Source organism: Pseudoglutamicibacter cumminsii, from assembly GCF_016907775.1.
Classification (GTDB): domain Bacteria; phylum Actinomycetota; class Actinomycetes; order Actinomycetales; family Micrococcaceae; genus Pseudoglutamicibacter; species Pseudoglutamicibacter cumminsii.
Map to the genome: position 1 here is coordinate 1 of NZ_JAFBCO010000001.1, position 57,671 is coordinate 57,671.

Below are 57,671 nucleotides of genomic sequence, written 5' to 3' on the forward strand. Positions count from 1 at the left end.
AGCTCGCTGAACGCTGGTTGGGTGAGGCTCAACGTCGTTTCACTGAAGACGGCGAGAACCGTTTGGTCCTTGCGCTATCCGATGCGGATGCCACGTACGGGGTCACGACGGCTCGGTCGCGTTTGAACTTGGCCAACATCTTGGATGCTACAACTCAGCTGGGGTTGAGCACGTTTGTGGTGGGCCCTCCCCCGCGGCTTGAGGCCGACCGCAACCAGGAGATCGCCCGTTTGTCTGCCGCGTTCGCGGATGTGACAACTCGCCGCAACCATTTCTATGTGGATACATTCCGCCCGCTTGAGAAGCATGAGCAGTACCGCGCGGATTTGGCGTCGAATAACGGTGTTCCTGGGCAACAGGGCCATGGTTTGATGGCGTGGCTTGTGATGCATCGCGGCTGGTATACCTGGCTTGGTATCCCTGAGCCTACTCGCTGACTTTCATTCTCATGCCCGTCGCATGCGATAATAGACGGAAGTGCTCGGTGCGAGACACCCGAGTATCACGAATTGTTCATGGATTTATGACGTTGTAAGGAGGACGCGATGAGCAGCAAGCGTGCACGTAAGCGCAAGGATCGCCGCCGGAACAAGGCGAACCACGGCAAGAAGCCAAACACCTGATCGTTTGATCGTTTAAACGCTGGTGGGTCTGCACCGTCCACGAATTGTGGAGTGCAGACCCACCAGCGTTTAACCAAACGCACTGTGCTGTGTTTATTGTGGCTCCCTTATTGTGCGCTGGGCCGGATCGGTCAGTATTGCGTCGTAACGGCTATCTTCCACCGACGCGACTGCGGCGTGTGCCGCGTCAAGCGCTTTCCGGCATCGAGTCTTTGATTTCCTCTAGCCGGTCAAGGATCTTGAATTTGAGTTGTTCCGGTGCGGCATCGTGGCAGCTGCGGCGTACGACGTTGCGGATGATGCATTCCAAGTCGTAGACGCTGCGGCATTCTTCACAGCCTTCGAGGTGGGCGCGCACTGCGTCGACGCCGTCGGCTTCCAGCACACCATCGAGGTATTCGTAGATGCGTTCAAGCCGGGCTTCAGTGCAACCACCGAGTTCGTTGCAGCCCTGAGTCATGATTGCTCCTTCTTCGAGACCTTCTTGGTCGACTTCTTTTCTTTCTTCTTAGCCCCTGTGGATGTTTCGGTACGTTCTACTGCGTAGTCGCTGAGCATGTCTCGCAACTGGCGGCGTCCGCGGTGCAGGCGGGACATGATGGTCCCGATCGGTACGTCCAGGATGTCAGCTGCTTCTTTGTAGGGGAAACCTTCGACATCAACGAAATACACCGCTAAGCGGAACTCTTCCGGGATCTCTTGGAGAGCTCGCTTCACTTCTGAATCTGGCAACGCGTCCAGGGCTTGAGCCTCGGCTGAGCGCAGAGCCTTGTCGCCGCGTTCGATCTGGGCTCCGAGCTGCCAGTCCTCAACCTGGTCAGTTCCGGAGCGCATCGGTTCGCGTTGCCGCTTCCGGTAAAGGTTGATGTACGTGTTCGTCAGGATGCGGTAGAGCCAGGCACGCAGGTTGGTGCCCGGTTTGTACTGGTGGAATGAGGCGTACGCCTTGGCGAATGCTTCCTGGACGAGGTCTTCCGCATCGGCTGGGTGACGCGCCATCCGCAGAGCCGCTGAATAGAGCTGGTCGACGTACGGGAGGGCGTCGCGTTCGAAGCGCTGACGTCGATCTTCAGCCGTCTCGTGCTCGAGGTCAACTGGCTCGGAGTCTGTTGCCGCCGCGTTCGCATGCACGTCAGTTTCAGACTCCACGTCATCTTTGAGCACGATATCCTCGGCGTCGTAGCCGTCAAGCTCTTCGTGGTTGTGTGTGGTTGTCATCCCGGCCAATGTTACTTGCTTTGCGCTTGATACGGCGTTGGATAGCGCTGTGGTGGCAGGTGTTTCCACGGTTGAAACCATCAGCACTCCCCTTCCTGCAACACTCACACGTTCTTTGAATGTCATTAGGTTCAACGGAAACGTGGCGCGAAGTATTCCCTAACGCTTGGTGGCTCCTCCAAAGTTGCGGGCATTATGCGTGGTTTAGATGCTTTGGATGGCCTGCTCGTGTAAGGATGGAAGACATAACAACCCCGCGGGTGTTGGGTTCGCGACGAAAGCGTTGCCTGGCGCCTGAGTATTGGAGGAAAAATGAGCCTTGTACGTCGTGTTGCTCGCCCACTGTTGGCGGCACCGTTCATTACCGCAGGTGTTGCCCATCTCCGTTCGCCGGAGCGCACGGGCAATGGTTTGCGCCCGCTCTTGGACAAGGTTTCCAATGTTGTTCCACAGGCTCAGTCGGTAGCTGAGAAGCCTGAGTTGGCTGCTCGTGTTCTGGGCGGTGTTCAGGTGGGTGCTGGTGCGTTGTTGGCTTTGGGCAAGATGCCTCGTCTTGCGTCTGCTTTGATCGTGGCGGCGCAGTCGGCGACCTTGCTTGCTGATGGCGTTCCGCAGCATAAGGATGGTTCGCGTGCGCTGGCAGTTACGACGCAGCTAGGCCTGACTGGTGGCGCGTTGTTGGCTGTGGTGGATACTGATGGCAAGCCGTCGTTGGCTTACCGCACGCAGAAGGCTTCTAAGAAGGCTTCTAAGAAGGCGAAGAAGCAGGCTAAGAAGGCCGCTAACGCCGCCGGTTTGTCGTCCTAGTGATGGGGTGTCCCCTCGGCTGGCGGTTTGCTGGTTGAGGGGACACTTTTTATTTTCGAAGGGTTTTGTTTCGCTTCCATGTCGTCGATGTTGTGGTCGGCCCCTGTTGCTGATGGCCCGTTGGATGCTGTTGTTGAGATCCCTGGGTCTAAGTCGCTGACGAATCGGCACCTTGTGGTGGCGGCGTTGGCTGATGCCCCTACTCGCGTGGTGGGGGCTTTGCGTTCGCGTGATACCGATTTGATGGTTGAGGCGCTGTCTGCGTTGGGGGTCGGCTTCGAGTGGGTTGATTCGTCGACGTTGCTGGTAACGCCGCTGGCTGAGGAGGCGTTGTGGGAGCACGCGCCGGTCTCGATTGATTGCGGGCTTGCGGGTACGGTGATGCGTTTTGTCCCGTACGTGGCGGCGTTGTTGCGTAGGCCTGTGACGTTTGATGGCGATGCGGCTGCTCGTGTGCGCCCGATGGGTGCCGTGATTGCGGGCTTGCGTGCGTTGGGTGCCGATGTTGTGGGCGGCGAGGATGGTTTCCTTCCGTTCACGGTAACGGGTTCTGACCGGGTTGCCGGTGGCGAGATTTCGTTGGACGCAACGGGTTCAAGCCAGTTCGTGTCGGGTCCGTTGTTGGTGGGTGCGCGGTTGCCGCGTGGTTTGGTGGTTCGGCATGTGGGCGGCGCGGTTCCGTCGCCTCAGCATGTTGAGATGACTGTTGCGACGTTGCGTGCCGCTGGTGTGGATGCCTCGGTGGGTTCCGATGGAGTTTCGTGGTCTGTTACGGCTGGCCCGTTGCGGCCTGGCGATGTTGTGGTTGAACCTGATTTGTCGAATGCCGGACCGTTCTTGGCCGCGGCCTTGGTGTGTGGTGGCCGGGTTGCTATTCCTCGGTGGCCGTCTTCCACGACTCAGATTGGTGCTGAGTGGGAGCGGCTTCTTCCGCGTTTTGGTGCGCGGGTGCACCGGGAGCCGGACGCGTTTGGCACTGAGCAGCTCGTGGTGACTGGTGACGGCCGGATTTCAGGCGTTGAGGCCGATGGCTTGGCTGAGTTGGCGCCTACGGCAGCGGCTTTGTGTGCGTTGGCTGATGGTCCGAGTACTTTGACGGGGATCGCTCACTTGCGCGGGCATGAGACGGATCGGTTGGCTGCGTTGGCCACGGAGCTCTCCGCGGTGGGTTCCCCAACTGTTGAGACCGAGGATGGGCTGGTGATCAGCCCTTCAGGCGAGCTCCGCCCGACGGTGTTCGGTTCGTATGAGGATCACCGGATGGCTACCGCGGGCGCGATCGTCGGTTTGGCGGTTGAGGGTCTCAAGGTTGAGAACATCGAGACCACGTCGAAGACCATGCCTGATTTCCCTGCGATGTGGGCTGACATGCTGTCGCAGAAGGCCGTAGCTAACCCGGATACTGGCCACCCCCCTACCGACCATGCTCCCACCCAAAACGTAGGCGGCGGGCAGTGATGGTGCGACGTGAGTGGTCTGAGGCGGATGTTCGGATCCGTCCGAATAAGCGCGGCACCCGTCCGCGGACGAAGGACCGACCGGCGCATGCTGATGCGGTGCTCGCGATGGTCGTGGGCGTTGATCGCGGCCGTTACCGTTGCGTTCTCTTGGAGGAGCCGAGCACCGGTTCTCAGGGCGCCGGTTCTAAGGGCGCGGGTGCTCAAGGCTCGGGTTCTAAGAAGGCTCAGCGTCTGCGTCAGAAGCAGGCTGAGGCTGGCGGTGAGCAGCGGATCGTCACCGCGATGCGTGCTCGGGAGTTGCGCCGTCAGGCGATTGTGGTGGGCGATCGTGTGCGTCTCGTGGGCGACGTGTCGGGCACTGAGGGATCCTTGGCACGTCTCGTCCGCGTCGAGGAGCGTTCCTCGTTATTGCGCCGCAGCGCGGACGATTCTGATCAGGTTGAGCGCGTCATTGTTGCCAACGCCGATCAGCTCGTGATCGTCGTGGCTGCGGCGAATCCTGAGCCGCGCACGGGTTTTATTGACCGTGCCCTGGTTGCAGCCTCGGATGCGGGCATTGATGCCGCTCTGGTCATCACCAAGACGGACCTCGCCGACCCTGCTCAGTTGGTTGAGACGTATGAGGGTCTGGGCGTCCGCGTTGTCACGTCGGGCTCAGCGGAGCATCCGGAAGATGTTGCCTCGCGTCCCGTGGATGAGGCTACCCAGGAACGCCTCCATGAACTCTTGGATGGCCGGCTTTCCGCGCTCATCGGCCATTCCGGCGTGGGTAAGTCCACGCTGATCAACGCACTCACCGAAGCTGAGCGCGAGACCGGGGCAACCAACGCTGTGACCGGCCGCGGCCGTCATACGTCATCCTCTGCGGTGGCCGCGCATTTGCGCGGCGGCGGCCCGGGTTCGTGGATTGTTGACACGCCGGGGATCCGTTCCTTCGGGATGGGCCATGTGGACGACGAGAACATCGTGAACGCGTTCACTGACCTTGTTCCGGCGACTGCCGATTGCCCTCGCGGTTGCACGCATGCGGCCGACGAGCCGGGGTGTGCCTTGGACGCGTGGGTCGCCGATGGGAAGGCCGGCCCGAGCGGTGAGGCTCGGTTGGCGTCGATGCGCCGTTTGCTGGCTTCGCGTCAAAGCGACGTCAACGATGAGGACCTCAAGACGTTGGGTGGCTAGGGTTGTGAGTATGACCCACACTCCAAATACCTCTGCCCTACCAGATGACCTTGCTTTGGCGCATGAGCTCGCCGATGCCGTCGATGCTTTGACGATGGAGCGTTTCGGCGCCGCGGATCTGTATGTTGAGACGAAGCCGGACGCTACCCCTGTCACGGAAGCTGACCGGCAGGCTGAGCAGCTGATCCGTGCACGTTTGGGGGAAGCTCGCCCGGATGATGCGGTGTTCGGCGAGGAGTTTGGTTCCACTGGTGAATCGAACCGTGTGTGGATTATCGACCCGATCGACGGCACCAAGAACTTCATGCGTGGCGTTCCGGTGTGGGCTACGTTGATTGCGTTGGTTGAGGACGGCGAGGTCGTGGTGGGCCTGGTATCTGCGCCAGCGTTGGGCCGCCGATGGTGGGCTTCCGTGGGGCACGGAGCGTTCACTGGTGCTTCGCTGGATGATGCTCGCCGCATCGGGGTTTCGGGTGTCACTGAGTTGGCGGATTCCTCGTTCTCGTATTCTTCGCTCACGGGCTGGAAGGCCCGCGGTTGGCTCGATGGCGTGCTGGCGATCAGCGATACCGTGTGGCGCACGCGCGCGTATGGTGATTTCTTCTCGTACTGCCTCGTCGCGGAGGGCGCGGTGGATTTCGCGGCTGAGCCTGAGCTGAACCTCTATGACATGGCGGCGCTAGTACCGATTGTGCGCGAGGCCGGCGGCGTATTCACGTCTCTGCAGGCTGAGGATGGCCCGTGGGGCGGAAACGCAATCGCTTCGAATGGTCTGCTGCACGATGCGGCCTTGGACCTGCTAGGGACCCGCGAGGCAGAGCACACCCCTACTCCCCTGCCAACCCATCAGCACGGTTCCAACTAAGCGCTTCCGGTCGGCCCCGTTCAGCCCACCCCAGCATCGTTCGTTTTATGAGTTCTCTACGTCGCGTCATTTCACCCGCATCGCCGATCTATACGGCCGTGTTCGTGGGCGGTGCGCTCGGTGCTGCGGTGCGCGAGTCTCTGGTTCTACTCGGGGATGCGTGGCGGTGGCCAGAGAACCTGATGATTCTCCTCGTGAATGGCGTAGCTTCGCTGTTTCTGGGGTGGGTTATGGGCATGTGGGATCGCGGCCGAGGCTTGGGCGGGAACTCTGCCGCTGTGAAGTGGCGTTCGTTTGTCAGCCCGGGTTTTGTGGGTGGTTTCGGATCGGTTTCCGCGGTGACGCTGCTTGCTTCAGACATCGTGGGCGATCTCGCTGTGCTGTCAATGCACGTCGGGGTGGCGCTGGCGTGTGCTGTTGCGGGTTTCGGACTCGCCCAGTTGTGGAAGCCGGGTTCCTCATTTACTCAGCCTGATCTTGCTTCCGGCGGTGATGAACAATGAGCGCGTTGCTGACGGTGCTGACGGTGAGCTTGGCAGGTGGGTTGGGTTCCGTTGCGAGAGTGTGGTTTATACGCCGGGAAGAGGCCGCGAGGGCCAGCGGGAAGATCGCGTCAAAGTTCCCGTGGGGAATGTCGATTGCCAATACGCTGTCGTGTTTCATTTTCGGGTTATTCACTGGCGGGTTCGCCGATCAGGCGTGGGCTGTGCCCGTTTTGGCAGGGTTCTGCGGCGGTTTTTCCACGATCGCGTCCGTTGCCACCGCGATGGTGTCCGCCGTACGCGAGAAGGACTGGCTGCGAAGTGCTGCGACCCTAGCCGCGATCCTCGGCCTAGCCGTTCCTGCGGCCTACCTCGGCCTGCTGATCGGTAAAGCCCTGTTCCTCTGAGTGCATAGAGAGCCAAGGGCCGCGAACAACACAGCTTGAACAACGCAAGGGCGGGACGTGTATGAACACGTCCCGCCCTTGCGATGTAGCTTGCGGATCTAGCCGGAGCTAGTGGCCCGCTTAGTCGATGCGCAGTTCGCCCATCTTGTCCCAGCCTTCGCCTTCGACCTGGCGAGAGACGATGTCTGGGGTTTCAACGAGGAAAGGCTTCATCGACTCGAGACCCTTAGCGAAGTGGTCGGAGTTCACGTGGGCTTCGCCCGCGTCGTCCTTGAACGCTTCGATCAGCAGGAACACCGTTGGGTCCTGCGGGTCGCGGTACCACTCGAACCAGAGGTTTCCTGGCTCGTTACGGGTTGCCTTGGTGAACTCCTCAACGGCGTTGAGGAACTCTTCGGCCTTCTCCGGCTTCACTTTGTATTTCACATTGATAAGGATCATGGTTCCTATGCTTTCATGCCGGGGCCACGATGGCCGGCGTCACCAGTCGAACCGGCGCCTGCGGCCTGGACGATCGGCACAGCCTGCGTTGGGGCTTCCATGTGGTGGAAGCCTGCGAGCTCCTTTTCACCAGGTGCTGGAGTGAGCAGGGAAACCACTACCGCGAGTACGAGGCAGGTCAGGAAGCCTGGAACGATCTCGTACAGCGGCTCGGAGAGTGCACCACCCAGGGTGGAGAGCGTTGTGCTCTTGCTCCAGACGAACGCGACGGTCGCGCCACCAACGATGCCCGCCATCGCGCCCCAGTTGGTGAGGCGCTTCCAGTAGAGGCTGAGCACCACAACAGGACCGAATGCGGAACCGAAGCCGGCCCATGCGAATGCGACGAGGCCGAGCACGGTCGCGTTTTCTTCCAGCGCGAGGAATGCAGCGATGATCGCGACGATCAGAACGGCGACGCGGCCCAGCCACAGCTTCGTGGTCTTGGACATGCCTGGCTTGAACACCAGTGCGAGGTCCTCAACGAGCGCCGAGGAGGTCACCACGAGCTGGGAGGAGATGGTCGACATGATCGCGGCGAGAACCGCTGCGAGCACGAAACCTGCCAGCAGTGACGGCATGAGGTTCTGAGCGAGGTCGAGGACCACGGTCTCAGCGCTCTTGGCGTCAGTGAGCTGCTTGTCCTGGTTGAGGTTGAAGTATGCGATACCGGCCATCGAGGTCACGATGACGCCGATCACGGAGAGCACCATCCAGCCGACACCGATTGCGGCACCCCAGCGGGCGTCGCGGGAAGAACGCAGAGCCATGAAGCGGATGATGATGTGTGGCTGGCCGAAGTAGCCGAGGCCCCATGCGGCCGCGGATACGGCGCCGACGATGGTGCCGCCCTTCATGAGGGAGCCGAAGTCTGGGTTGACGCTGAGAACACCGTCGATGACCTGCTGTGGGCCGCCAACGGAGATCACGGCGAGAACTGGGACGATGAGGAGGGCCGCAAGCATGATGAGGCCCTGGACGGTGTCGGTGTAGGTTGCGCCGAGGAAGCCGCCGAACATCGTGTAGGCGAGCGTGATGCCTGCGACGAGCAGCATACCGGTCAGGTAGCTGCCGTTGAACGCAGACTGGAAGAACTTACCGCCAGCAGTCATGCCGGAGGATACGTAGAAGGTGAAGAACACCAGGATCACGATGCCGGAGACGATACGCAGGATGCGGGACTTATCGCCGAGGCGGTTTTCGAAGTAGCTCGGGATGGTGATGGAGTCGTTGGTGACTTCGGTGAAGCGGCGCAGGCGTGGCGCTACGAAGATCCAGTTGAGTGCCGCACCGATGGTGAGGCCGATCGCCATCCATGCCTGGAACATACCCATCATGTACAGGGCGCCAGGCAAGCCCATCATGAGCCAGCCGGACATGTCAGACGCGCCGGCGCTGAGTGCCGCGGTGAATGGGTGCAGGCGGCGGCCGCCGAGCATGTAGTCGTCGCCGTCGTCAGTTTTCTTGAAAGCGTAGTAGCCGATCAAGAGCATCGCTATGAAGTAAATGATGACGGCGATGAGTTTATATGAGCCGTCAGGACCCAATCCGAATAAGTCCATGTGTTCCTCCGGTTTATCCTCTCGTCATGCTTGATGCATCGGGTTTTATTCCGTTGGTGACTGGACAGACGAGTCATCGTTTCCGGACAACCGTCCAGCAGCCTTTGACAATATTTCCAATGTTCAGTTCTCAGCGTCCGCACTTCAAGAAGCACTTGCGCTGAGGCCAATGAGCTACCTTACAGTCATTGCGTTAATGATGCACGCTCATTTGTTGTATTTGATCCTGACATTCCTCAATCGTTGAGAGATAGACTTTAGTTTTGATGAATCTTGCTATCCACTGATCTTGTTTAGTAGGTCTTTAAACCCCGCTTTAGATAGGCCTCGCCTTCCTGAATAATTTTCGTGATATGCGACACACTACCGCTATTCTGGGCACTTTCGAGTGTTGCCCCCGCGTTGCGAGATGCTTTATCCCTCGGAAACTTGTACAAGTCCGGATTGTTTCATCAGCTTCTCAGAGTTCCTGCTCTTCATGCCTATGGTCCCCTTATGAAGAAAACTGGATCAGTGGCAGCATTTTCCACTTTCGTAGCATTTTCCCTTGTACTGGGCCTGTCCGCTTGCAGCTCCGAGAGCAAACAAGGGCACTCCCCCGACACTCCAGCTCCAGAAAACTCGGCCACTGAAACTTCAGCTTGGAATGACCCATTCTTTAGTGTTTCACCGGAGAATCCAGCTTCTGACTTTAACGACCCCTTTGCGACCTATTCATTTGAGGACTCCGCTACAGATTCTGCAGACGATTTTGCTGATCTAGCGCAAGAGGACGACAACAGGGTCGAAACACACAACGTCGGAGTTGTAATCAAATCGCCGTCTGCCAACATCAGCGTGAAGAAAATCGAAAGCAGCAAATCGATTCAAGGCACCTATGGGCGCACTATCAAAAAAAGAAAGGCAAGAAACTGTGGCTCCTGGAAATCAAGTGGAAAAACAATCTAAATCAAGCCGCGCGAAGCGCATGCGGTGGGCCGCGCTATGTCTCCCTTCGCGTCTACGACATCAACGGTGTCGAAATGCTGAGAGATGATGACTCTACTTTCATTAGTGGAAACGACTGTTCAACTGGCCTCATGAAGGATGAATCCGGCACCTGGCTCACGGCTTGTCACGGTAGGGACGAAAAGTTTGGCTGGGCAACATTCATCGAACGTAACGGCGAGGAATCGTATGTCACCCTCGACCCAGATCTTAAACTGCAATGAGTGACGGATGAATGATCGTTCGGCGAACACCATTTAATTAGCACTTCATAGGAGGAAGCGAGCGTAGGTCGAAGGCTAGGTTCGGTTCGGACTCTTTTCAGAGGCCACGAATTACGGAGCCTAGAACGCTCCAGGGTAAACAGCACTCCGGACCCGGTGTTAAATCCGGCGCATTAGAATTGAGATTCATGACCCCAGCTTCCAATCTGCCGCTCTCCCAGTTGCGTGATGAGTGTCAGCAGTTCATCGAGGATCGTTTTCCTGCAGACCAGCCCTATATGGGGGCGGCCGCCATGCTGCTAGCAGATGGCACTGTTTTGGCCGGGACAGCGCCTGAGGTCGCCAACTCTGGGGTTGCGTTATGTCATGAGACGGAACCATATTGCGCCGCCTACCGTTTGGATCAGCGCATCGTCGCGTCAATTTGTCTTTCACGCCTCGTCGATGGCCGCTATCTCGTACTGAGTCCCTGCGGCATCTGCCGCGAACGCTTGGCTGTCCACGGACCCGATGTGATGGTTGCTACGGCAGACCCTGCCGACCCCACGGTTCCCGTGTGGAAGAAATTGAAGGACGTTCATCTCGCCTACTGGCCTACCCCGTTCATGAAACCGGGCGAGGCAGCCGGCTGGCTGCAGCACGGCTGAGAGTAAAGATGTTCGAAGCTGATACGAGGCCTTTAGAAGTGTATTGCTGGGCAGACGGTAGCGGGTTTGGATGGAAGTCCCCCGGGGCTGCTTTATTTCCCGAGACCGGTTATTTCGATGAGTGCCCTTTTCTCACAGTGGATGTCGATGTCGCTGGCAGGATCGTCGATGTTGGCTTCGCGCTGGACCTAACTGACGGGGAACCCGTGAAAGACATCCGGTGCCGTATTGAACGGCACTGCAACGACGCGGCGATGAGCTGGGAGATGACTTTCCCACAAGGAACTCTTCTGACCTGTCATGCCGACGAGACCTGGAAAGCCGCGGGCTCGTTGGCAGAAACCTTGAGCGCCAGCCTGACCCCACACGGCGACATGCTGACAGTGGCCATCACGTCACGAAAACTTCAGGCATAAAACGGGCATAGAAAAAGGACCCGGTGAACTCTCCTGCGCAAGAGCACAAGAGAGTTCACCAGGTCCCCAAAGTGGTGGAGGCGGCGAGAATCGAACTCGCGTCCGATGTGGTGTTGCCAGGACTTCTCCGGGCGCAGCACTGTTTCAGGGCTTCTCACTCCCAGAGACCATCACCAGTGCAAGTGGCCTGTGGTTACCCTGTGGACTCAGCCGCTAAAAATGTCGCGGACACGCTCACGGCAAGCGTGCCCACCAGTGGCTATCTAGCTGACGTCAGACAACCGGAGCGATAGCAACCCCGGGCTGACGGACTCGGTCACTGCAATTAGGCAGCGAGAGCGAAGTCAGTGCGCTTAGATTCGGCACTTATTAGTTTGCAGAGAACGTTAACGAGATGACTCTACATTCTCGGCCCGCTTCCCCTGTCGCGACTCACATCGTCGAAACCAAGTCGCCCCCGTATTCAGTTATCCCACCCACACAACTGACGGAACCCGCAAGCATCAGATACTCGCGTGTCAGTTGCCTCAGTGGGCTGAACGATGCACTCACCGCAATGAGTGCAGATAACCATGTTACACGACGCCCGCACGGCGGTTACGCGAACGCAACGCACGCAATGCCTCACGGTTGTCCTGCTTCTCCTTTAAGGCGTGGCGCTTATCCCACTCCTTCTTACCGCGAGCCAACGCGATCTCAAGCTTGGCGCGGCCCTCCTTGAAATACAGGCTCAACGGCACGATCGTGAACCCCGCCTTCATCAACACGGCGAATGGGGGTCCGATGCTCGTGACCTACTCGTGATAGCACGCACTAACCCATATCCGCGAGCACTTCTCTGAAACCAGGCTGCTGAAGACGAGCCGTAGATATTGTGGCCTGTAACCAAGGTGAAATCCTGACCTGATCCCTTTTAGGTCCATTCATTATGTGAGTCCATCAATCCCGTATTGTCGGGGAGACTGGATTACAGGATGAGTACTCAACGAAAGCGCCACACGCCGGAGTAGATTGTCCGGAAGCTTAGCCCAGCAGATCGCTTCCTGGCAGAAGGCAAGACCGTGGCTGATGTGTGCCGCGAGCTGGAAGCGGCTGAGCAAACGTATTATCGGTGGCCCAATCAATATGGCGGTATGAAAGCCGATCATGTTAAGGGACTCAAGGAACTTGAGAAGCAAAACGCCACGCTGAAACGGTTACTGGCTTAAACTGAGTTGGAAAAGACTGCGTTGAAAGAGCTTGCGGAGGGATACTTCTAGGCCCAGGCAGACGTCGCGCTGCCACGGCTCACTTACTCAGGTCGTTTTCGATAAGTGAGCACAAGTCGTGATCGGAGACTGAAAACACCGATACAATCATGACCGTAGGCATTCATCGCTGGGATACCTGTCACCTGACGACTATGCTCAAATCTACACCCACGCAAGAGAGCAAATAGACTCACATATCGCCTGGACCTAAACACGGGGCGGCTCATGCGGCGAAGACGTGTGGGCCTGGAACGACTGAGGGCACTCAGCCCTAGAGCTTAAAGCAGGAGAATATGGAGCGGCACTCTCACGGGAGCGGTCAGGCGGACACAGAGGATGCTAACCGTAACTACGATCACATGCCAACACCGCCCAGCAGGCGCAGCAAGCGGACGAAGAAGCGAAAGGGCATCAATGGCAATGCCCTTATCGCCTTCGTACTGGTGGTCGTCGGTTTGGGGGTGCTGCTCTACCCTGTTGCAGCCACCCAGTGGAACAATTTTCAGCAGCGGCGCGCAGCTGATGAGTATTCGCAGTTGGAAAAGAAGGCTTCGCCCGAGGCTCTGAACACGGCCTGGGATGATGCACACACCTACAACGCGGCCTTGGGCCAGATCAGCGTTCAAGATACGTGGACAACTTCGGATGACGAAGATTCACCCGAGTACAAGCGCTATGAAAAGTACCTGTCGGTGCTGTCGGAAACGGATGCTCTGGGTAGGGTCGTCATTCCGTCTATCAATTCTGATCTGCCGATTTACCACGGGACGTCGGAAAAGGCCCTCACCCGAGGTGCCGGTCACCTGTACGGCACGGACTTCCCTGTGGGCGGCAAGGGTGAGGGCGAGGGGCGGCATTCTGCTCTGTCGGCTCACACGGGCCTGCAGGATGCGACGATGTGGGACAACCTCGAAAAGGTGCAGAAGGGCGATACTTTCTACATTGCGGTCAGCGGTAAGAAGCTGAAATACGAGGTCGACGATATCCGGGTTGTTGATCCTTCGGACACCAGTTCTATCAGACGGGAAGAGGGCAAGGATCTCGTCACGCTCATCACGTGTACGCCATATGGCATTAACACGCACCGTCTGCTGGTAACAGGGCACCGGGTTCCTATGGACCCCAGTGACGATTCTGTTTTCGATGGTTCCGGTATGCAGTGGCAGTGGTGGATGTGGGCGATTCTTGCGGCGGCCGCGGTCATTGTTCTGATGCTGGTCTACTGGTGGCGCAAATCGACCAGGGCCGGCAAGAACTGACCAGGTTCAGCTGAACATTGAGGCCCGCACCCCTGTTAGGGTGCGGGCCTCAATTATTGTCGGCGTACGGTTTGGGATGCCTTGGCGCAGACCGTCAGAATTGCGGCTGCGCGTCAGGCGCGCCTGCGGTACATCAGCAGTGCACCGGCTGCGACGATAGCCAGACCGCCGGCTGCCCACCAGACCACACCGTTGCCGCCGGTCTTGGGGAGCGTTCCGGACGCGGTATCGACAACCGTCAGGATCATCGCCTCGCCCGTGCCGCTTGTTGTGATCAGACCGTTGCTCGTACCAGCCGAAATCGTGTATTTCTCGGTGTTCTGATCCATTGCGATTTCGAACTTGACAGGGTGCGGCAGCAGGTTCAGACCCTTCGGCGCTTTGGTTTCCACGAGGAAGAACGTGCCGGTTGTCTTGACCTCAATCGATTCCTGGCCAGGCTTGATGGTGTACAGCGGTTTTCCAGCGCTGTAGTCAGGCTTGCCGTCCTTAGCCGGGTAGATCTCAAAGGTCGCGCCGCCCAGTCCTGGCATTTCTGTGATCTTGCCGTCCTTATACTGGGCCTTTTTGAAGGTCAGCTTTCCTTTCGCTTCCGGCGTCTTGTAGTTGTCAACCACACACGACACACGTGACAGCTTCTTGTCCTTTTCACTCATGTTCACGGTGAAGCCGAACTCGCCGACGTTCTGGACTGGAATCTGTACGGTGTTGCCTTCACGAGTTTCGTGGCAGACAGCGTTGGCATTGTCGCGTTTGTACAGCGAGTAGCCCGGCTGCTGGCTTTCAACAAGTGTGAGTTTTTGCTCTTCTTCACTTTGGATTCCCCAGCGTGCGGTGCCTCGGTCTTCGTCCCGCGACGAAGTGACTTTGCGCCACTGCGTGACGAGTGAACCATTTCCGGGATCAATGACCTTTTGACCGTTAGCCGACAGGGTGAACTCCCAGCCGGGTTCACCGTCGGACAGAACCTTGCCGTTCTCATCGACGATGCGCTTCTTGACGATTACTTCGCCGTTGCACTTCTTGGTGAGGTCCTGAGCCATCGACTTCATCTGTGCGGCCAGTTTTCCATAGCCTTCGATGCGAACCGTGTCCCCAGTACCCGAGATGTCTTCACCCATTTGCTTGACGTCACGTGTACCGTAGGTCCACCTCGATTGATTGAGAGTGATCGTCTCCTGTCTCCCATTGGGCATACGCTCAAACACTTGCAAGGTCTGGCTGCCTGCCGCGTCGTACGCCATTTTCAGATTCGCCAAGGTGTCAGTGTTGATGTAATTGGCGTGCAAAGCCTTCGGGTGATCACTTCGAATTTTGTAGTAGATGCCTGGGGCTTGTCCCGGATCTGCTGTCCAGGCAATGCGTTTGGCGTCTTTGAGCACAAGATCATTCTTTACAACAGGGCGTTGGCTGGTTCGTCCACCAAGCGTCACGTCAACCATGAGCGGGACAACGCGCGTGCCAGCTTTTTTCAGTTCGTTCGCTGCGGCAATTGCATCGTTGAGTGCACTTGCCTGGACGAACTCTGCACCGATTCCCTTGCTTTTTATCGTGCTCGATGTCGTAGGCATACCGTCGGTAATGAAGTACACGACGTCATAGTTCCCAGCTTTGACCTGTTGCAAACCAGCTTGCCAGTTCGTCCCGCTGTTGCCCGGGTTATAAGCCCAGTTTTCGACGATTTGTTTTGCCTGGTTGACTCCTGCTTCTGTCTGCATGGAAATGTAGGGCGGGTTGTTGCCAACGGTCGATCCTGCGCCATTCGCTGGAGCGCTACTCGCAAAGTTGTAAATACCGAGCTCTGCGGGGGTGCCTGCGAGAGCATCGATGAAGGCTTTTGTCGCTTTTTTCGACTCATCGAAACCGTTCGCATTGTCCGCGTGACTCAACGACGTCGACAGGTCAGCGACAACCGCAATGCGCAGGCCACAGATCATGGGAATCTGAGGGTTCGCTACGCGCCCGTGCACCCAGTCCGCTCCGTCCGGCGGGGAAATGATGGGTGGGTCAGTGGGATCTGCAGACTTTGTGCCGTAAGCGTCCAGCTCAACTTCGAGCTTCTTGTTCTGGGCGAGGTTGTTGGTGAATGTGAACACTGCGTCCTTGGGAAGAAACGCCGAGTCGACCTGTTTGCCGCTCTTCATCGGCACAACGTCCATTGTGATGTAGCCGTTGCCGATTTTGACGTTGCGCTTCTGCAACGTCACACCGTCTTCGATCTTGTCGACCGTCAGCTGGTAGTGCTGCGGATCGAGGAACGTCGCGTCGGTTTTGATGCGTACCGTGATGTAGTTCAGCTGCGCGTCTTCCCCAGCTTTTGCAGTGAAAGCGTTTGGCGTATCTGGATTAACCGGATCACTATTCAGTGTGAACCCGTGTCCAGTGGCTGTGAACTTTCGATTTGTGTCGCCAGGCAGTGGCGGCTGGTCGTCCGAGCAGGTCTTCACTTGACCACTCATGTCGAACGACCATTCAGTTTTTGCTCCAGAAGCAATCTGGTAGCCAGACTGCGCCTTGGCTGTGACCTTGACGGTGGCCTTCTGCCCTTCATAGAAGTGCTGCCCGACAGACGTCTTCTGGTCTGAGATGTAGTAGTCAACACCCTTTGTGTCGGGAATGTTGATGTACCCCTTCTCCACACACTGAGCGGCGGTGGCGGGGTCTACTGCCGTCGGTGCTGCCGGCATCACGGTCGTCGGGGCCGGTGTGGGTCCCGGCTCTGGCTCGGTTGGCGTAGTGGTGCCGCTCAAAGTCCCCTTAGGGGTGATAGCCACCGAACCTTTTACCCTGGGGTAGTTGAACCTCATGTACAGGTCGATCTTGTCACCCTTCTTCAGGGTGGTGTTCAGACCGCTGACTGTCGTGGAATACGGCAGCTTTTGAGTAGCAGCAAACGTCTCTTTCTTCAGGCTCTTGCCATTGACCAGCAGGACGTATTCAGCCAAGAAGTAGTTTCCGGTCACGTTGAAATCGAGACTGTTCATCGTTGCGTCAGCATCTACCGTGAACGTGTAGGTGTTCTGAGTAGCGGTGTTCGTAAAGTCTTGCTTCGCTGGGCTGACGGGAATGGTCTGCGTCTGTGCCTGCGTGGCCTGTGCTTGCGCGGTCTGTGCCTGCGCGGGCGTGGCGCCTGGAATGGCAGCGAGTCCGTTGGCGATGAGCGCTACCAGCACTGCTAACACAGCGAGCAATCGCATGACTATGTACTGTTCTTTCGACAGGCGGAATGGAAGTGTGTGCCTCATTTCTTCCCACCCTCTAACTTTCTTCTGCTGGCAACGATGATGATGAATCCGGCGCCGATGAGAAGGGCGGCGATGATGACGGTGGTGGTGACCTGGGCGCCCGTAGCGGGCATCGACTGGTCATGATCCTGCGGGGTCTTCGGCTTCTCAGGTGTGTCCACTGCAGGCGGCGTTGGCGGAGGTTCATTGCCCGGAGGTGGACCCTGGGGTGAGCGTGATTTGGCTACGATGACGCCTTCAACCGGCGAATCGCCCTCTGGTCGGCTGTGGAATGGGGCTGCTACAAGGAACGAGTTGATCTCACGGTAGCTTTCATTGGGCGCCGACGAGCTTGCCAGGTAGATACCCTTCGGAAGGTGTGCGAACGTTACGGATCCTCCGGCGTTCGTGACCTTACTAAAGGAGCGGTCTTTCGGCCATGCGGCAATATCATCGACCGAGGCGGATTCGACTCGCTTCATATCGGATGAGTTCTCGGCCGAAACGCCTTTCAGCCGTTCAAGTTTGACAGTCACACCGGAAACCTTGCCGGCGGCTGGTGAGTGGTCATCTTCGGGGTTGCCGGGGCTGATGATGATGGTGACGATGTCACTGCCCGGGGTATTCTTCCCGCTGTCCGAACTCCCCTGCCCAACAATTTTGGCGGCATGTGCGGGGCTGAAACCCGCAAATCCAAGAGCACAGAGCACGGCACATACGGCCAGCAACACCGCTGCTGTTCTGCCCCATGACACTGCGTGTCGTTTCATAGTCATCTGTTCACCAAAATCAGTTGTTGTCATCCGGCTGCTTCTCTGTGCCGGGAGACAGTCCGTTGCTTTTGTTGTTCGCGCAGGCTACTGAGCTGCTGAGCTTGCGCTGTCGTCGCGCCCACCAGCCGAAACCAATGCCGATAGCCAGTACGGCTGCCACGAGCGCGTACATCCACCACTGCCATCCGCCGCTGTGGTTCTGATCGAACACGCCTTCATCCGCTGGCTCCAGAGGAACCTGATGTCCGCGCACCAGGAGTCGGTGCGTGTTCACCCCGTACGGCGTGCACGTGATCAGCGTGACGTAGTCGCCGCTTTCGACTGGTCTCAGATCTTCGGTTTGGTCCGGAAGAACCACCTTGATCTGATCGATTTCGTACTTGAGTTTGTGGCCTGAAACCTGCACGTAGAAGGCGTCGCCCTCTTCGGCTTTGCTGAGGTTGTCGAACATGGTGGAGTTCGACAGTCCCGTGTGCCCGGTGATGACCGAATGGGTTCCGCTGCCGCCAACGGGAAGATCAGATCCGTACAGGTGGCCCAGTCCCCTCTGCAGAACATCGTCTGATGTTCCGTGGTAGATGGGCAGATCCACACCGATCTCAGGGAAGATGAGCCGGGCCATGGCGTCGTTTCCGCTCAGCTGGTCCAAATACTCCGCATATTCGGGGTTATCGGAGTGGATGTTGTTGAGCCACGGGTCAAGAATTGGGCCGGAAGTACGCTGTTCGTTGTATTCGTGCGCTTTGTCCCACCGCGTGTTCTTGACTTCCAGAGGAGTGTCTTTATCCAGCTGTGCATATTCTTTGGCAGCTTTTGACGCTCCGTGGTTGTTCCATGCGGTGGAGACAACCGGGTACATCATCACGAGCAAACCGAGGATCACCACGATGGCAGGCAGCAGCAGGCTGTTTTTCTTCGCTTTGCCGGGCTGGCCGTTCGTGACGGTTCGCTTCAAAGTTGATGTGGGATTGTTCTCCACCGCTTGGCTCCCAGGTCTCTATCACTGAGTGGGTTTATGTGGGGCAGTGTGCAGTATCTGCTCACTGCCCCACCATCCAGAGCCCAATGGGCTCATGGTTTTCCCAGGGGTCTTACTCGGCCTGAGACTGCTTAGCGTTGCGGCGAGCGAACCAGACGCCGGAACCTGCAATCAAGGCACCAAGGGCGCCGAGAACGCCAACACCCGCACCACCGGTCATCGGCAGGTTCGGGGTGTCCTGCTTGATGTTCTCGATCTCGGACACGAGGGTGACCTCGTCATCGCCTTCGAACTCACCAGTCTTCGCAATGTTTTCACGGGTGAAGTCGATTTCGGTGACGTTCTTTTCCGGCAGGACGTAGCCAGCCGGGGCCTTGGTTTCCTTCAGGCAGAACTTCTTGGTTGCAGGGGCTTCCTTGTTGTCCTCGAAGTCCGTAACGTGCAGGCCGTCAATGCTGATGGTGCCGTCAGCCCCGGTGGTCCACTTGGAAACGTTCTTCACCGTCACCTGCGCCCCGAGGTTTTCAGCCGAGGTGCACTGGTAGAGCTCAAATTCAGCACCTTCGAGGACCTTGCCGGTTTCCTTGCCGTCCTTCTTCACGACCTTGAGCTTGCCGTGGTAGGTGACGACTTCGTTGGTCTTGTTCTTGACCTCGTTGCCGGTATTCGGGTTGTTGAAAATGACCTCGGCCTGGTTCTTCAGTTCGGTGGTGTCGCCGACTTCCTTGCGCTTGACGTCGAAGGTCAGCAAAAGCTTGTCGCCGGACTTGACCTTCGCCAGGCCCTGTTCCGTCAGCGTGACGACGAGCTTGTTGCCGTTTTCAGCGGGTTTGTTGACGGTGTAGTCACCGGCCTGAAGAACGGTGTTACCGGCCTTGACCTCGGTGACTTTCTGGAAGTCGAGGCGCTGGTCCAGCTGGTCCTCGAAGCGGAAGGCGGTCAGCTGTTTGCCCTCGCCCCAGGTGGGAGCATCAGCGTTGATGGTGTAGGTGTAGGCGTCCTGGATGTGCTTGTCAGCATCCTTGACGGTCTTTTCCGTCTTGGTTTCGGTGTTCTTGGGGTATGCGATGACGTCGTAGTTCCACGCATCCGAAGCTTCGTTCACCATAGGGACCGAAACGATGAACGGAGCACCTGCGACGATGCCGTCCGGAGTATTGGTTTCTTCAACCAGGTAGATGCCCAGCGGCAGATCCGAGAACTTAGCTACGCCTTCGCCCGCGGTCGTCTGTTCGAAGGTCGTGCCGGTCTTGTCAGCGTCCTTCACATCTGCAGCAGTCTTGGGGAATGTCTTCCAATCTCCGTTCTGCAGATCAAAGTTCAGCTTGGTGATTTTGAAGGTCACACCGTTCAATGGCTCGCCCGGCACATTCTGCATTTCCTTACCGGTGGCCGCTTCGCTTGACTCGGCGCCTTTCTTCTTGAAAAGAGTCAGCGAGCCCTTCTTGGAGAAGTCGATGTTTCCCTTAGCAGGAGCGGTAACAGCAGGTGCAGCGAGGACTGCCGGAGCCGAAACACCGACCGAAAGGCCGAGCATAGCTGCAACCGAGGCCGCGCGTACGGCCTTTGAAAACGAAGTCATGGAGTCAATTCCTTTGCATCAGTGATGAAGGCCGGAGCCTCAGCATTATTCGCGCGATTCACATAGATGCCGCCGATGGGGCCTGCGTCCAGAACTGCCGCGTACGCCCGTTGGGGTGCATGCAGAACGTTCCAGCCTGTCGCCTCGCGATACCTTCCCACCGCACCTGGCCCTTGCTGATCTGCATGGCGCTGATCGGGGCAGGACGAACATGCTGTGGGGATTCTGTGAAACCGCTCAGAATCAACATACCAAAATCTAGACGCTGAATACGCTGTCAATATTTGCAGTAGTAGTTTTATTTGCTCTGCACGCCTTTCGTGTTTGCCCTGCACTTCTATCTCGAAAGCGATACTCCCCAGTAACTTCGCGGGTTCGGGCCTGCAATGCAGTCCCCCCCCAGGTGAACTGCATCGTATGACGAATGTCATATTCTCCGTCTCGTATTTCGGAAGAACCCCTGCCCCTGGTGAGCAAAGCTTCAACGCCACGCTGACACGTCAAAATGCCGGCTGAACGGAACGCCTCATGCCCAAGAAACCCGATTTCCGTCTTTGGAAAGCAGCCTGCCACTTTTGCTAGCCAATGCAGAACGGCAGCGAATGAGGCTTAGAAGTCTCATTCGTCGTCTTCGGTGGATTCGGTCTCGCCGATGACCTAACTGGAGCCGCTGACCGAGAAGAAGTCATGATTTTCGTCCGCGTTCGGGTTGCGTGAAGACAGAATAGCCGGGTTCACATCCGTGACTTCTGCCGGGAACATTGCTTCATAGCCCAGGTTCATGAACGCCCTGTTCGCGCTGTAGTTGAGGAACTTCTTGACGTCTTCGGCCAGGCCCCCGGACATAGATCAGATGGGTGTAGGCGACTTCGTTTTCCTATAGGTCGAACAGAACTTCATAGGTGAAGTCTTTGAGCTGCTGACGGCGCTATACCCATTTGTTTTGAGGTTCTGCTGATACCTGTACCCGATGTAGTAGCCGTGTATGGCCTCGTCAGAAATGATGAGGCGAATGAGGTCGGCTGTTTGTCATCTTGGCGCGTGACGACCAGTACAGTGACAGGTAGAAGCCCGAGTAGAACATCAACGATTCCAGCAGAGTGGGCGTGATCTTGCGCTTCTGCGGATCGTCCCGTGGTAAAGGTCGGTGACAACCTTAGCTTTCTTGTTCAGAGTGGACTGTTCTTCTGCCCGGCGGAACACTTCGTCGATCTGACGGGTGTTCGACAGGTGCGAGAAGATCGACGAATACGACTTCGCAAGCACCTACTCCCTGAAGCAGATGTTGGTGTGCACGGCTTCTTCGTGCGGAGTCAACGCGTCCGACAGCAGCGAAACCGCGCCAATGGTGCCCTGAATGGTGTCCAGCAGGGATCAGTCCCGCAAACACCTGCATGGTCACCCACTTTTCGTCGTCGCTGAGCGTAGCCCACGACTGGATGTCGTTGCACAGCGGAACCTTTTCCGGCAACCAGAAGTTCAATGTGAGTCGATCCCACGCCTCAAGGTCGATGTCGTCCTCAATGCGGAGCAACTCAGCCTTACGGGTCACGGGTTCCCAGTCTTCATCGGCTACTGTTACGCCGTAATCGTCGTAATGATCATCTACTAACCAGGAGATTTCAATCCCACTCGAAGTGATTGCCTGGCTAGTCGTGTAGCCCTACAACCCTTCTAACAACACCCTCCCTTGCCCCAGCCCAGTTGCCACCCGCACCCGAGAAACACTGAACCCCTCGAATCCCACGAAATACCAAGTAAAACGCGGAACCCAAGGGGTTCAGATCGCACTCAAATCTATCTATCAAAACCCGAGTACACATAGTGGAGGCGGCGAGAATCGAACTCGCGTCCGATGTGGTGTTGCCAGGACTTCTCCGGGCGCAGCACTGATTCAGGGCTTCTCAGTCCCAGAGACCATCACCAGTGCAAGTGGCCTGTGGTTACCCTGTGGACTCAGCCGCTAAAAATGTCGCGGACACGCTCACGGCAAGCGTGCCCACCAGTGGCTATCTAGCTGACGTCAGACAACCGGAGCGATAGCAACCCCGGGCTGACGGACTCGGTCACTGCAATTAGGCAGCGAGAGCGAAGTCAGTGCGCTTAGATTCGGCACTTATTAGTTTGCAGAGAACGTTAACGAGATGACTCTACATGCTCGACCCGCTTCCCCTGTCGCGACTCACATCGTCGAAACCAAGTCGCCCTCGTATTCAGTTATCCCACCCACACAACCAGCGGAACCCGCAAGCATGAATTACTCACGCGCCAGTTGCCTCGGTGGGCTGAACAATGCACTCACCGCAATGAGTGCAGATAACCATGCTACACCACGCCCGCACGGCGGTTCCGTGCACGCAATGCACGCAACGCCTCACGGTTGTCCTGCTTCTCCTTTAAGGCGTGGCGCTTATCCCACTCCTTCTTACCGCGAGCCAACGCGATCTCAAGCTTGGCGCGACCCTCCTTGAAATACAGGCTCAACGGCACGATCGTGAACCCAGCCTCATCGACGCGGCGCTCAAGCTTCACAAGCTCCTTACGGTGCAACAAAAGCTTGCGGCGGCGACGTGCGGCGTGGTTGGTCCACGAACCGTTCAGGTACTCCGGGATGTAGAGCATCTCTGCCCACAACTCACCCCGGTAAAAGGTGCAGAAACCCTCCGCGAGAGACGCTTTCCCCTCGCGCAAAGACTTAACCTCAGTACCCGTCAAAACCATCCCGGCTTCATAGGTATCCAGGATCTCGTAATCATGCCGCGCCTTACGGTTGGTCGCGACCACGTGATTACGTTGATCTTTAGTCTTCTTCTTATTGGCCATGATTGATCAAGCTTAGCGAATGACGAACGCCACCGCTTCCACGGTGGCGTTCCCCATCTATCTTTCGGTGCGCATCCTGCGCTGGCTAACAACTACCAGAGCAGACCCGCAGGGTTGCGGTGCTTACCGTTGACGACCGTTTCAAAGTGCAAGTGGCAGCCCGTCGAGTTGCCCGTGGTGCCGACGTACCCAATGACCTGGCCGCGCTTGACCTTCTGGCCCACACGTACCGCCGTGCGGGTCATGTGGTGATAGTTCGTCGTCAACGCATGCCCGTTGACGAAGTTGTGGTCAATAGATACGACGATGCCGCTCATGCCCTTCCAGCCGGCATGCATCACACGGCCGTCAGCCGCAGCGATAATAGGGGCGCCACAGCGGGAACCCCAGTCGATACCAGCGTGGACATAGCCGCCCATGCCCCCGTAGTCAATCGTGCCCGCAGGCGTTGGACGCCAGCCGTAACCCGAGGTGATGGGACCAGACGTCGCCGGAACAACAAGGCCCCACGTTCCCTTCGAAACCGTCTTCGACCGCTTCGTGTTGTTCGTTGCGGTCGTAGCCTTCTTCTGCGCTGCCTGGGCCTTAGCGCGCAACGCCGCGGCATTCTTAGCGCGACGACGCTCGGCAGCTTCAGCCTCACGCTGAGCCTTAGCTGCTGCCTCACGCGCCTTCCGAGCGCGCTCCTCAGCCTCACGCTTCAAGCGCTCCTGGCGTTCCTTGATCTCCTGATTGACCTTCGCCTGCTCAGCCTTCTGCTCTTCGAGCTGCTGACGCGCCTTAGACTTCGCGTCCTCAAGCTCAGCCTGTGCCTTCTCGGTCTCATCCAGCAACTGATCCAGATCAGCCTTCGCCGCATCGGCGGCCTCGCGAGCCTGAGTCTGACGCGCCAACGCAGCATCAGCCTGCTGCTTCAAACCGCTGATTTCGTCCTCAACAGCACTCAAACGAGCCGTCGCGTTACGCTGCTCCGCACCACGACCCAACAACTGGTTCAGCTCACGGTTCTGCGCACGCGCCAATCGGGAGGAAACTTCAACCGAGCTGGCCCACGAATTCAAATCAGAGCCGCGCATCAATAACGCAAGATCCGAACCCTCGAAACCACCAGACTGGTACGCACGCGCAGCAAGCTGACCCGTGAGCTTACGCTGCTCAGCCGTCAAAGCCTTTGTCTCGTCCTGCGCCTGAACCATCTCTGCGCGCGACTGCTCCGCAGCAACCAAACGCCCCTGAAGCTGTTCAGCCTCCGAACGAGCAGCCGACTCAGCAGCCTCCGCCTCCCGTACAGCAGCCTCTGCCGCTGGAAGCTTGTCCTGGAACTTACGAAGCTTCGCTCCGTTCTTCTCCAGCATCGCGTTCACACTCTCGAGGTCCTTCTCGGTGCCTGCGATCTGCTTCTCGATGCGGTCCTTGCGGTCATCAAGCTTGTCAGCGTTGGCCGGGAAAATACCCAGAGTCAACGTCAAACCAGCGACTACACCCGCAGATACAACTGCCGCAAGCTTTCCACGCACACCACCACGCTGCGCACCAGCATTCGCGGCCACGTCACCGCGACCAGAGAACGAAGTAGCTTCATGTACCACGAGGGCTAACGTCCTTCCATAAAACGCCCCAAGAAGGAGAAGACATTGACGCAAACGACATCAACACAAACACAGCGTTATCTGCACAAACACAGTGTTATCTGTTCGTGACCTTACTAAACCTTTAAGTACCGGCGCAAGGTTATGAGCGAGCTGAGACCCGCCAGAACAACACCCAACAGGACCAAGAGTGGACCCAGCCACAGCATGACCGACGCATCAATAAACGCGATCGTAGGGTTAGCCACAGCCAAACGGTCCTGAATCACAAACTGAACGACCGCCCACAACACACCTGAGGCCAGCAGACCACCGAACGCGGCCGCGATCATGCCCTCAAGCACGAACGGCAACTGAATCAGTGTCTTCGAAGCACCCACGAGGCGCATAATGCCCGTCTCGCGGCGCCGTGTAAACGCCGAAAGTCGAATCGTCGTGGCGATCAACAGCACCGCAGTCACGATCATCACGATCGCAATCACAATAGCCACGATCGACGCGCCATTCATCAAAGAGAAAACGCGCTCCAAAATCTGCCGCTGATCCGCAACCGAATCCACGCCAGGCACCGTCGAGAACCGCTCGTTGATGACCTCATACTTTTCAGGGTCAGTCAGCTTGATCCGGTACGAGCTCGGAAGCTGATCCGCAGTAACGTTCTCAGCCAGCGCCGTACCGTCGTACTGCTCCTTGAAGTGCTTCAGAGCCTCTTCCTGAGACTCGAAATAAAACTCATCAACGTACGGCTTCATATCAGGCGACGTCAACGCCGCCTCAATGCTCTCCCGTTGAGCATCCGTGACCGACGCGACATTGCCATCGCCATCCACCGCACAGTTACGGGAATCCGACGACGAGTTACACAGGTAAACAGCGACCTGAACCTTGTCGTACCAGTAACCCTTCATCTTCGAAACCTGGGACTGCAACAAAACCGCAGAACCCACGAAGGTCAAAGACACGAGGGTCACCAAGACGACCGAGACGATCATCGTCACATTACGACGAAGACCAGAGAAAATCTCACCGAGAACGAAAGACAACCTCACAGCTCGTCCTCCTCAGAATCAAACGGCGCGAACGCCTGCGAAGCCTGCGCAGAGATCTTCGGCGCATCATCGCCCTTAGCGTGGTAGACACCACCGTGCTCGTCACGGATCACTTCGCCGTTCGACAGCTCGATCACACGGCGACGCATCTGGTTCACGATCTCATCGTCGTGAGTAGCCATCACAATGGTTGTGCCGTTCTGGTTAATCTTGTCCAAAATATCCACGATGCCGCGGCTGGTTTCCGGATCGAGGTTACCCGTCGGCTCATCAGCCAAAAGGATCGCCGGACGATTCACAACCGCTCGCGCAATCGCAACGCGCTGCTGCTCACCACCAGAAAGCTCATGCGGCAAACGGTTCGCTTTACCCTCGAGGCCCACCATCTTCAGAACCTCAGGCACCGTCTGGCGGATCATGCCGCGCGAACGGCCAATCACCTGCATCGCGAACGCGACATTCTGGAACACCGTCTTATTCGGCAACAGACGGAAGTCCTGAAACACCACACCAATATTGCGGCGCAACTTAGGGACCTTCCACTGCGGAAGACGATCAACATTGACACCGGCGACGTGAACAGAACCGCGAGTAGCGCGCTCTTCACGCATCACCAAACGAATAAACGTGGATTTACCGGAACCCGAAGCACCCACCAAAAACGCGAAATCACCGCGGTCGATCTCCAGATCGACATCACGCAACGCAGGATTGTCAGGTGCGTCGTAGACCTTAGTCACATGGTCAAAACGAATCATTAAAGGCTCGCAACCGGAACCAGCCGCCGGCGCGCGGCCCTAGTGGTCCGGCGATAGGTCGGGGAAGCTCACGCCGAGCTTCAATCATAGATCGAAACCGTAACCATTCCGTGACCCTGTCGCGCGTGTTGACGCTACAACTTGACCGGGCGCTGCTTGTCTGGTTCAGCGACACTCGCCTGCCGCATCGACATCTTGCTGAAATCCTGACGCGCATTCTCACGCACACACGTCGAAATAGCCTTCGCCGCAAGCTTCGGGGCAGTCGTCATGACACGAACCACCTGCTCACGTTCCTCATACACAGGCTCTTCAACCGTGCCCAAACCACGCCATGCAAGATGGCCACGCAACGCATCGGCAACCTGCTCGCCACGCGTCTTCTCACGTGCACCCGGTTCGGCGGCCTTCAGCGGAAAGCACACCAGAACATAGAACTGCTCATTCTCCGGAACCTCCCGGTAGCCGTCCTCCGCACACTGCTGTTCAAATGCGGCGAGCAGCCGCTCCCCTTCCTCAGGCTCCACATTGTCCTGAACGATCGGGGTATCCGACTGAAAACCAACCTTGCCAGCGTTCACTACAAACTGGCCGGTCGCTTCGTCCCACCACGCCTCACGGAACGTCTGCGGGCCAGACTCCGGAATGTTGTAAGCACGAATAATAGGCATGACTCTCTACTTTCCTTCAGCCTCGACCATGGCCCGCCCTTGCGCGAACCGTTCCTCAACACGCCCATCGAACGGAGCCAGCTTCTGCCCCACCCGCTCAAGAAGTTCAGAAGCCTCACGCGACATCGCCGCGATCAACTCTTGCGGATATCCCATGCTCACCTGATGCTCGGCGAACTCATCTTCATCATCAAGATACACGCCAGTCGTGGAGCGGTCGATGACATCCAAATCCATATCAATGGAGTTCATCTCCCAGCCGCCGTCGCCAAGGCGACGCCACCCGATGCCGGTGGAAACATCGATATACAGCTTCAAACCACGTCGATGCCCGCCCGGGTAAAACGTCGCGACCCACTCGCCCACGCGCGGAACCAAAACTACCGCGTCCTCGCGCGCGAAAAACGCGACCCCTGGACGCGACACGAAGATCCCTTGAGGCTGGTAAACCCACACCCCATCGGCATCCTGGCCCACGCACAGTCCGTACGTGACCCAGTGCGGGGAACCATCGAACTTCCACGCCCGCGTCACGATCGGCTCGCCGACAACCACATCTTCAGGGTTGCGCGCTAGCCCTTCCGGGATCCCAGCCTTCACCCGCGGGCCTCAGTAGCTGCCGCAACGGTGTCTGCAGCATCGGCGCCATCTGTAGCACCGGCCTCGCGGGCACGCGGCACGCGCTCGCCCCGCATCGACTCCAGAACCTGGTTCACAACCGCGTCCACCGTGATTCCAGCATCCGCAAGGATCTCGGCACGGGTGCCATGAGCCAAGAACTCGTCGGGAACACCGACCTCGTTCAGGCCCGTATCGACACCCAGAGCACGCATCTCCTGCCGGTAACGCGAGCCCACGCCACCAGCGCGGATGCCGTCCTCGAGCGTGACCACCAGACGATGCTCAGCCGCCATATCCGAGATGCTACGAGCAAACGGAAGCACCCACCGCGGATCAACCACAGTCGCACCAACCCCATGGAACCGGAGGCGCTGCGCAACCTCAACCGCCATCGGAGCCAAAGCACCGATACCAACCAACAGCACATCGCGCTGGCCGTCCGCAGGCTCGACCAAAACATCGACGCCGTCCTCGGTACGACGCACAGGCGTGAGCTCTTCACCCACCGCGCCCTTAGCGAAACGCACCACGCTCGGCGCATCCTGCACCGCAACCGCTTCACGCAACTGCTCACGCAGACTCGACGCATCCCGCGGAGCCGCAAGCCGCAGGCCAGGGATCGACTGAACCAACGCCATATCCCACACGCCGTGGTGGCTCGCCCCATCAGGGCCCGTGACACCCGAACGATCCAGCGTGATCGTCACACCAGCCCTATGCAGTGCGACATCCATCAGCAACTGGTCATACGCCCGGTTCATGAACGTCGAATACAACGCAACCACAGGATGCGCACCACCATACGCAAGCCCCGCGGCACTAGCGATCGCATGCTGCTCCGCGATTCCAACATCGATCACACGGTCAGGGAATTCCTGCTGCATCGCACCCAAGCCAACCGGCTGAAGCATCGCCGCGGTGATCGCCACGATGTCATCACGCTCGCGCGCCAACGCGAGCAGCTCAGAACCAAACACATCCGTGAAGCTCTGCGAATCCGTTTTCTTAACCGGCAGGCCCGTCTCCGGATCAATCACACCCACCGTATGGAACTGGTCCGCCTCATCCTCGCGCGCCGGAGCGTAACCTCGACCCTTCTGCGTCAAAGCGTGCACCAAAACCGGGCCGTTGAATGCCTTCGCAGCCTTGAACGCATCCTCAAGGTCCTGAACCGAGTGCCCGTCAACCGGGCCGATGTACTTCAGACCCAAATCGGCGAACATCGGCTGCGCAGCCCAGTAATCCTTGAAAGACTCCTTGATAGCGTGCAAAGACTTATACGTGCCGCGCTGGAACGCGTTGCCGTGCTTGAGTTTCTCTTTCATGAAGCGCATCGTCTGCACATACTTGCGCGACACACGCACTTGGTCGATCTTCTTACGCACCTGCGATGTCACGCCGTCCATCGTCTTCGCGAGCCCACCCACGGTAGGCGCATACGAGCGGCCGTTGTCGTTGACCACGATGATCGCCTTGCGGTGTTCATCGCCCGCGATGTTGTTGAGGGCTTCCCACGCCATACCGCCGGTTAGCGCGCCGTCACCGATCACACCCACGGTCCAACGGTCATCTTCCCCCGCTAGTACGCGGGCACGGGAGATCCCATCGACCCACGACAATGAGCTCGATGCGTGTGAAGACTCCACGACATCGTGCTCAGATTCTTCACGCGAAGGATAACCAGCCAAGCCACCCTTTTGACGCAACCGATCGAATTCCTGCCGCCCCGTCAGAATCTTGTGAACATAGCTCTGGTGCCCCGTATCAAACACGAGGGTGTCATGCGGCGAATCGAAGACCCGATGCAGCGCCATCGTGAGTTCAACGACGCCGAGGTTAGGGCCCAAATGCCCGCCCGTCTTTGCGACGTGCGTGATGAGGAACTGCCGAATCTGTTCCGCGACATCAATCAGCTCTTCCTGATCCAAAGCCCGCAGATCTTCAGGCGAGGTGATGCTGTTGAGGTGTGGCACCCGGCTCGTCCTCCACTTCTGTTGTCTGATGTAGCCGTCACAGTCGACTCTGCACAGCAGGCGGTGCGGCTGAGTGGCATCCGTACTAGTTTAGCCCGTCGGTAGCGTGAAGGTGACCGGCGTTTGAACGTGACAGTAAAACGGAGGATGGCCCCAACACTCGGTTGAGGCCATCCTCTGTTGTTTGCTGTACCCAGCGCGGCTACCAGCTGTGCCGTAGTGAGCTCACTTGCTTTTAGCTCGCTACAGCACCTGCCGGTTGCGCCGTCTCAGGTGACTTACTTGTTAGCGGCGATGTTGCGCAGAACGTACTGCAGGATACCGCCGTTACGGTAGTAGTCAGCTTCACCTGGGGTATCGATGCGCACCACTGCATCGAAGGTGGTTTCCTTACCGTCTTCGCCGGTAGCGGTAACCTTCACGGTCTTTGGCCTCGAGCCGTTGTTGAGCTCGTTGATGCCCTCAATCTTGAAGGTCTCAGTGCCGGTCAAGCCCAGCGAGTCTGCCGACTCGCCTTCTGGGAACTGGAGCGGCAGAACGCCCATACCGATCAGGTTGGAACGGTGAATGCGCTCGTAGGAGACAGCGATAACTGCCTTGACGCCCAGCAGCGCGGTACCCTTCGCAGCCCAGTCACGGGAAGAACCCGAGCCGTATTCGGCGCCTGCCAGTACAACGAGCGGGGTGCCCTGCTCCTTGTAGTTCATAGCTGCGTCGTAAACGGTGGACTGTGGACCCTCAGCCTGGGTGAAGTCGCGGGTGAAGCCACCCTCGACGTTGTCCAGCAGCTGGTTGCGGAGGCGGATGTTCGCGAAGGTACCGCGAATCATCACCTCGTGGTTACCACGGCGGGAACCGTAGGAGTTGAAGTCCTTACGCTCAACACCGTTCTCGAGCAGGTACTTACCTGCTGGGGTGTCGGACTTGAAGGAGCCTGCTGGGGAGATGTGGTCGGTCGTGACCGAGTCGCCCAGCTTGAGCAGAACGCGAGCGCCGTCGATGTCCTCGACTGGCTCCGGCTTCTCGCCCATGCCTTCGAAGTAAGGAGGCTTACGCACGTAGGTGGAGTCTGCATCCCACTCGAAGGTGTTGCCTTCTGGGGTGTCGAGGGACTTCCAGCGCTCGTCGCCGTCGAAGACGGATGCGTAGTCGCTCTTGAACATGTCAGAGTCGATCGACTCGGAGATGACCTTCTCAACCTCGGTTGGGTTTGGCCAGATGTCCTTGAGGAAGACGTCGTTGCCGTCCTTGTCCTGGCCCAGGGCTTCGTTCTCGAAGTCGAAGTCCATGGTGCCTGCCAGCGCGTAAGCGATCACGAGTGGAGGCGACGCCAGGTAGTTCATCTTCACATCGGGGTTGATGCGGCCTTCGAAGTTACGGTTACCGGAGAGAACCGAAACTGCGGTGAGGTCGTTGTCCTGAACTGCCTTGGAGATCTCTGGCTCGAGTGGGCCGGAGTTACCGATGCAGGTCGTGCAGCCGTAGCCGACCACGAAGAAGCCGAGCTTCTCGAGGTATGGGATGAGGCCGGACTTCTCGTAGTAGTTGGTGACAACCTTGGAACCCGGAGCCACGGAGGTCTTGACCCACGGCTTGGAGGTCAGGCCCTTTTCAACCGCGTTGCGTGCCAGCAGTGCTGCCGCGAGCATCACGGATGGGTTGGAGGTGTTGGTGCAGGACGTGATCGATGCGATCGAAACGAAGCCGTGGTCGAGGGTGAACTCGCGGCCGTCGTCCATCTTGACGTCGACTGCAGCGGATGGGCGGCCCTTGCCTGCCTGGTCGCGGCCGTCGGAGTAGTTCTCGATGTCCTTGCGGAACTGGTCCTTGGCGCTCGTGAGTTCGATGCGGTCCTGTGGACGCTTCGGGCCAGCGATGGATGGGACAACGGTCGAGAGGTCGAGCTCGAGGTACTCGGAGTACTCGGCTTCGTTCTCTGGGTCGTGCCACAGGCCCTGTTCCTTGGCGTATGCCTCAACCAGGTCGATGTTCTCCTGTGGGCGGCCGGTCAGGCGCAGGTAGTCGAGGGTGACCTCGTCGATCGGGAACATTGCCGCAGTCGAACCGAACTCTGGCGACATGTTACCGATGGTTGCGCGGTTCGCGAGTGGAACAGCGGATACGCCCTTGCCGTAGAACTCAACGAACTTACCGACAACGCCGTGCTGACGCAGCATCTCGGTGATGGTCAACACGACGTCGGTTGCGGTTGCGCCAGCTGGGATCTCGCCCGAGAGCTTGAAGCCAACAACGCGTGGGATGAGCATCGACACTGGCTGGCCGAGCATCGCTGCCTCAGCCTCGATACCGCCAACGCCCCAACCGAGAACACCGAGGCCGTTGACCATGGTGGTGTGGGAGTCGGTACCGACACAGGTGTCTGGGTATGCGCGCAGAACGCCGTCGACCTCGCGGGTCATGACGGTGCGTGCCAAGTATTCGATGTTGACCTGGTGGACAATACCGGTGCCTGGAGGAACGACCTTGAAGTCGTCGAATGCGGTCTGGCCCCAGCGGAGGAACTGGTAGCGCTCGCCGTTGCGCTCGTACTCGATCTCCATGTTGCGCTCGAGCGCGGCTTCGGTACCGAACTTGTCGATCTGAACCGAGTGGTCGATGACCAGCTCAGCTGGCGCGAGAGGGTTGACTCGCTTGGCGTCGCCACCCAGGTCCTGGATGGCTTCACGCATGGTTGCCAGGTCGACGATGCAAGGGACACCGGTGAAGTCCTGCATGATGACGCGGGCTGGGGTGAACTGGATCTCGGTGTTTGGCTGTGCCTTTGGATCCCAGTTGCCAAGGGCCTCGATGTGCTCCTTGGTGATGTTGGCGCCGTCTTCGGTGCGCAGCAGGTTCTCGAGCAGCACCTTGAGGCTAAATGGAAGACGCTCGGAGCCCTTTACGGCGTCCAGGCGAAAAATTTCATATTCGGTGCCCTTGACGTTGAGTACGTCCTTAGCGCCGAAGCTGTCCACGGTTGTCATGGATCTCCTCTCGCAAGTGATCTGTCCTGAGCAGCGACGCTGGTGTCGGCGCCGTTTGGCTCAGCGCAGTTATGTCTAATCCTACCGGGTACCTCCGACTGTTTGGCGTCTATGACACAAGCAGACCGGGTGGCGAATCCCACGTTTACGGCTTGTTTTGTGGCTTTGGCGTGAAGAGCGCGATGGTTTCGATGTGGTGGGTGTGGGGGTAGAGATCGCGCCCGGTGAGTGATGTGAGTTGGTAGCCGCTACCCACGAGTTGGCGGGCGTCGCGGGCGAACGCGGCGGGGTCGCATGCAACGTAGACGATGCGGTTCGGTGCGAGGCTCACGATGCGGTTGATTGCTACCTTCCCTGCTCCTGCGCGGGGTGGGTCGAGCACGATGCCGTCGATGGCGGCGTCGCGTTGGTTTCGGTTTCGTGCACTGCGTGGTTTGTGGACCAGTTGTGCGAGCGCACGCTCGACTCGGTCTTGCACGATACGGGCTTGCGGCGCGTCTTTAAGGTTGCGTTTTGCGTCGCGGTGGGTTCCCGGCGCCCCTTCGATCGAGATGACTTCGCCGCTCTCCCCCACGGCGTCGGCGAGCGCCGCCGTGAACAGTCCGGCGCCTGCGTAGAGGTCGAGCCAGCGTTGGCTGGGCTGGACCTCGGCGTAGGTCATGACGTCGTGCATGAGGGTTTCTGGCGCTGAACTGTGGATCTGCCAGAAGCCTTCGCCTGTAACCCGATAGCGATAGCTGCTAGCGGTTTGTGTCAGCCATGTTCGCCCGGTGACGCGTTCGACGCGGCCGAGGCCGTCGCTGGCCGCCCCGCTAATTTGGTTAAGGATCGCGATCGAGGCGGCTGGCGCATCGTTGGCCGGACCATCATTGCGGGTGAGGCCTTCGACATGTTGGCTGAGCCGTTTGATTGCTCCGCGTGCCGCACGCGTCGCTTCTCCGGTTCCGGTCACGGTCGGGACCGCGAGGAGCAGCGGCGGCTCGTCGGTGTTAGAGACCGCGAGTTCGATCTTCTCGAGGCCTGCCAAATCAACCTCACCGAGCCGTAGTGCTTCAAGCCGGTGATGTTGCAGCGGCATGCGTGGGGTTGGGATGAGTGTGTGGCTGCGGGCCTGACGCATCGCGATCCGGCCCTGTTCATCGATCGCGTACGCCATGCGGGTTCGCCAGCCGAGCCCACCGTCGGTGTCCGTCAGCGGTGGCAGGACGCCGCGATAGTCGGTTTCGTTGACGTCGATGCCGCCGATGCGGGCTAGCTGTTCCGCTACGATGCGGGTCTTCAGTTCTCGTTGGTGGGTCAGCTCGATGTGCCCGAAGTCCGCTCCACCCGGCACTTCCTGACCGTGTTTCAGTGGATCTGCGCTGTCCCACACATGCGGAACGCGATGTGGAGATGCTTCGCGGACTGCGATGACGTCGCCTCGCCACATCCGCGCATCCGGCGCGGGATCATCCACACGCACCGTGACCCGCTCCCCTGGGATGCCGTAGCGGGCAAACACGACGCGGCCGTCCTCGGCCCTGCCAACAGATTCACCGCCGTGGGCGATCCCGGTTAGCTGCAGCTCAAGCTCCACGGGTGTCAGCACGTTGTCAGTTTGAGTCACGTTTACGAACCTTCCTGTGAAACACGATCACCCTGTGAACCATGACCCTCTGCCGCGTCGGCCCCACCCGCGTTCGAATCATCGATGTCTTGTTCCAAACCGATCTGCCACGGAACGGTAGCGATCACAATCCCCGGCTCAAGCCTCAGATGCGAATGCAGTCTCGCAACCACCTGGTTGTGAACGAGCCGCTCCCACGCGTGCTCAACAACGTATTCCGGAACGAACACCGCGACGATCTCGCGAGGCTTCTCGGCCCTGATCCGCCGGATGTGGTCCACGAGCGGACCCGCGACGTCACGGTATGGCGAAGCCAGAACTGTCAACGGAACAGGAAGCTGAGCTTCGTCCCAACTGTTCAAGAACCGGGAGGTGCGCTCAGGTTCCGTGTCTACCAGAACACACTCGAGCCGTGCTGGCCGCATCCCTCGCGCATACGCAATCGCGCGACGCACGGGCCGGTTGGTATTCGACGCCAGAACCAACGCATGAACGCGGCTCGGCAAAACATCGTCCGCGCAGGCAAGCTCCCCAGGCGTGTGTTGCGGAGCCTTCAGCCGCCGGTCAACATGCCGATAGTGCCTGCGTATCGAAAGCATCAAGGCAGCACCCAGAGCAATCAAGAGGAAAGCTATGAACGCGCCATACGCCAGGCGCGTCGCAACAATGCTGATCAGCACCAGGAAAGACAGCCCCGACGTAAAACCGGCCAACAGCAAGTGCCGAACATCACGACGTCGGGTAGCGCGCACCGCGTGGCGGCGATGCTTATTCGCACGCCGCGCAAGCCCCAACTGGCCGACCCCAAACGCCATGAAAATACCCACGACGTAGAGCTGAATCAGATCCGTGACACGCGAACCAAACGCGACCACCAGAATGCCCGCAAAACCGCCGAGCAACAGAATCCCGTTAGAAAACACCAAGCGCTCGCCGCGGGTACGCATCTGGCGTGGCAGCAGGTCATCTTGGGCAAGTTGATATGCAAGACGCGGGAAAGACGCGAACGCGGACATGCCCGCACCCAGCAGGATCATGAACGTCACAACCGCCACGACGATCGCCGGCCAGTGAGCCCCGATGATGGACTGCGAAAGCAAAACTGTAACCGGGGTTGGCCATGTGCCCGGCTCAACAGCTCGCTGGGCATCCGTTCCTGAACCAGTCAGCCCGCTCGCCGCTGGCGCGAGGCCCGAAATGTGGGCGAGCACCAGTATCCCCACCATTCCCAGCGCCGAAACCACACCGATGAACAACAGCGTTCGGCCCGCGGTCTTAGCTCGAGGCGAGCGGATCGAGGACGCATTCGTAACCGGAGTCTCAAGACCAGTCACGGCAGCCGAGCCCGTAGAGAACGCACGCAAAACCAAAATCACGGCAGCCCAGCCTTCAGCTGGTGCCGGTACGCGAGCTTGCGCGTTAGCCGCCGACGCGCCCTCGAACGGCTCCAGATGGCCTGAAACCATGACCATGACGCCGCCTGCCACCAGGATCAGCAACAGCATCGCAAGAAACAGGTACACGCTGACGATGCGGACCCGGACCGAGCGTGCCCACCCACGCAGGCTCAGGAGCGTCAAGAGGACAATTCCACCCAACGCGATCCACGGCTGAACCGGTTCAAGCGACGGGAACGCGATCACAACATAGCTCGCAGCGACCGCCATCGAAACCGCAACAGTCAACGTCAAGTCCAAGAGCAACGCAGCACCCACCGCGGCACCCGCGCGCATTCCAAGCTCGGTGCGTGCAATCTGATAATCGCCCTGCCCCGGAGCCCTGCGAACCGTCATCCGATACGCCGCGACCAGAATCAGCGTGAGCAAAGCAACCGCGATGCCCACCCACGGAGCGAACACGAGCGCCGCGACACCGCCAGCAGCCAATGTGAAAAGAATCTCATCCGGCGCATACGCCAAAGACGAGATCGCATTAGTGGAAAGCGCAGGCACAGCATCCTTCGGGGCAAGGCGAGTCTCCGGGCTTTTACCCGTCGCAACTGCCTGCCCAACGAAGGCGCGTTTCACCGCATCAAAAAACGTCACCCATCCAGAGTAGCCCCGAACGTGGCACACTGAGATGAGTCAAGAAACGAGGCACTCAAACCATGGCTCACTTTGTCATCATGGGTTGCGGGCGCGTTGGCGCCCTCCTAGCCCAAACGCTTGAAGACGGCGGCCATTCCGTGGCTGTGATCGACAAGAACCCTAACGCGTTCCGCCGGCTCCCTGTCGGCTTCAGCGGCGAGCGCATCACCGGCGTCGGCTTTGACCTGGAAGTCCTCAAAGAAGCCCGGGTCTCAGAGGCCTATGCGTTCGCCGCGGTATCTTCAGGCGATAACTCGAACATGCTCGCAACCCGTGTTGCACGCGAAGAGTTCAACGTCCCCCACGTAGTGGCTCGCATCTATGACCCAGGCCGCGCCGAAGTGTTCCAGCGCCTCGGCATCCCCACTGTCGCGAGCGTGCGCTGGAGCGCAGACCAAGTCTTGCGCCGTATCCTCCCCTCCCACACGCTCTACGGCGACTACCGCGATTCAACCGGCACCATCATGCTGCGCGAACTCAACGTCGCCCCGGCATGGCGTGGCCAGCCGCTCGCCCGCATCGAAGAACTCGCCGGCGTGCGCATCGCCTACATCACCCGCTTCGGGGAAAGCATCATCCCGAACCCCGGGATGCTGTTCCAAGAAACCGATACGTTACACGCGACGATGCGCGTCGATGCCGTGGCGGACGTCGACCGGATCTTGTCGGAGACCCCGCAACGGGCTGAAAAACTTGCCGAAGAACTCACTGAAGACGTCACGGACGAGGTAGAGGAATGAGAGTCATCATCGCCGGCGGAGGGTCGGTTGGTCAGTCGATCGCGTCCGAACTGTTAGGCCGCCACCACCAGGTGTGCATCATCGACGAAGACCCCGACAACCGCGAAGCCGTAACTTCAGGCGCGCTCGATGGGGTCGAATGGCTCATCGGGGACGCGTGCGAACTTTCGACGTTGCGCCGCGCCCGGCCAGAAACCGCCGATGTGGTGGTTTCCGCTACCGGCGACGACAAAGCGAACCTCGTGGTGTCGCTACTCGCGAAATCTGAGTTCGGTGTCTTGCGTACCGTGGGGCGCGTAAATAATCCGCGCAACGAGTGGATGTTCACTCAGGCGTGGGGTGTGGACGTTGCGGTTTCGACGCCACGTTTGCTCACGGCTCTGGTTGAGGAAGCCGTTGAAGAGGGCGACCTCGTACGGCTCATGTCTTTGCGTTCGGATTCCGCGGATATCGTCGCGTTCACAGTGCCCGCGGATTCGCCGATGGTGGGCTTGCGTTTCGCGGAGGTTCCGTGGCCTTTGCGTACAGTTCCGGTGGCGTTGCTACGCGATGATGCTCCGATGGCGCCAACGGCTGACGACACTCTCGAAGCCGCCGATGAGGTGATCTTCCTCGCCGCGCCTGCTGCCGAAGGTGAGCTTCGGACGTTGTTGCGGGAAGGCTGGGACCAAGCCGAGTCCCCTGCTTAGGCCCCTACTGAGGGGCCTCCTGCTTAGGGTTCCTCCGTCTGATCCGCGGCGTCCTGCGATTGCTGTGCGACGCTTTGCTGCTGCTGTGCGACGTTTTGCTGCTGCTGTGCGACGTTGCCGCGTGGTCGCGTCATGAGCCACGCCAAAACGAGCACACCCACGTAGAGCGGGACACCCATCACGAGCCGCGCGGCGCCGAGTGCGTTGACCTGGTCCGTAAAGTAGAGCGGAACCTGAACCGCGAGACGGAAAATGAACAGGCCGAGAACCAAAAGGTTAGCTACTTGGTACACCCGCATGCGGGGACGGCTCGCACGCCAGCGGGTCTCCTCACCATGGAGGAAACCAAACACGACGCCGACCAGCGGCCAACGCACGAGAGCCGAAATACCAAGCACCAACGCCGAAACAATGTTGGTGATAAACCCTGGGACGTAATAGTCGCGTGCGTTGCCGCCCGCTTTAGCGAACACCGCGCACAGCGCAATACCCAGCAAACCCGTTACCGCTGGCGTGACTTGGGAGCGCGTCACGACGCGGGCCACGATGAACACGAGCCCAGCCGCGAGTGAGGCGATCAACGCGGTGTCGAGCTGTTGCGTGAACGCGAAGATCATCATGAACAAGAATCCCGGAACCGTGGATTCCGCTAAACCGCGGATGCCGCCGATCGAAGCTAACGGGTCGATGTTCCCGTCGTCTTTACGCTTGATCGAACTACCCAACGATCCCGCAACGGCTGCCGCCGCCTGCTTCCGGCCGGTAGCTTCCTCCGCAGAATCTGAGGGCTCAGAGGTAGCGGACATCGGTTCAGGTTTCTCTGGGTTAGTGCTGGACATGCCTAGGAATCCTTATCTGACCGGTCCGGAGCCGCCTCGATGACTTCATACCTCGGGTTGAAAATCACGTCTCGTCCCTCGCGCCGGCTCACTGGCCCAGAAAACCGCAGAATCGCGCCCGGGTGTATTCCAGCTACACGGTGCTGGCCGAGCCAGATCAAGACAACGAGCTCACCGGCTTTAGACGACTCCAGACGCTGCCCCGGGCTCGGCCGTTCCGGAACGACAACCGCCTCAAAGCTCGCAGAATGGCCGGGCGCCGGGCGTGTGGTTGCTGTGATCCATCCAGTCAATTGGATGTGCTGACCAGTGACCCGCTGCGGCCATTGGGCACCAGCTTGGCGTTGGCTTGTGGGCACTCTTTAGCCGACCTGGGTGATTTCAGGGCCACGACGAGGGTCGTGGTTGTCTTTATTAGCTCCCGCATCATGCTGCGCCTGCGCAGACTCAGCCGCCGTCTCCGAACCTTCCGGGACACGCAACGGCAAAAGCTCCGTTGGCGACATCGGCCCCGTGCCGCGATCCACAATGACACCCGCGACGAACGCTTCGAGCTCCTGCGCGGCTTCGTCATTGATCGCTGCCGGGCCACCAAAGACCGCGCGCAGGAACCAGCGCGGGCCGTCGATACCTACGAAGCGAGCCACCATGTGGCCCTGCTCACCGTTCGGGCCAGTAGCCTGTACGCGCGCCAAAAGCTCCGGACCAAAACGACCATCACGGCGGTCGGTGCGGCCACCCTGCTGGGTGATCGCATCGTCGATCTCTGACGAGATGCCATCCCACAGGCTTCCAGATTTCGATGCGGCGAAAGCCTGCAACTGGACGCGCGATTCGCCGTGCTCAACGGCTGCCGAAACTACGGTGCCGGAGCTTTCCTCAACCTCGAGGTTGAGGCTCATGCCCTGGATCGCAGGGATCTTCAACGACCCAAGGTCAATATAGGACTCTGTTGGGGTGCGCTCCGAAATATCGAAGGGACCCTCGGGGCGTTCAGGCTTACCCTCAGGAACCTCCGGAGTCGACTCAGCTACAGCTTCCTGTTCCGCTGCGGCTTCAGCCTCCTGTTTCCTACGCTTGCGGCGGGAAAACAGACCCATCGAAATACACGTCCTTCCACGTCACTGACCTTTGCGCGGCCAGCGACCTATCGTCGATCACATCGAGCTCTACACCGAGTCTAATGCCGTAGGCCACACAAACCAGAACCTTGCGGCTCTAGCCCGGAACATTAGGCGCGCAAGCCGCCTGTGCTTCCGTGACCTCCCACGCCGCGCTCCGATTCGCTCAGCTCATCCGCCTCAACGAAACGGGCGTGGCTCACCTGCTGGATGACCAACTGGCCAATCCGATCCCCCGGGTTCACGGTCACGGCGTTCGTTGGGTCAAGGTTGATGAGGTTCACTTTGATCTCACCGCGATAGCCAGCATCGATCGTTCCTGGCGCGTTCACGATGCTCACACCATGCTTATGAGCCAACCCGGAACGCGGGTGGACAAAGCATGCATAGCCTTGTGGCAGTTCGATCGCGACCCCCGTAGACACAAGCCTGCGCTCACCAGGCTGCAGCGTAACCGTCTCCGACGCGGCAACATCAGCCCCCGCATCGTCATGATGTGCATACGTTGGCAACACGGCCGAAGGGTCTAGGCGCTTGATCTTCACAACAGGGCGATCAACACCGTCCCCATGTACATCTTCAGAGCTGACCTGATTCTGCTCCACGAAAACTCCCACAACACTCGGTGACATCGTCGAATCAGTCACATTCTAGACGGCGCGCGCCAGCCAGCGCCCCCGACGCACCTCCACCGGTGCCGCTCGATAGAATGTCAGCATGTCCCAGTCTGTTCCTTCCGAACCACACGACCCTGCCGCGAGCGCAGCCCCGGCCGACACTGCATCGGCAAGCACCGCATCGGCCGTAGCAGGCAAACCAATCTTCGAAGAAAAGCTTCCCTATCCATGGTGGATGTGGATCGTGGCCGCCGCGTTCTCTGTAGCAGTCGGCTTGACGCTTTCGCCGACCAACATGGGGCTACTCGCCCTCATCGCGGTGATCATCTTCGTTATCGCGGCTGTACTCATGATCAGCACAACCCCTAAAACGGTCGTCACCGATGACGTTCTGCGCGTGGGGCGCGCCGCAATCGAACGTCGTTACCTCGGTGAAGTCACCGGCTACCGCGGCTACAAGGCTCGCTATCAGCGCGGCCCAGGGCTCAACGGGCTGGCATACATGAGCTTCCGCGGATGGGTTGACCCGGTCATCAAGGTCATCATCACGGACGAACGCGACCGAACCCCCTACTGGCTGTTTTCCACCAAGCGCCCCGAGGAACTCGTAGAAGCGCTGGGCGGTTCGATGGCCGGCGACGACGCACCAGAGATCTAGGCGTCAAAAACTGGGCCGGTTCCGGGATTGCCCTTAACCACGTGTGGGGAGCAGTTCACAGTTGTGAACTGCTCCCCACACGCGTTAAAGCTTGAACGTTTAGCCCGCGCAATCCTTGCAATACAGCAGGCCGTCTTCTTCCTCGGCAATCTGGGAACGGTGGCGCACCAAGAAGCACGAGCTACACGTGAACTCGTCCGACTGAGCCGGGAGAACCGTCACGTTGAGCTCTTCATCTGAAAGGTCGGCACCCGGAAGCTCAAATCCTTCCGCCGCTTCGGTCTCGTCCTCGTCAACTACCGCCGACTGGCTGTCATTACGGCGACCCTTGAGTTCCTCAATGGAATCCTCGCGGTTGCCTTCTTCGTTCTTACGAGGTGCATCGTAATCAGTGGCCACTTCTCACCTTAATTCTCGGAGGGGTATCTGGCAGCGACATATGAGCCGATATACAGAGGATCTGTGCATCTCCTACTTCGCACGTATCTAACACCATGAGACCCCCTCTTGGCAACACCTGCTACTGGGACGGTGCCAAACACGTTGCGACAGCACCCTACAAAGCGGCGCGCCGCAACGCAATATGGCGGCATTGTAGCTGAGACATGAAAGACTAGGCCGAGACAAGGCTCACCCTAAATAAGAGCTGACTGAGGTAAAACTCGGTTCGAACAATCGGTTTATGATCGGCTCGACGGGCACCGACCGGGAGGAAACATGCGTAACCTTCGCGTGATTCGCGTTGATGAAACGAGCGCGACCCTGTATCTCAGCGACTCCGACGGACGCGAGTACAGCCTCCCCGTTGACGACGAACTTCTCAACGCTGTCACTGAGCTCACCTCACCTGACGCTGACAACAGCAACGCCTCCGAAAGCGCTGGCGAAGCTGGACGCGGAGACAAGCAGGCTCAGGCCGTGCGGCAGGCGAGCGAGGACCCCGCAGCCACCGCATCGCGCCCTACACCGCAGGGACGGCCACTTAAGCCGCGCGAAATCCAGGCCCGCATCCGCGAAGGCGCTACAGCGCAGCAGCTCGTCGAAGAAACCGGGACCGACCTCAAACTTATTCAAAGCTACGAGGGCCCCATCCTTGCTGAGCGCCACTACCGTGCACAGCAGGCCCAAAACATCGAAGTCTCCTCGCCACAAAACAACGAAGGCTACCGCGCCGCATTCGGCGATAACCCCGCCAACCTCGGCGACATGGTCCGCGCCCGCTTGCGCGCCAACGGTGTAGATCTCGAAACCCTGCGCTGGGATTCATGGAAGGTCAACGCCGGCGCGTGGACCGTCATCGCAGACTTCGAACTTCCAGAAGGTGCCGTCACGGTTGGTGGCGAACCACCAGCGGAATGGACGTTCCACCCAACCCGCCGCCACCTCGAAAACCGCAACCGTTGGGCTCAGGTGCTCTCCGAGTGGGAGCCGTGGGACTTCTCTGCGCCACCACGCCGCCTTGTCCCTGTCGCTGATGAACCTGACCAGCCGTTCAACGTCGAAGACGGCGGCGAACACGGCAACACTGGGCCCGCAGATTCCGCGCCTGTCAACGAGCCGGAGCACGATGACGCGGACCACGAACTGCTTGATGTTCTGACCCGCCGCCGCGGAACCCGCGTAGGTGAAGACGCCGAAGGTGACGATGCGCTCGCCCACCTGATCGCGCAAAGCCACCAGGATCGCGAACGCTCCGGCGCGAACACAGAAGCTCCCGACCGTACCGACGGCCAGCACCTGCCAGACGTCCAGAACGTCTCGTTCCCGCCCCTGCGCCGCGTCCCAGACCCAATCCCGGCCAGCTCCCACACCGGAAACGACGAAGACGACCGCAAGGGCCGCGACAACGCCCCCCAGCCACTCTGGGGTGACTCGCATAACTCTGACCGAGAAACCGAATCCGGCTCCAACCACGGCCGCCATGCTGGTTCTGAGCACGAGAACGACGGTGAATCGAACCATAAGAAGCGCCGCTCCAAGATGCCGTCCTGGGACGAAATCGTGTTCGGCCGCGGCGCCCGCCACCCCGACGACGAATAAGACGGCACCTCGCTAGGGCCGTGTACTAGGGCTGTGTAGTGCGGCTGCGCGCTAAGGCTACACGCTAGGCCTGTGCGAGCACGGCGAACGGGATCCGCCTCTCGGCCTCGGTCAGCGAGCCGTGCTGTCCGATCATCTCGAAAGCGTGAGGAGAAACCCGGCGACCGTCATACAACGCAATCGGGCCGTGCGCGGCAATCACCACGTCCCCAGCACGCTCGAGCACGCCGTCGCGGAACGACGCACCAAACCAACCGAGCTCCACGTACTCCTCGCGCGTGAGAATCCACGCGTCCGCCCCGAAGCGTTCTTTCCATGCCGCAACCACCGCATCGCGCTGTGACTGTGGCACATCCGCGGCAAAGTGCAACTGAACAGCCCGCGGCTCCCCCGCCGTGAGCTCGACGCCGTCAATCAGCTCAGGGAACTGCGAATAGTCGATCCGCCCCTCACGTGGGATGTCAACCATCCCGTGATCAGCAGTCAAAACCACCACCGTGTCCGGCGGAAGCTTAGCGATGAGCCGGCCCATCGCGGCGTCGAGTTCTTCAAGCTCGTGCAACCACTGCTTTGACGCAACACCGTGCGCGTGCCCGGCTTTATCCAGGTCGTCCCAGTACAGGTACACAAACACATCTTTGTGCTTGAGCTCGGTGAGCGTCGCACCCACTCGCGCATGTGGCGTGGTGACCCCCACGAACTCACCGCCACGCAAGCTTGAACGGGTCAGGGCTGAGTCCTCGAACTTATCCCGCGACACCGTGACCACCCGCCGCACCGCCTCCATGCGTTCAAAGCACGTCAGGTTCGGTTGCCACTCACGCGGGTCAAGGTCACTCGGCCAGCTGCCGAGCTGATTGACCATGCGGCGGCCGCCGGCAGGGTCCGGTGCCACAGCGTCATAGCCAACGATGCCGTGCTCAGCCGGCGCAAGACCCGTACCCATCGCTGTCAGGGCGGCGGCTGTGGTTGTCGGGAACACCGTGGAGAGGACCTGAGAGTTTTTGTCTTGCATCGCCTGGCGGATCACCGGCGCATGCCCGCCGTAACGCTCGATCAGCTCGGAGCCCAAACCATCCACCATGACCATGACTGCTCGCCGAGCTGGTTCAATCCCCGGGATGAGCTCAGCCGCATCGATCCCCGTGCCCGGCCCCGAGCACACAGGCGCGACGCCGTGCCACTCAGCGAGCGCCGCATCAAGCGTCGGAACCACCATGTTTAGCGTGCCTCGGTCATAATCCGGAGCCGCCGGCAACTCAGCGCCAGCCGCGCCGTCGCCAAGCCCTGGTGCGGCCGGGCTTTCGGCATCTGCACGGAAACCAAACTGAGGCATCGAAAACTCGGTCATAGTGCCTACCACGCCCGCCCGTCTGCCGCGGCAGAGCACGCCCGCCGAACATCCCGAGCGAACTGGCGTGCCGCATCGAGCGCTTTCTGGCCGTCCGCGTCCGCTGAAACACGCATCGCAAGGTCCTCCTTGCTCACCTGACCAGTGAGCCCATGGTCAGCGATACATTCAGGGTCACCACACTGCGCCGGCGCGAACTCAGCGCGGGCGCTCCCCGACCACGACAGCGAGAACGTGAGCTCCCGCGGCGACTGCCCCGGCTTATACTCGGCAGGCCGCGCAACAACGCCCGAAAGCACCACAGTGTGCAAACGCTGCAGAGGCACCGATTCGACGGAGAACGTCGCGATCGGCTGGCCGTCAGCCGCGTACTGCGCGTCATCGATGTGCAAAATAATGAGCTCCGCGTCAGTCAGCACCAAAACGATCGCATGCCGGTGAACCTCAACCGCCTCAACGTGCGTCTCAAGATGCAGATAATGACGACGCGGCACGGTGCCCTCGAGCTCCTCGTTGAGGATGTCCAAAGTCAGGTCCGGATAGAACCCTGCGCGCTCGAGCTCAAGACGCAACGCGTGCGCTGCCGACGGTGTAGACGAAGTTTCAGACATACCGTCCAGTCTAGTGCCAGGCTAGAAAAGTAGTGCCGGGCTGGGAATCTAGCGTTCGGCCGCATCGGATGCGGCCACCGCTGCTAACGTTGGGGGATACTCATGGAACGGCGAGCCGAGTCCGTGCGCTGATCCGGGTTCCCCACATAGATCGCCGCCGAGAGCACCGCGACGCCCTGTTCCATGACCTGGAGCGGGATGAACTCCATCCGAACAACCTCTGGATGCTGTTCCTTCAACTCAGAGATGCGGTGCAGAACGTCCTTGAGCGCTTCGGTATCGAAATGCGGGAGGCCGTGATAGCCCGTGAGTTTCTGCGCCGTCTTGGGGCGCGAAATCATGTCTTCGAGGATCCCTGGTGAAAGCGGAGGGGTCGCGTGCGCCCAGTCATCAAGCAAATCCACGGCATCCCCACTCAAACCGAATGACACGACCGGGCCCATGAGCGGGTCCTCGATCGAAATCACGGTGCACGCCTGGCCGCGGTCCACCATCGGCTGGATGTCAAGCCGCGTCTCACGTGAAAGGGCCACATCTTCACGCATCTGCCCGATCGCCTGCCGCAGTTCCTCCTCGGAACCGATGCCGAGGCGGACGCCACCCATGTCCATGCGGTGGCGCAAGTGCCCCGAGGCAACCTTCAACGCGACCGGATAGCCGTACTCGTTGGCGGCGGCAACGGCGTCCTCAACGTCCTCGAAGGTCGTCGACGGAACCACCGTCAGACCGTAATGGCCCAGCAGTTCGGCAGTCTGTTCCTGCGAAAGCCGGCCCATTCCGGTTCCTTCGATGCCCTCGACAGCCTTCTCAACCAGTGCGCGGGCCGCAGCAACGTCGATGCCCTCTGGAGGCTCCGGGACACCCCAGTCACGCTGCTGCCATGCGGCATACTCAGCGCCGTGCCCCAGCGCGCGGAACATCGTGGACAACGTCGCGAAAACCGTGACGCGTCCGCCCCGGTCAGTACCCGGGGTCTCCGCGCCAGAAACACCCACGAGGCACGCAACCACAGGCTTCTCCGTCGCCCCGAGACGCTCCGCAACCTGCTCAGCAAGCACCTCGTGGTCAACGCCAACAGCGGGAAGCAACACGACAGACACGGCATCCGCCTCGTCGTTCTCCAGGGCTTTCGTGACCGCGTCCGTCACGATCGCCGCAGGGTCCTCAGTCCCCGCCAGCAGAAGCGAAGAATCCGTGCTCACAGCTTCCAGGCCGTTCTGGGTGGCCAGATCAGCGGCCGTCATCGCAAGTGCCGAGGAATTAGAGACCAGCGCGACCTTAGGGCCCTGCGGAACCCCCGCCGTCGAAAACAACAGCGCCGTGTCCATGAGCTCGTCCTGCGTCGAAACGCGCACCACGCCAGCCTGGCGCAACATCGCATCCACCACGCCAACCGGTGCGCCCAACTGGCGCACAGCATGCCCCGGAGGAAGGACCAGGCCCATCGTCTCCGACTTCGCCACAATCACCGGCTTCGAAGCCGAAAGGCGGCGAGCCAGACGCGTGAACTTACGCGGATTACCGAAGCTCTCGAGGTACATCGCGACCACGCTCGTGGCCTCGTCGTCTTCCCAGTACTGCATCAGGTCGTTACCTGAAACATCCGCGCGGTTACCGGAGTTGACCCATGAAGAAATACCGACACCGCGGCGCTGTGCCGCCGCTTCAAGCATGATGCCAGACGCCGCAGAATGGCTGAACAAGCCGACGCCACCAGCCGGAGAGGTCTCTGCGGAAACAGAGGCGTGCAGGCGCACATCGGCCGCATTGTTGCCGTAACCGAGCGATGCCGGGCCGATCACACGCATACCGTAATTGCGGGCTCTCTGGACCAGCTGGCGCTGAATCGCAAAGGCCTCTGGCGTGTCGAAGCCAGAGGAAATCACCACAAGACCGCGAGCGTTCACCACCGCGGCGTCATCCGCCGTCTTTATGACATCGGCCGGGCGCTGCACCGCAACCACCACATCGATCGAATCCCCGACCTCACGCAGCGACGCGACACAGCCCGAAGCCTCGGCATCCTCCGCGCTGAGCTTCTCAAGATACGGATCAACGCAATGCAGCGTCCCAGTGAAACCAGCGGCACGGATGTTTTTAACCACCGCGCCGGCCACCGAGCCCGGCTTGTTGATCGCTCCCACCACGGCAACCGACTCAGCCCGCATCAGCGCAGCCAGCGACAACGCCTCGGCACGATGCTCGCGAGCCTCCATGACCTCACGCGAACGGTCGGTTGGGTCAATCGGGAAATCAACCATCACAACCCCGTCTTCAAAGCGGCGCGAAACATCGAAACCTGCCAGCTGGAACACCGTGAGCATCGCACGGTTCTCAGGTAGAACCTCGGCCGTGAAACGCTCAATGCCTAGCTCCCGGCCAGCGGTCACAAGGTGCTCAAGCAGAATCGAGCCCAAGCCACGCCCGTGGAAGTCGTCGCGGATGTTGAACGCGACCTCAGCCTCCGTATCGCTGCCGCCAAACTTTCCACCGAGCCGATCAAAACGGCCAATGCCCACAATCTCGTTGCGCCGCTCCACCACGAGGCACACACGGTTCTGGTGATCGACTTCCGTGAAGTTCCGCAACTCTTTATCGGTGAGCTTCGACTTATACGTGAAGTACCGCAGATAGATCGAACGTTCCGACTGCTGCGAGTGCATTTTCTGCAGGCCGTCGGCATCCGCGGGTGTCACTGGACGCACGTGAGCGGTCGAGCCATCGCGGAGCACCACATCGGCTTCCCAATGCGATGGATACGTCGACGGAGTGTCAGATCCCGGATTCTGCGCTAAGGAGGCCATAAAGTGAATATAGCGCGATCACCTGAATGTTGGGTGAAGGTTTCCTCTTGATACGGGGCCGCACTCATGCTTCAGGATTGCGCGCAAGTATTCGAGACAAGAAACGTTGAGTGAAGGACAGCATGACGACCTCGTCGAAGGGTTCCAAAAGCACCGCGGGTTCCAAAGGCACAGTAGTTGCTAAGGCACCGGTGGCTTGGGAGGACGTTGAGGAACACATCATCGATGTGGATGTCACCAGTGAGATGGAGGCGTCCTTCCTTGAGTACGCGTATTCGGTGATTTATTCGCGTGCGTTGCCGGATGCGCGCGATGGTCTCAAGCCGGTTCAGCGCCGCATTCTGTACATGATGCGGCAGATGGGGTTGGCGCCGAATAAGGGGCACGTCAAGAGTGCGCGTGTGACCGGTGAGGTCATGGGTAAGCTGCACCCGCACGGTGATGCCGCGATTTACGATGCGATGGTGCGTATGGCGCAGTCGTTCTCGTTGCGTTTGCCGCTGGTTGATGGGCACGGCAACTTCGGTTCGCTCGATGACGGCCCTGCGGCGGCGCGTTATACGGAGGCGCGTCTCGCTGATTCTGCGATTGATATGACGGATGACCTCGATGAGGACGTCGTCGATTTTGTTCCGAACTATGATTCGCGGCTTCTGCAGCCTGAGGTTTTGCCGGCCGCGTTCCCGAACCTTTTGGTCAATGGGTCTTCGGGTATTGCGGTGGGTATGGCAACCAACATCGCCCCGCACAACCCGGGCGAGGTGATCGCTGGTGCTCGGCATTTGATCGAGAACCCGGATGCGTCCCTCAAAGACATCATGAAGTTCATCCCTGGCCCTGACCTGCCATCTGGTGGCACCATCGTGGGCTTGGATGGTGTGAAGAAGGCCTATGAGACGGGCCGCGGCGTGTTCCGGACCCGCGCCAAGGTTGAGCTTGAGAAGGTGACCGCGCGCAAGCAGGCCTTGGTGGTCACAGAGCTCCCGTATGGCGTGGGGCCTGAGAAGGTCATCGAGAAGATCAAGGACGCTGCGGACGCGAAGAAGCTCACGGGCGTTTCCGATGTTGTTGATCTGACGGACCGCCACCACGGTTTGCGGCTGGTGATTGAGCTCAAGACTGGTTTCAATCCGAACGCGGTGCTTGCGGCTTTGTATAAGCACACGCCGATGGAGGACTCTTTCGGGATCAATAATGTCGCTTTGGTGGATGGCCGGCCGCAACAGCTCGGTTTGCTTGAGATGCTGCAGGTGTATGTGGATCACCGTTTGGATGTGGTTCGCCGCCGTACGCAGTTCCGCCACGGTAAGCGCAAGGACCGTCTGCACCTGGTTGAGGGTTTGCTGATTGCGATCCTCGACATCGATGAGGTCATCCGTATTGTGCGTGATTCGGAGGACACTGCGACGGCGCGGGCCGCGTTGCGTGAGCGGTTCTCGCTTTCTGAACCGCAGGCTGATCACATCCTCGAACTGCGTCTGCGTCAGCTGACCAAGTTCTCGCAGGTTGAGCTTGAGGCAGAGAAGAAGAACCTCGAAGAGGACATCGCTTACCTCGAGGGGATCCTGGGCTCGGATGCGAAGCTACGTGAACTGGTTTCGAGCGAGCTGGCGGAGGTTGCTGAGCGGCACCATTCCCCTCGTCGTACGGATTTGATGGCTAAGCCGAAGGACGTCCCGCTGGCCGGCACTGTGATGCCTGAGCCGGATGCGGGCGCGGGTTCGGCGAAGAAGCCTATGTCGATGCAGGTTGCTGACACCGAATGCTTCGTTGTGTTGTCCGCTACGGGCAAGCTTGTGCGCACGCATGGCCGGGATGAGGTTTTGGGTGAGCGGCGTTCCCGCCATGACGTGATCGCCTCGATTGTTCCGACGACGGCTCGCGGCTACATCGGTTTGCTCACGAACACAGGACGCATGGCACGCATTAGCGTGGTCGAGATTCCGCAGGTTCTGCCGGGTTCGAACGGTGTTCCGTTGGGCGATGGCGTGGCTGCGACCGAGTTCATGCCGGTCGAGCGCCGCGAGCGGATCATCGCAGCGGTTCCGCTGGACGAGGCTTTCGCTGTGGGTACGGCCCAGGGCGTGGTGAAGCGCCTGAACCCGGATTATCCGGTCACGACCGATGAGTGGCCAGCCATCACTCTGAAAGCCGGCGATGAGGTGGTTGGCGCCGCCACGTGCCCTGACTCTGCGGAGCTTGTGTTCGTTTCGCGTGAGGCTCAGCTGTTGCGTTTCGGCGCCGATAAGGTGCGCCCTCAGGGTCGTACAGGTGGCGGCATTGCTGGCATCAAGCTGGGAGCGAAAGACGCGGTGGTGTTCTTCGGCGTTGTCTTGAATGAGGCCGATGCGGTGGCTGTCACGATCGCTGACGGCCCCGAGCCTCTTCCTGGTGCTGAGGGTGGTTCCGCGAAGGTCACGCCGCTGGCTGAGTTCCCTGCGAAGGGCCGCGGCACGATGGGTGTTCGCGCGCATCGTTTCTTGAAGGGCGAAGATCACCTCGTAGCCGCGTGGGTTGGTGCCGGCCCGGCTCGTGGCGCGTCGAAGGGCGGCATGGCCCGGGCGCTGCCGCTGGAATACGGCCGCCGAGACGGCTCCGGCGTCCCATTGACCCAGGCGGTCGAGATCATGGGCCCTGCCGGTTCCGTAGCTGCCCTGAAGCAAGCCGACGATGCTGGTGCGGCCGGCGCTGAAACCCCAGCTGGTACCGCGGCGGCTGACGTTGTGGAGGCTAAGACTGCGACCGCTATGTCAGCGACACAAGCGCCACCGAAGCCCGCCGCCTCACAGCGTCGTGCTCCGGTCCAGCCAGAAATGGATTCTTTGCCGTTCGATGACGACGCGGTCTCGATCGAACCCGGCAACCGGGTCGACCTTCGAGGCAAGGACAAGAAGTAGCGCATCCGCGTTGAAACGATTCTGGGGCCTGCCAGCACTCACGTGTTGGCAGGCCCCAGAACTATGTGTGCTCGCTAAAGTCGCGTGATGCTGTCGGCTTGGGCCGCGAGCTCTTGATCGTGCGTCACCAGTACCAAGGCGACATCCTGGGCACCCGAGCGGACGTCATCGATGAGGTCTTGGCCTTCATCTGCACCGAGGTGCGCGGTTGGTTCGTCGAGGATGATCGCACGTGCCCCTGCGAGCAGCGTACGTGCCACCGCGAGTCGCTGACGTTGTCCACCAGACATGAACCTGCCACCAGCGCCCGTGCGAGTGTCCAAACCCTCCGGTAGCTGCGCCGCCCACGGGCCGAGCCCCACGCGATCCAGCGCGGCATACATCTCTTCTTCGGTCACCGGGTTGTTCTTATCGCGGCCGAGTGCGAGGTTGCCCCGAACCGTCGAATCGAACACGTAACCATCTTGCGGGCACCATGCGAGACCAGCCAAAGCCGCCGCGGATTGAGCCGCTTCGACATCAGCCGACTCGTGCCCGGCCATCCCAGCCTCCGCATCGGGCACTTTTGCCACAGTGACCCACGTACCATCCGCGCGTACCTGGACCGACCCCTCGAGCGGGGTGAGGAATCCGAGCATCACGGCGATCATCGTGGACTTACCGGAACCAGACGGCCCCGTGACCGCCCACATCTCACCCTGCTCAACCTCACCGCTGACCGGCCCGAAGACCGTCGGGGCCTCCGGCGCGTAGGCCGCGCTCAGCTCGTGCACACGCACGCCGTCGACCTGCAACGGCGCAGCATCTGATTGAACATCCGCGGAAGCATCGTCAGCACCGGGTGACTCGAACTCAATCTCAGAGACCGAGCGGTTCTCAAGGTACGGCGCAACGGAGGCGAGCATCGAGCTCAAAACCGGAACCTGCCGCAACGCGCCAGCGAGCTGGCCGAGCGGCTCATCCACCGCAAGGAGCAACAGAACGGCAAGAGCAAGCAGACGCGGATCAACCCCCGCCGCTGCACCCAGAACCAGCGCGGCAAGCGCGGCCGCCCCACCGAGAAGCGACGCGAGCCCCTCCCCCACACCGGAACCCAGCGCTTCTCGGCGTACAGCACGGCTGACCACGCCGTCGCTGTTCTTGAACCACGCAACGTGGCGAGCTACCGCGTTGTGAGCCGCGATGTCCGGGGCGGCGCCCATGACGCGGCCCGTCTGCTCAGCGACCTGAACCCGATGCTCGGCCATGACGGCCGTAGCGCGCTGCTCCACGGCAAGCGTGATGAGCGGTGCAACCACGAGGCCCAGAACCATGAGCGCGATGAGCATCCAGCCGAGCGACGGAATGAAAATCCACGAAACCACGCACGTCGCAAGCACGGCCGCAATCGCTGCGGGAATCGGCACGATGACGCGCGGAACGGTATCGCGGACCTCATCGACCTCCGCGATCAACGTTCCTGCCGCGCCACCCGGCCGGTTGAGTTTCTGCCACCCCAAGATGTTGGACCCCAAGGCGTCCCACACCGCGACACGCAACCGCGACGCCCACGCGAGCACCGCATTGTGGGTCACATTCCGTTCCGCATAGCGGAGGGTCGAACGCAACAGTCCGAAGAACCGCACGCCCACGATCGCGACCATGAGGTACATCATCGGCGGCTGTTCGGACGCGTAGACGATGAGCCAGCCCGAGACCGCGGTGAGCGCTCCGCCCGAGAGCACTGATAGCGCACCGAGCGCCGCCGCACCCCACAGTGCCGCCTTACCCCACGGCAGAATCCGCCACGGAAGCTTACGGAATGAGCGAGCGGCCCGATGTTCGTGTTGGCCGGCCTGGGTTGTTTCGCTTGGCTCCGGTTCAGCCTGGGCTGAATTGGCTTCGACAGCGGCGGTACGGCTCGGAACGGTGCGTTGCGGAAGAACGGTGTCCGGGCGGGACGTCGTGTGCTTCGGCGCTTGCCCCGCGCCTTCCCACACGACGAACGCATCGCAGATCTCTGCCAGCTCAGGGTCGTGTGTCGCAATGACCACGATGCTGCCGCTATCGGCCTCGGCACGGATCAACTCGCGCACGCGCTGAGCCGAAACCGGGTCAAGGTGGGCCGTCGGCTCATCCAAGACAAGCAGGCCCGCGGCGGCGGTTGTGCTTTCGTTTGCAGTGGCGCGAGCCGCCCTTAGGTTCGTCACGGCGCGCATGATCGCGAGCCGTCGCTTCTCCCCCGGTGAGAGCTCAGAGATCGAACGATCCCACGCTTCCTCCGGCAAAAGAGCCGCAACCTCGTCTGCGACCGAGAGCTTCCGAAGGTCTCCAGCATCCGCGGCCAAAGCAAGCTCAGCCCGCGGAGTCTCTTGCGAGAAGTTCGGGGCCTGAAACGCAACACCACGCGGCCGCGGCGCTTCCGTGTTGGACCCCACTGCATCGTGAGCCGCCGCGCCCTGCTCGGCGGAGTCCCTTGTGTCCGCTACCGAGAGACCCGCCACGGTTCCTGCGATGGTCGTAGCCGGTTGTGCATGAGCAACCCCAGCCAAAACCGCAAGCACGGACGACTTACCGCAACCAGAAGGCCCGGCTAGCGCAGTCACCGTGCCCGGTAGAGCCTCGAACGTCACAGGACCCACCGACTCGCGGCCACCACCGCGCGTCACGTACACATCGGCCACCGCAACGCCCGCATCGAAAGGCGCCGGCACGCTGTCTAGGCTGCGAGGCGCCTCAGCCGCATTAGCATCATCGGAATCCGCGTCGAGGATCGCGTTGACCCGCTTGAGCGCCGCTACACCGTCTTCGGATGCGTGGAAGCCAGCACCCACAGCACGCAAAGCCATGTAGGCCTCCGGCGCGAGCATCAAGGCGATCAGCCCGTCCTCAAGACTCAGTTGCCCCCACACGAGGCGCACGCCGATGAACACCGCGACCAACGCGACGGAGATCGTCGCGATCAACTCGAGCGCGAACGAGGACATGAAGGCCGCCCGCAACGTCTTCGCCGTGCTGAGTCGGTACTTCTCCGATACGTCGAACAACGCACGCCGCTGAGCATCAGCCCGCCGCAACCCCACGAGCACCGGCAGGCCGCGCGCAAGTTCGCTTAAATGATGCGACAACCGGTCAAGGCCCTCTTGAGCCTCCTGGATGCGTTCTTCGGTGTGCCACCCGATAAGCGCCATGAACACCGGCACGAGCGGGATCGTCAAAACGATAATGAGCGCAGAAACCCAGTCCGCCCACAGCACTCGCGCGAGCACCGCCAGCGGGATCACCGCAGTTGAGACGAGGGCGGGCAGATAGTCGCGGAAGAATGCGTCGAGACCGTCTAGGCCGCGCGAAGCGACGACGGTCGCAGAGGACTCGCTGTGTGTTACAGCTGAGTCCGCGCCGCTTGCTCCCGCGTTACTCAGATGGTGCTCGACAAGCCGTGCACGCAGCGACTCTTTGACATCCACTGATGCACGCACTGCAATGACGCGGGAGGCCCACGTCGCTACCGCGCGCACGATAACGCCGCCGACGCCGTAAAGCAGAAGGCTCGTGCTGTCGAGTTGCTGGCCTGCGGCCACCTGCGCGATGCCCGCCGCGAGCGCGGACATCAACGCAATCAACCCAACGGCACGAGCCGCTGCTACGGCCCCGAGCGCCAGAAGAGCACCGCGAGAGGTACCTTGAGGCAATTCAGGGCGCAAGAATCACACCACGCTCGTCACAAAGTGCTGAGGCGGAATGTGGTGCGCCGAGATACGCTTGCGGAACACCCAGTAGGTGTAGCTCTGGTACGCGAGCGTGATCGGAACACCGATCGCTGCGACAATCGACATGATCAGCAGCGTGTTCTCAGTGGACGATGCGTTGTAGATCGTGAGGTTGAATGCCGAATCGATCGTGGATGGCAAGACGTTCGGGAACATGCTGCCGAAGATCGCGGCAACACCCGTTACCAACGTCAAGCCAAGCGCGATGAACGTCCAACCTTCGCGACGCTTGAGCGCAAAGTACGTTGCGGCAAGTGCAGCCACAACCGCGAGCACCAGCGGAGCCCAAGCCCAGGTGGTGCCGGTGCCGATCACAACAACGACGGCCCATGCAGCCACCGGGATCAAAGCCCATGGAAGCATGCGTGCAAGACGCTCTTCTGCACGGCGGCGGATGTCGCCATCCGTCTTGAGTGCAACGAAGGTCAAGCCGTGGACGTAGGAGAACAGAACCACTGCAATACCGCCGAGCACGGCGTACCAGTTGAGCCATACGAATGCGTGGCCCACACGGTTGCCCTGGGCATCGAGTGGCAGGCCAGTCGAGGTCAGCGCGAGCATCGCACCAACACAGAACGCTGCGAGGAGCGAGCCGCCAGCCATGCACCAGTCCCAGAACGCACGGCCGCTGGCCGAATTCGTCTTACCGCGGTATTCGATCGAAACACCGCGCAGAATCAGCGCGAGCAACGCCAGCGTCAGAGGCAGGTAAAGACCAGAGAACAGTGCCGCGTACCAGTTCGGGAACGCCGCGAAGGTCGCGCCACCAGCAGTCAGCAGCCACACTTCGTTACCGTCCCACACGGGGCCAATCGTGTTGAGCATCACGCGGCGGTCGCGCTCGTTCTTAGCGAAGGACTTGAAGAGCATACCGACGCCAAGGTCGAAGCCTTCAAGGAACAGGTAACCGATCCATAGGACCGCAATCAGGATGAACCAGAGAGTTGGTAAAAATTCCATGGTGTTTATTCCTCAGTGTCCTAGTGATCAGTACGCGAACGCGAGGACGTCGTCGTCAGCGTTGCGCTTCGATGCGTCGCCGTTGCCATCGTGCTCGTCGTCATTCGGATCGTAGTTGTGGTCGTTTTCCGGCATCGCGGACGGTGTACCGCCGCGCGCGTAACGGAACAGGAACACACATTCAACGACCGCGAGCACACCGTAGACGGCGGTCAGCAGGATCGTCGATGTCAAGAGCTCGCCCCCGCTCACACCTGGCGACAGCGCGGCAGCGGTGAACATGAACACCCCGTCATTACCGTCTGGGGCTGGAGCCACAACGAACGGTTGGCGACCCATCTCGGTGAAGATCCAGCCCGCGCTGTTTGCAGCGAACGGAGCACCGATGGACAGCACAGCGAGGCGCGAGAGCCACTTGTTGTCCGGCACAGTTCCCTTGCGGCCAACAAACAGGCCAATCGCAGCGGCGAGTGCCGCAAGACCACCGAAGGTGATCATGAGGCGGAAGCCCCAGTAGGTCACGGCCATGATCGGCTGGTAGTCGATCTCGCTGCCTGCGTACTTGCCGTACATAGGGTCATCCGGCAAGTGGGTTCCGTACTTCTCCTGGTATTCAGGGATCAACGTGTTCACGCCCTTGACCGGGGTCGTGAAGTTGTCGTGTGCCAGGAAGGACAGCAGGCCAGGGATTTCGAGGGTCGTGGTGACGTTGTCACACGTCGTCTTGCCGCCCGAACGCAGGTCACCGAAGGACAACACGGAGAAGCCGGTGCCGTCGTGGCACGCCGCTTCCGCGGAAGCCATCTTCATTGGCTGCTGGTAGATCATGAGCTGTGCTTGAGCGTGGCCCGAGAACGCGACACCCAAGAAGGCGACGAGAGCAACCCAGCCGCCGAGGCGGAAGGAGCCGCGCCATACTTTGTAGTCGGTCTTATCGCGGCCAGCACCCTTGGCAGGGTCTTCACCAACCACGACGTAACCCTTCGCGTCCACGGTGTCGATGCCGTCACGACGGCGACGGTAGAGGTGGAACCACGAGATACCGAGCAGGAAGCCACCGGCTACTGCGAGCGAACCGAAGATCGTGTGGATCAGAGTCACGATCGCGGTGTTATTCGTGAAGACCGCGAGTGGGTCCGTCATGACTGCGCGGCCATCGATCAGCTCGACGCCAACCGGGTGCTGCATGAAGGAGTTTGCGACGAGGATGAAGTAAGCGGACAGCCACGTTGCGAGGGCTGCGATCCAGATGGTCGCGAGGTGGAAGCCCTTTGGCAAACGCTTCCAACCGAAAATCCACAAGCCAAGGAACGTGGATTCAACGAAGAACGCCAGCAAGGCTTCCATGGCGAGAGGTGCACCGAATACGTCACCCACGAACTTGGAGTATTCACTCCACGCCATACCGAACTGGAATTCCTGAACGATACCGGTGACGACACCCATGATGAAGTTAATGAGGAACAGCTTGCCCCAGAACTTCGTGGAGCGCAGGTACTGTTCCTTGCCTGTCTTGTACCAGAGGGTTTGAAGCGTTGCGACAAGAACACCCAAACCAATGGTCAGAGGAACCATCAAGAAGTGATAAACGGTGGTGATACCGAATTGCCACCGGCCAATCAAGACCGGGTCTAATACTGGGTCCATAGCGGAGCCCGTCCTCTCGCATGAAGGTGCGGTTTTAACTCATAGAAAAACCTGTTCATCCAGACACTTCCACGCTAATGACCACCGTTGATTTCTACAAGTTGTAGAACCACAGCCAACGGGTCGCGCTGGACGCACTATTAATAGCTAATTATATGGTTTTTCTCAGCTTCTGTCGCGTTACGGCAAGGCTCTCGAACAGTCGTGATGTATGCCACATAAAACGCGTGTTCCGTGGCCTTCCAAAGCGAAAAGTTCACGCACCTTTCACACCGATCTGAGACGCTCGAAACCTATCTCCGCAAACATTAAAAACGTGCGGATTTGTATCATCACCGAGTCCTATCCACCCCACGTCAACGG

At 59.8% G+C, this 57,671-nt stretch carries 48 protein-coding genes, 2 other RNA genes and 3 pseudogenes (1 of these 53 running past the window's edge); 19 read left to right on the top strand and 34 right to left on the bottom strand.

Going from position 1 to position 57,671, the window contains the following annotated elements:
- Nucleotides 1-437, top strand: a 437-nt coding sequence (locus tag JOD50_RS00005; RefSeq protein WP_204879937.1) for an SGNH/GDSL hydrolase family protein, incomplete at its 5' end; no start/stop codon positions are given.
- 108 nt (nt 438-545) lie between these two features.
- Nucleotides 546-623: a 50S ribosomal protein bL37 gene (locus tag JOD50_RS10655; RefSeq protein WP_375231749.1), complete on the top strand. Its 78-nt coding sequence runs from the start codon at nt 546-548 to the stop codon at nt 621-623.
- Between the two features lie 187 nt (nt 624-810).
- Here the strand turns inward: JOD50_RS10655 and rsrA are convergent, their stop codons facing one another.
- On the bottom strand, nt 811-1,083 hold the full coding sequence (gene rsrA, locus JOD50_RS00010) for a mycothiol system anti-sigma-R factor (RefSeq protein WP_101629542.1): 273 nt from the start codon (nt 1,081-1,083) through the stop codon (nt 811-813).
- Nucleotides 1,080-1,841, bottom strand: a complete 762-nt coding sequence (locus tag JOD50_RS00015; protein ID WP_204879938.1) for a sigma-70 family RNA polymerase sigma factor — start codon at nt 1,839-1,841, stop codon at nt 1,080-1,082. The genes rsrA and JOD50_RS00015 overlap by 4 nt, the downstream gene beginning before the upstream one ends.
- A 312-nt stretch (nt 1,842-2,153) precedes the next feature.
- Between JOD50_RS00015 and JOD50_RS00020 the strand changes: the two genes are divergently transcribed.
- From JOD50_RS00020 to JOD50_RS00045, 6 genes are all read left to right on the top strand, one after another.
- Nucleotides 2,154-2,648, top strand: a complete 495-nt coding sequence (locus JOD50_RS00020) for a DoxX family protein (protein WP_204879939.1) — start codon at nt 2,154-2,156, stop codon at nt 2,646-2,648.
- Nucleotides 2,649-2,726: 78 nt separating this feature from the next.
- Nucleotides 2,727-4,106 (top strand): 3-phosphoshikimate 1-carboxyvinyltransferase, encoded by a 1,380-nt coding sequence (gene aroA / locus JOD50_RS00025; protein ID WP_204879940.1) that lies wholly within the window; start codon nt 2,727-2,729, stop codon nt 4,104-4,106.
- Nucleotides 4,106-5,287, top strand: a complete 1,182-nt coding sequence (gene rsgA / locus JOD50_RS00030) for a ribosome small subunit-dependent GTPase A (protein ID WP_204881453.1) — start codon at nt 4,106-4,108, stop codon at nt 5,285-5,287. The genes aroA and rsgA overlap by 1 nt, the downstream gene beginning before the upstream one ends.
- A gap of 10 nt (nt 5,288-5,297) precedes the next feature.
- Nucleotides 5,298-6,152 (top strand): histidinol-phosphatase, encoded by an 855-nt coding sequence (gene hisN / locus JOD50_RS00035; RefSeq protein WP_204879941.1) that lies wholly within the window; start codon nt 5,298-5,300, stop codon nt 6,150-6,152.
- A gap of 47 nt (nt 6,153-6,199) precedes the next feature.
- Nucleotides 6,200-6,655: a fluoride efflux transporter FluC gene (locus JOD50_RS00040; RefSeq protein ID WP_204879942.1), complete on the top strand. Its 456-nt coding sequence runs from the start codon at nt 6,200-6,202 to the stop codon at nt 6,653-6,655.
- Nucleotides 6,652-7,041: a fluoride efflux transporter FluC gene (locus JOD50_RS00045; RefSeq protein ID WP_204879943.1), complete on the top strand. Its 390-nt coding sequence runs from the start codon at nt 6,652-6,654 to the stop codon at nt 7,039-7,041. Before JOD50_RS00040 ends, JOD50_RS00045 begins: the two co-directional genes overlap by 4 nt.
- 120 nt (nt 7,042-7,161) lie before the next feature.
- Here JOD50_RS00045 and JOD50_RS00050 read toward each other — a convergent pair whose 3' ends face one another.
- Both JOD50_RS00050 and putP read right to left on the bottom strand, forming a co-directional pair.
- Complete coding sequence (locus JOD50_RS00050) at nt 7,162-7,482, bottom strand: putative quinol monooxygenase (RefSeq protein ID WP_204879944.1); 321 nt, start codon at nt 7,480-7,482, stop codon at nt 7,162-7,164.
- Between the two features lie 5 nt (nt 7,483-7,487).
- On the bottom strand, nt 7,488-9,083 hold the full coding sequence (gene putP / locus JOD50_RS00055; protein WP_109303354.1) for a sodium/proline symporter PutP: 1,596 nt from the start codon (nt 9,081-9,083) through the stop codon (nt 7,488-7,490).
- Nucleotides 9,084-9,578: 495 nt separating this feature from the next.
- Here putP and JOD50_RS00060 point away from each other — a divergent pair, with 495 nt between their 5' ends.
- The 3 genes from JOD50_RS00060 to JOD50_RS00070 all read left to right on the top strand — a co-directional run bounded on the left by JOD50_RS00060 (nt 9,579) and on the right by JOD50_RS00070 (nt 11,357).
- Nucleotides 9,579-10,031, top strand: coding sequence for a hypothetical protein (locus JOD50_RS00060; protein ID WP_204879945.1), 453 nt, complete (start codon nt 9,579-9,581; stop codon nt 10,029-10,031).
- Between the two features lie 451 nt (nt 10,032-10,482).
- The gene (locus JOD50_RS00065) at nt 10,483-10,941 is read left to right on the top strand and encodes a cytidine deaminase (protein ID WP_109303353.1); all 459 of its coding nucleotides are present in this window, start codon (nt 10,483-10,485) and stop codon (nt 10,939-10,941) included.
- Nucleotides 10,942-10,949: 8 nt separating this feature from the next.
- On the top strand, nt 10,950-11,357 hold the full coding sequence (locus JOD50_RS00070; protein WP_204879946.1) for a hypothetical protein: 408 nt from the start codon (nt 10,950-10,952) through the stop codon (nt 11,355-11,357).
- A gap of 72 nt (nt 11,358-11,429) precedes the next feature.
- Here JOD50_RS00070 and ssrA (JOD50_RS00075) read toward each other — a convergent pair.
- Nucleotides 11,430-11,816, bottom strand: a transfer-messenger RNA (tmRNA) gene (ssrA, locus tag JOD50_RS00075).
- A gap of 116 nt (nt 11,817-11,932) precedes the next feature.
- Nucleotides 11,933-12,109, bottom strand: a pseudogene (locus tag JOD50_RS00080) (SsrA-binding protein); the annotation flags it as partial.
- A gap of 258 nt (nt 12,110-12,367) precedes the next feature.
- On the opposite strand from JOD50_RS00080, the pseudogene JOD50_RS00085 reads away from it, so the two are divergent.
- Together JOD50_RS00085 and JOD50_RS00090 are read left to right on the top strand one after the other, a co-directional pair.
- Nucleotides 12,368-12,675: pseudogene (locus JOD50_RS00085) on the top strand (transposase); the annotation flags it as partial.
- 225 nt (nt 12,676-12,900) lie between these two features.
- On the top strand, nt 12,901-13,866 hold the full coding sequence (locus JOD50_RS00090) for a class C sortase (protein ID WP_275587650.1): 966 nt from the start codon (nt 12,901-12,903) through the stop codon (nt 13,864-13,866).
- A gap of 113 nt (nt 13,867-13,979) precedes the next feature.
- On the opposite strand, the gene JOD50_RS00095 is transcribed toward JOD50_RS00090, so the two are convergent.
- The 17 genes and pseudogenes from JOD50_RS00095 to JOD50_RS00175 form a co-directional block, all read right to left on the bottom strand.
- On the bottom strand, nt 13,980-17,111 hold the full coding sequence (locus tag JOD50_RS00095) for a SpaA isopeptide-forming pilin-related protein (protein WP_275587651.1): 3,132 nt from the start codon (nt 17,109-17,111) through the stop codon (nt 13,980-13,982).
- A complete protein-coding gene (locus JOD50_RS00100) occupies nt 17,108-17,893 on the bottom strand; it encodes an isopeptide-forming domain-containing protein (protein ID WP_204879947.1) in 786 nt (261 codons plus the stop codon). Before JOD50_RS00100 ends, JOD50_RS00095 begins: the two co-directional genes overlap by 4 nt.
- Entirely contained in the window at nt 17,880-18,842 is a 963-nt protein-coding gene (locus JOD50_RS00105) for a class C sortase (protein ID WP_338051951.1), read from the bottom strand. The genes JOD50_RS00100 and JOD50_RS00105 overlap by 14 nt, the downstream gene beginning before the upstream one ends.
- 112 nt (nt 18,843-18,954) lie before the next feature.
- Nucleotides 18,955-20,424 (bottom strand): SpaH/EbpB family LPXTG-anchored major pilin, encoded by a 1,470-nt coding sequence (locus JOD50_RS00110; RefSeq protein ID WP_204879948.1) that lies wholly within the window; start codon nt 20,422-20,424, stop codon nt 18,955-18,957.
- A gap of 58 nt (nt 20,425-20,482) precedes the next feature.
- Entirely contained in the window at nt 20,483-20,674 is a 192-nt protein-coding gene (locus JOD50_RS00115) for a hypothetical protein (RefSeq protein WP_204879949.1), read from the bottom strand.
- A gap of 407 nt (nt 20,675-21,081) precedes the next feature.
- Nucleotides 21,082-21,976: pseudogene (gene nrdF, locus JOD50_RS00120) on the bottom strand (class 1b ribonucleoside-diphosphate reductase subunit beta).
- Nucleotides 21,977-22,246: 270 nt separating this feature from the next.
- Nucleotides 22,247-22,633, bottom strand: a transfer-messenger RNA (tmRNA) gene (gene ssrA / locus JOD50_RS00125).
- A gap of 116 nt (nt 22,634-22,749) precedes the next feature.
- Entirely contained in the window at nt 22,750-23,247 is a 498-nt protein-coding gene (gene smpB, locus JOD50_RS00130; protein ID WP_204879950.1) for an SsrA-binding protein SmpB, read from the bottom strand.
- Between the two features lie 92 nt (nt 23,248-23,339).
- Nucleotides 23,340-24,836, bottom strand: coding sequence for a peptidoglycan DD-metalloendopeptidase family protein (locus tag JOD50_RS10555; RefSeq protein WP_204879951.1), 1,497 nt, complete (start codon nt 24,834-24,836; stop codon nt 23,340-23,342).
- A gap of 116 nt (nt 24,837-24,952) precedes the next feature.
- Nucleotides 24,953-25,885 (bottom strand): permease-like cell division protein FtsX, encoded by a 933-nt coding sequence (gene ftsX, locus JOD50_RS00140; protein ID WP_101629563.1) that lies wholly within the window; start codon nt 25,883-25,885, stop codon nt 24,953-24,955.
- Nucleotides 25,882-26,643: a cell division ATP-binding protein FtsE gene (gene ftsE, locus JOD50_RS00145; protein ID WP_204879952.1), complete on the bottom strand. Its 762-nt coding sequence runs from the start codon at nt 26,641-26,643 to the stop codon at nt 25,882-25,884. The genes ftsX and ftsE overlap by 4 nt, the downstream gene beginning before the upstream one ends.
- A 134-nt stretch (nt 26,644-26,777) precedes the next feature.
- Nucleotides 26,778-27,314, bottom strand: coding sequence for a hypothetical protein (locus tag JOD50_RS00150; protein ID WP_204879953.1), 537 nt, complete (start codon nt 27,312-27,314; stop codon nt 26,778-26,780).
- Nucleotides 27,315-27,320: 6 nt separating this feature from the next.
- Nucleotides 27,321-27,914: a DUF402 domain-containing protein gene (locus JOD50_RS10560; protein ID WP_233430816.1), complete on the bottom strand. Its 594-nt coding sequence runs from the start codon at nt 27,912-27,914 to the stop codon at nt 27,321-27,323.
- Nucleotides 27,911-29,908: a 1-deoxy-D-xylulose-5-phosphate synthase gene (gene dxs, locus JOD50_RS00160; protein WP_204879954.1), complete on the bottom strand. Its 1,998-nt coding sequence runs from the start codon at nt 29,906-29,908 to the stop codon at nt 27,911-27,913. The genes JOD50_RS10560 and dxs overlap by 4 nt, the downstream gene beginning before the upstream one ends.
- A 278-nt stretch (nt 29,909-30,186) precedes the next feature.
- On the bottom strand, nt 30,187-32,892 hold the full coding sequence (acnA, locus tag JOD50_RS00165) for an aconitate hydratase AcnA (protein WP_204879955.1): 2,706 nt from the start codon (nt 32,890-32,892) through the stop codon (nt 30,187-30,189).
- A gap of 145 nt (nt 32,893-33,037) precedes the next feature.
- Entirely contained in the window at nt 33,038-34,498 is a 1,461-nt protein-coding gene (locus JOD50_RS00170) for a TRAM domain-containing protein (protein ID WP_204879956.1), read from the bottom strand.
- A gap of 2 nt (nt 34,499-34,500) precedes the next feature.
- Complete coding sequence (locus JOD50_RS00175; RefSeq protein WP_204879957.1) at nt 34,501-36,543, bottom strand: amino acid permease; 2,043 nt, start codon at nt 36,541-36,543, stop codon at nt 34,501-34,503.
- 62 nt (nt 36,544-36,605) lie between these two features.
- Between JOD50_RS00175 and JOD50_RS00180 the strand changes: the two genes are divergently transcribed.
- Nucleotides 36,606-37,325: a potassium channel family protein gene (locus JOD50_RS00180; RefSeq protein ID WP_204879958.1), complete on the top strand. Its 720-nt coding sequence runs from the start codon at nt 36,606-36,608 to the stop codon at nt 37,323-37,325.
- Entirely contained in the window at nt 37,322-38,014 is a 693-nt protein-coding gene (locus JOD50_RS00185; RefSeq protein ID WP_204879959.1) for a potassium channel family protein, read from the top strand. Before JOD50_RS00180 ends, JOD50_RS00185 begins: the two co-directional genes overlap by 4 nt.
- A 23-nt stretch (nt 38,015-38,037) precedes the next feature.
- On the opposite strand, the gene JOD50_RS00190 is transcribed toward JOD50_RS00185, so the two are convergent.
- The 4 genes from JOD50_RS00190 to dut all read right to left on the bottom strand — a co-directional run bounded on the left by JOD50_RS00190 (nt 38,038) and on the right by dut (nt 40,579).
- Nucleotides 38,038-38,853 carry a DUF3159 domain-containing protein gene (locus JOD50_RS00190; RefSeq protein WP_204879960.1) on the bottom strand — a complete coding sequence of 272 codons (816 nt, stop codon included), beginning with the start codon at nt 38,851-38,853 and terminating at the stop codon, nt 38,038-38,040.
- Nucleotides 38,854-38,855: 2 nt separating this feature from the next.
- Entirely contained in the window at nt 38,856-39,146 is a 291-nt protein-coding gene (locus JOD50_RS00195; RefSeq protein WP_204879961.1) for a single stranded DNA-binding domain-containing protein, read from the bottom strand.
- Nucleotides 39,147-39,215: 69 nt separating this feature from the next.
- The gene (locus JOD50_RS00200; protein ID WP_204879962.1) at nt 39,216-39,953 is read right to left on the bottom strand and encodes a DUF3710 domain-containing protein; all 738 of its coding nucleotides are present in this window, start codon (nt 39,951-39,953) and stop codon (nt 39,216-39,218) included.
- Nucleotides 39,954-40,084: 131 nt separating this feature from the next.
- Nucleotides 40,085-40,579: a dUTP diphosphatase gene (gene dut, locus JOD50_RS00205; RefSeq protein WP_338051952.1), complete on the bottom strand. Its 495-nt coding sequence runs from the start codon at nt 40,577-40,579 to the stop codon at nt 40,085-40,087.
- Nucleotides 40,580-40,691: 112 nt separating this feature from the next.
- Between dut and JOD50_RS00210 the strand changes: the two genes are divergently transcribed.
- Nucleotides 40,692-41,249, top strand: coding sequence for a DUF3093 domain-containing protein (locus tag JOD50_RS00210; protein ID WP_204879963.1), 558 nt, complete (start codon nt 40,692-40,694; stop codon nt 41,247-41,249).
- 99 nt (nt 41,250-41,348) lie between these two features.
- On the opposite strand, the gene JOD50_RS00215 is transcribed toward JOD50_RS00210, so the two are convergent.
- Nucleotides 41,349-41,648, bottom strand: coding sequence for a DUF4193 domain-containing protein (locus JOD50_RS00215; protein ID WP_101629574.1), 300 nt, complete (start codon nt 41,646-41,648; stop codon nt 41,349-41,351).
- A 318-nt stretch (nt 41,649-41,966) separates the two neighbouring features.
- Between JOD50_RS00215 and sepH the strand changes: the two genes are divergently transcribed.
- Nucleotides 41,967-43,289, top strand: a complete 1,323-nt coding sequence (gene sepH, locus JOD50_RS00220; protein WP_204879964.1) for a septation protein SepH — start codon at nt 41,967-41,969, stop codon at nt 43,287-43,289.
- A 64-nt stretch (nt 43,290-43,353) separates the two neighbouring features.
- On the opposite strand, the gene JOD50_RS00225 is transcribed toward sepH, so the two are convergent.
- From JOD50_RS00225 to JOD50_RS00235, 3 genes are all read right to left on the bottom strand, one after another.
- A complete protein-coding gene (locus JOD50_RS00225; protein ID WP_239541471.1) occupies nt 43,354-44,640 on the bottom strand; it encodes an alkaline phosphatase family protein in 1,287 nt (428 codons plus the stop codon).
- A gap of 5 nt (nt 44,641-44,645) precedes the next feature.
- Nucleotides 44,646-45,251: a DUF5998 family protein gene (locus tag JOD50_RS00230; RefSeq protein ID WP_204879965.1), complete on the bottom strand. Its 606-nt coding sequence runs from the start codon at nt 45,249-45,251 to the stop codon at nt 44,646-44,648.
- A gap of 83 nt (nt 45,252-45,334) precedes the next feature.
- Entirely contained in the window at nt 45,335-48,055 is a 2,721-nt protein-coding gene (locus tag JOD50_RS00235; protein ID WP_204879966.1) for a bifunctional acetate--CoA ligase family protein/GNAT family N-acetyltransferase, read from the bottom strand.
- A gap of 245 nt (nt 48,056-48,300) precedes the next feature.
- Here JOD50_RS00235 and JOD50_RS00240 point away from each other — a divergent pair, with 245 nt between their 5' ends.
- Entirely contained in the window at nt 48,301-50,952 is a 2,652-nt protein-coding gene (locus tag JOD50_RS00240; RefSeq protein WP_239541585.1) for a DNA gyrase/topoisomerase IV subunit A, read from the top strand.
- A 74-nt stretch (nt 50,953-51,026) separates the two neighbouring features.
- Here the strand turns inward: JOD50_RS00240 and cydC are convergent, their stop codons facing one another.
- From cydC to JOD50_RS00255, 3 genes are read right to left on the bottom strand one after another with little or no spacing between them, the layout of a single operon-like run.
- Nucleotides 51,027-54,635, bottom strand: coding sequence for a thiol reductant ABC exporter subunit CydC (gene cydC, locus JOD50_RS00245; RefSeq protein WP_204879968.1), 3,609 nt, complete (start codon nt 54,633-54,635; stop codon nt 51,027-51,029).
- A 3-nt stretch (nt 54,636-54,638) separates the two neighbouring features.
- Nucleotides 54,639-55,661 (bottom strand): cytochrome d ubiquinol oxidase subunit II, encoded by a 1,023-nt coding sequence (cydB, locus tag JOD50_RS00250; protein ID WP_204879969.1) that lies wholly within the window; start codon nt 55,659-55,661, stop codon nt 54,639-54,641.
- Between the two features lie 27 nt (nt 55,662-55,688).
- Nucleotides 55,689-57,308 (bottom strand): cytochrome ubiquinol oxidase subunit I, encoded by a 1,620-nt coding sequence (locus JOD50_RS00255; protein ID WP_204879970.1) that lies wholly within the window; start codon nt 57,306-57,308, stop codon nt 55,689-55,691.
- A gap of 316 nt (nt 57,309-57,624) precedes the next feature.
- Here JOD50_RS00255 and JOD50_RS00260 point away from each other — a divergent pair, with 316 nt between their 5' ends.
- Nucleotides 57,625-57,671: the 5' portion of a glycosyltransferase gene (locus JOD50_RS00260; RefSeq protein ID WP_204879971.1), read on the top strand. Its footprint extends 1,129 nt past the window's final position; only the first 47 of its 1,176 coding nucleotides appear in the window; it begins with the start codon at nt 57,625-57,627; the stop codon falls past the right edge of the window.

What these genes read in the sequence shown, in the direction of transcription:
- JOD50_RS10655 (WP_375231749.1), top strand. Translation starts at nt 546, where the DNA reads ATGAGCAGCAAGCGTGCACGTAAGCGCAAGGATCGCCGCCGGAACAAG.
- rsrA (WP_101629542.1), bottom strand. Translation starts at nt 1,083, where the DNA reads ATGACTCAGGGCTGCAACGAACTCGGTGGTTGCACTGAAGCCCGGCTT.
- JOD50_RS00015 (WP_204879938.1), bottom strand. Translation starts at nt 1,841, where the DNA reads ATGACAACCACACACAACCACGAAGAGCTTGACGGCTACGACGCCGAG.
- JOD50_RS00020 (WP_204879939.1), top strand. Translation starts at nt 2,154, where the DNA reads ATGAGCCTTGTACGTCGTGTTGCTCGCCCACTGTTGGCGGCACCGTTC.
- aroA (WP_204879940.1), top strand. Translation starts at nt 2,727, where the DNA reads ATGTCGTCGATGTTGTGGTCGGCCCCTGTTGCTGATGGCCCGTTGGAT.
- rsgA (WP_204881453.1), top strand. Translation starts at nt 4,106, where the DNA reads ATGGTGCGACGTGAGTGGTCTGAGGCGGATGTTCGGATCCGTCCGAAT.
- hisN (WP_204879941.1), top strand. Translation starts at nt 5,298, where the DNA reads ATGACCCACACTCCAAATACCTCTGCCCTACCAGATGACCTTGCTTTG.
- JOD50_RS00040 (WP_204879942.1), top strand. Translation starts at nt 6,200, where the DNA reads ATGAGTTCTCTACGTCGCGTCATTTCACCCGCATCGCCGATCTATACG.
- JOD50_RS00045 (WP_204879943.1), top strand. Translation starts at nt 6,652, where the DNA reads ATGAGCGCGTTGCTGACGGTGCTGACGGTGAGCTTGGCAGGTGGGTTG.
- JOD50_RS00050 (WP_204879944.1), bottom strand. Translation starts at nt 7,482, where the DNA reads ATGATCCTTATCAATGTGAAATACAAAGTGAAGCCGGAGAAGGCCGAA.
- putP (WP_109303354.1), bottom strand. Translation starts at nt 9,083, where the DNA reads ATGGACTTATTCGGATTGGGTCCTGACGGCTCATATAAACTCATCGCC.
- JOD50_RS00060 (WP_204879945.1), top strand. Translation starts at nt 9,579, where the DNA reads ATGAAGAAAACTGGATCAGTGGCAGCATTTTCCACTTTCGTAGCATTT.
- JOD50_RS00065 (WP_109303353.1), top strand. Translation starts at nt 10,483, where the DNA reads ATGACCCCAGCTTCCAATCTGCCGCTCTCCCAGTTGCGTGATGAGTGT.
- JOD50_RS00070 (WP_204879946.1), top strand. Translation starts at nt 10,950, where the DNA reads ATGTTCGAAGCTGATACGAGGCCTTTAGAAGTGTATTGCTGGGCAGAC.
- JOD50_RS00090 (WP_275587650.1), top strand. Translation starts at nt 12,901, where the DNA reads ATGGAGCGGCACTCTCACGGGAGCGGTCAGGCGGACACAGAGGATGCT.
- JOD50_RS00095 (WP_275587651.1), bottom strand. Translation starts at nt 17,111, where the DNA reads ATGAGGCACACACTTCCATTCCGCCTGTCGAAAGAACAGTACATAGTC.
- JOD50_RS00100 (WP_204879947.1), bottom strand. Translation starts at nt 17,893, where the DNA reads ATGACAACAACTGATTTTGGTGAACAGATGACTATGAAACGACACGCA.
- JOD50_RS00110 (WP_204879948.1), bottom strand. Translation starts at nt 20,424, where the DNA reads ATGACTTCGTTTTCAAAGGCCGTACGCGCGGCCTCGGTTGCAGCTATG.
- JOD50_RS00115 (WP_204879949.1), bottom strand. Translation starts at nt 20,674, where the DNA reads ATGTTGATTCTGAGCGGTTTCACAGAATCCCCACAGCATGTTCGTCCT.
- smpB (WP_204879950.1), bottom strand. Translation starts at nt 23,247, where the DNA reads ATGGCCAATAAGAAGAAGACTAAAGATCAACGTAATCACGTGGTCGCG.
- ftsE (WP_204879952.1), bottom strand. Translation starts at nt 26,643, where the DNA reads ATGATTCGTTTTGACCATGTGACTAAGGTCTACGACGCACCTGACAAT.
- JOD50_RS00150 (WP_204879953.1), bottom strand. Translation starts at nt 27,314, where the DNA reads ATGCCTATTATTCGTGCTTACAACATTCCGGAGTCTGGCCCGCAGACG.
- acnA (WP_204879955.1), bottom strand. Translation starts at nt 32,892, where the DNA reads ATGACAACCGTGGACAGCTTCGGCGCTAAGGACGTACTCAACGTCAAG.
- JOD50_RS00180 (WP_204879958.1), top strand. Translation starts at nt 36,606, where the DNA reads ATGGCTCACTTTGTCATCATGGGTTGCGGGCGCGTTGGCGCCCTCCTA.
- JOD50_RS00185 (WP_204879959.1), top strand. Translation starts at nt 37,322, where the DNA reads ATGAGAGTCATCATCGCCGGCGGAGGGTCGGTTGGTCAGTCGATCGCG.
- JOD50_RS00190 (WP_204879960.1), bottom strand. Translation starts at nt 38,853, where the DNA reads ATGTCCAGCACTAACCCAGAGAAACCTGAACCGATGTCCGCTACCTCT.
- JOD50_RS00200 (WP_204879962.1), bottom strand. Translation starts at nt 39,953, where the DNA reads ATGGGTCTGTTTTCCCGCCGCAAGCGTAGGAAACAGGAGGCTGAAGCC.
- JOD50_RS00210 (WP_204879963.1), top strand. Translation starts at nt 40,692, where the DNA reads ATGTCCCAGTCTGTTCCTTCCGAACCACACGACCCTGCCGCGAGCGCA.
- sepH (WP_204879964.1), top strand. Translation starts at nt 41,967, where the DNA reads ATGCGTAACCTTCGCGTGATTCGCGTTGATGAAACGAGCGCGACCCTG.
- JOD50_RS00225 (WP_239541471.1), bottom strand. Translation starts at nt 44,640, where the DNA reads ATGACCGAGTTTTCGATGCCTCAGTTTGGTTTCCGTGCAGATGCCGAA.
- JOD50_RS00230 (WP_204879965.1), bottom strand. Translation starts at nt 45,251, where the DNA reads ATGTCTGAAACTTCGTCTACACCGTCGGCAGCGCACGCGTTGCGTCTT.
- JOD50_RS00235 (WP_204879966.1), bottom strand. Translation starts at nt 48,055, where the DNA reads ATGGCCTCCTTAGCGCAGAATCCGGGATCTGACACTCCGTCGACGTAT.
- JOD50_RS00240 (WP_239541585.1), top strand. Translation starts at nt 48,301, where the DNA reads ATGGAGGCGTCCTTCCTTGAGTACGCGTATTCGGTGATTTATTCGCGT.
- cydB (WP_204879969.1), bottom strand. Translation starts at nt 55,661, where the DNA reads ATGGAATTTTTACCAACTCTCTGGTTCATCCTGATTGCGGTCCTATGG.
- JOD50_RS00255 (WP_204879970.1), bottom strand. Translation starts at nt 57,308, where the DNA reads ATGGACCCAGTATTAGACCCGGTCTTGATTGGCCGGTGGCAATTCGGT.